The 57,671-nt window shown below is 41.9% G+C and carries 41 protein-coding genes (2 of these 41 only partly in view); 16 read left to right on the top strand and 25 right to left on the bottom strand.

The annotated features are described in order from the left end of the window. The 8 genes from KXD93_RS01260 to KXD93_RS01225 form a co-directional block, all read right to left on the bottom strand. Positions 1 to 1,334: the 5' portion of a 3-hydroxyacyl-CoA dehydrogenase/enoyl-CoA hydratase family protein gene (locus tag KXD93_RS01260; RefSeq protein WP_258135041.1), read on the bottom strand. It extends 1,048 nt beyond the left edge of the window; 1,334 of the gene's 2,382 nt are visible here — the first part of the coding sequence; its start codon is at positions 1,332 to 1,334; its stop codon lies beyond the left edge, outside the window. 33 nt (positions 1,335 to 1,367) lie between these two features. Then, on the bottom strand, positions 1,368 to 1,817 hold the full coding sequence (locus KXD93_RS01255; RefSeq protein WP_258135040.1) for a DUF2147 domain-containing protein: 450 nt from the start codon (positions 1,815 to 1,817) through the stop codon (positions 1,368 to 1,370). Positions 1,818 to 2,042: 225 nt separating this feature from the next. After that, the gene (locus tag KXD93_RS01250) at positions 2,043 to 2,306 is read right to left on the bottom strand and encodes an acyl-CoA-binding protein (protein ID WP_258135039.1); all 264 of its coding nucleotides are present in this window, start codon (positions 2,304 to 2,306) and stop codon (positions 2,043 to 2,045) included. Positions 2,307 to 2,320: 14 nt separating this feature from the next. Then, positions 2,321 to 2,767 (bottom strand): acyl-CoA thioesterase, encoded by a 447-nt coding sequence (locus tag KXD93_RS01245; RefSeq protein ID WP_258135038.1) that lies wholly within the window; start codon positions 2,765 to 2,767, stop codon positions 2,321 to 2,323. A gap of 7 nt (positions 2,768 to 2,774) precedes the next feature. Continuing rightward, entirely contained in the window at positions 2,775 to 3,749 is a 975-nt protein-coding gene (locus KXD93_RS01240; RefSeq protein WP_258135037.1) for an electron transfer flavoprotein subunit alpha/FixB family protein, read from the bottom strand. 45 nt (positions 3,750 to 3,794) lie between these two features. Beyond that, on the bottom strand, positions 3,795 to 4,538 hold the full coding sequence (locus KXD93_RS01235; RefSeq protein WP_258135036.1) for an electron transfer flavoprotein subunit beta/FixA family protein: 744 nt from the start codon (positions 4,536 to 4,538) through the stop codon (positions 3,795 to 3,797). Positions 4,539 to 4,556: 18 nt separating this feature from the next. Next, a complete protein-coding gene (locus KXD93_RS01230; protein WP_258135035.1) occupies positions 4,557 to 6,353 on the bottom strand; it encodes an acyl-CoA dehydrogenase FadE in 1,797 nt (598 codons plus the stop codon). A gap of 289 nt (positions 6,354 to 6,642) precedes the next feature. Beyond that, positions 6,643 to 7,530, bottom strand: coding sequence for a helix-turn-helix domain-containing protein (locus KXD93_RS01225; RefSeq protein WP_258135034.1), 888 nt, complete (start codon positions 7,528 to 7,530; stop codon positions 6,643 to 6,645). Positions 7,531 to 7,760: 230 nt separating this feature from the next. On the opposite strand from KXD93_RS01225, the gene KXD93_RS01220 reads away from it, so the two are divergent. Both KXD93_RS01220 and KXD93_RS01215 read left to right on the top strand, forming a co-directional pair. After that, positions 7,761 to 8,984 (top strand): OmpP1/FadL family transporter, encoded by a 1,224-nt coding sequence (locus tag KXD93_RS01220; RefSeq protein WP_258135033.1) that lies wholly within the window; start codon positions 7,761 to 7,763, stop codon positions 8,982 to 8,984. 17 nt (positions 8,985 to 9,001) lie between these two features. After that, positions 9,002 to 10,321, top strand: coding sequence for an SGNH/GDSL hydrolase family protein (locus KXD93_RS01215; RefSeq protein ID WP_258135032.1), 1,320 nt, complete (start codon positions 9,002 to 9,004; stop codon positions 10,319 to 10,321). Positions 10,322 to 10,802: 481 nt separating this feature from the next. Here KXD93_RS01215 and KXD93_RS01210 read toward each other — a convergent pair whose 3' ends face one another. The 7 genes from KXD93_RS01210 to mnmE all read right to left on the bottom strand — a co-directional run bounded on the left by KXD93_RS01210 (position 10,803) and on the right by mnmE (position 29,762). Continuing rightward, a complete protein-coding gene (locus KXD93_RS01210; RefSeq protein ID WP_258135031.1) occupies positions 10,803 to 12,815 on the bottom strand; it encodes a fibronectin type III domain-containing protein in 2,013 nt (670 codons plus the stop codon). A gap of 15 nt (positions 12,816 to 12,830) precedes the next feature. Beyond that, on the bottom strand, positions 12,831 to 20,315 hold the full coding sequence (locus tag KXD93_RS01205; protein WP_258135030.1) for a hypothetical protein: 7,485 nt from the start codon (positions 20,313 to 20,315) through the stop codon (positions 12,831 to 12,833). Positions 20,316 to 20,340: 25 nt separating this feature from the next. Further along, positions 20,341 to 22,023 (bottom strand): hypothetical protein, encoded by a 1,683-nt coding sequence (locus tag KXD93_RS01200; RefSeq protein WP_258135029.1) that lies wholly within the window; start codon positions 22,021 to 22,023, stop codon positions 20,341 to 20,343. Between the two features lie 69 nt (positions 22,024 to 22,092). Beyond that, positions 22,093 to 24,246: a collagen-like domain-containing protein gene (locus KXD93_RS01195; protein WP_258135028.1), complete on the bottom strand. Its 2,154-nt coding sequence runs from the start codon at positions 24,244 to 24,246 to the stop codon at positions 22,093 to 22,095. A gap of 139 nt (positions 24,247 to 24,385) precedes the next feature. Then, positions 24,386 to 25,027, bottom strand: coding sequence for a response regulator (locus tag KXD93_RS01190; RefSeq protein WP_258135027.1), 642 nt, complete (start codon positions 25,025 to 25,027; stop codon positions 24,386 to 24,388). Positions 25,028 to 25,068: 41 nt separating this feature from the next. Continuing rightward, entirely contained in the window at positions 25,069 to 28,035 is a 2,967-nt protein-coding gene (locus KXD93_RS01185) for a sensor histidine kinase (protein WP_258135026.1), read from the bottom strand. A gap of 341 nt (positions 28,036 to 28,376) precedes the next feature. Further along, positions 28,377 to 29,762 (bottom strand): tRNA uridine-5-carboxymethylaminomethyl(34) synthesis GTPase MnmE, encoded by a 1,386-nt coding sequence (gene mnmE / locus KXD93_RS01180; RefSeq protein WP_258135025.1) that lies wholly within the window; start codon positions 29,760 to 29,762, stop codon positions 28,377 to 28,379. A 149-nt stretch (positions 29,763 to 29,911) separates the two neighbouring features. Between mnmE and KXD93_RS01175 the strand changes: the two genes are divergently transcribed. Then, the gene (locus KXD93_RS01175) at positions 29,912 to 30,973 is read left to right on the top strand and encodes a nucleoid-associated protein (RefSeq protein ID WP_258135024.1); all 1,062 of its coding nucleotides are present in this window, start codon (positions 29,912 to 29,914) and stop codon (positions 30,971 to 30,973) included. 211 nt (positions 30,974 to 31,184) lie between these two features. Here the strand turns inward: KXD93_RS01175 and KXD93_RS01170 are convergent, their stop codons facing one another. From KXD93_RS01170 to KXD93_RS01155, 4 genes are all read right to left on the bottom strand, one after another. Next, complete coding sequence (locus KXD93_RS01170; RefSeq protein ID WP_258135023.1) at positions 31,185 to 31,805, bottom strand: hypothetical protein; 621 nt, start codon at positions 31,803 to 31,805, stop codon at positions 31,185 to 31,187. A gap of 88 nt (positions 31,806 to 31,893) precedes the next feature. Next, positions 31,894 to 33,159: an adenosylmethionine--8-amino-7-oxononanoate transaminase gene (bioA, locus tag KXD93_RS01165; protein ID WP_258135022.1), complete on the bottom strand. Its 1,266-nt coding sequence runs from the start codon at positions 33,157 to 33,159 to the stop codon at positions 31,894 to 31,896. Beyond that, on the bottom strand, positions 33,156 to 33,596 hold the full coding sequence (locus KXD93_RS01160; RefSeq protein WP_258135021.1) for an NUDIX domain-containing protein: 441 nt from the start codon (positions 33,594 to 33,596) through the stop codon (positions 33,156 to 33,158). The genes bioA and KXD93_RS01160 overlap by 4 nt, the downstream gene beginning before the upstream one ends. Then, positions 33,596 to 34,567: a cation diffusion facilitator family transporter gene (locus tag KXD93_RS01155; protein ID WP_258135020.1), complete on the bottom strand. Its 972-nt coding sequence runs from the start codon at positions 34,565 to 34,567 to the stop codon at positions 33,596 to 33,598. The genes KXD93_RS01160 and KXD93_RS01155 overlap by 1 nt, the downstream gene beginning before the upstream one ends. Before the next feature lie 461 nt (positions 34,568 to 35,028). On the opposite strand from KXD93_RS01155, the gene KXD93_RS01150 reads away from it, so the two are divergent. Continuing rightward, the gene (locus KXD93_RS01150; protein ID WP_258135019.1) at positions 35,029 to 36,222 is read left to right on the top strand and encodes a pyridoxal phosphate-dependent aminotransferase; all 1,194 of its coding nucleotides are present in this window, start codon (positions 35,029 to 35,031) and stop codon (positions 36,220 to 36,222) included. Between the two features lie 161 nt (positions 36,223 to 36,383). On the opposite strand, the gene KXD93_RS01145 is transcribed toward KXD93_RS01150, so the two are convergent. The 4 genes from KXD93_RS01145 to KXD93_RS01130 all read right to left on the bottom strand — a co-directional run bounded on the left by KXD93_RS01145 (position 36,384) and on the right by KXD93_RS01130 (position 43,093). Continuing rightward, complete coding sequence (locus KXD93_RS01145) at positions 36,384 to 36,962, bottom strand: outer membrane beta-barrel protein (protein WP_258135018.1); 579 nt, start codon at positions 36,960 to 36,962, stop codon at positions 36,384 to 36,386. Between the two features lie 505 nt (positions 36,963 to 37,467). Next, positions 37,468 to 40,647 carry an efflux RND transporter permease subunit gene (locus tag KXD93_RS01140; protein WP_258135017.1) on the bottom strand — a complete coding sequence of 1,060 codons (3,180 nt, stop codon included), beginning with the start codon at positions 40,645 to 40,647 and terminating at the stop codon, positions 37,468 to 37,470. A gap of 59 nt (positions 40,648 to 40,706) precedes the next feature. Beyond that, positions 40,707 to 41,843: an efflux RND transporter periplasmic adaptor subunit gene (locus KXD93_RS01135; protein ID WP_258135016.1), complete on the bottom strand. Its 1,137-nt coding sequence runs from the start codon at positions 41,841 to 41,843 to the stop codon at positions 40,707 to 40,709. A gap of 2 nt (positions 41,844 to 41,845) precedes the next feature. Beyond that, a complete protein-coding gene (locus KXD93_RS01130) occupies positions 41,846 to 43,093 on the bottom strand; it encodes a TolC family protein (protein WP_258135015.1) in 1,248 nt (415 codons plus the stop codon). Positions 43,094 to 43,525: 432 nt separating this feature from the next. On the opposite strand from KXD93_RS01130, the gene spt reads away from it, so the two are divergent. The 12 genes from spt to KXD93_RS01070 all read left to right on the top strand — a co-directional run bounded on the left by spt (position 43,526) and on the right by KXD93_RS01070 (position 56,562). After that, positions 43,526 to 44,734, top strand: a complete 1,209-nt coding sequence (spt, locus tag KXD93_RS01125; RefSeq protein WP_258135014.1) for a serine palmitoyltransferase — start codon at positions 43,526 to 43,528, stop codon at positions 44,732 to 44,734. Between the two features lie 117 nt (positions 44,735 to 44,851). After that, the gene (locus tag KXD93_RS01120; protein WP_258135013.1) at positions 44,852 to 45,970 is read left to right on the top strand and encodes a GNAT family N-acetyltransferase; all 1,119 of its coding nucleotides are present in this window, start codon (positions 44,852 to 44,854) and stop codon (positions 45,968 to 45,970) included. Beyond that, positions 45,967 to 46,953: an NAD-dependent epimerase/dehydratase family protein gene (locus tag KXD93_RS01115; protein WP_258135012.1), complete on the top strand. Its 987-nt coding sequence runs from the start codon at positions 45,967 to 45,969 to the stop codon at positions 46,951 to 46,953. The genes KXD93_RS01120 and KXD93_RS01115 overlap by 4 nt, the downstream gene beginning before the upstream one ends. Positions 46,954 to 46,979: 26 nt before the next feature. Then, positions 46,980 to 48,302, top strand: a complete 1,323-nt coding sequence (locus KXD93_RS01110) for an inositol-3-phosphate synthase (protein ID WP_258135011.1) — start codon at positions 46,980 to 46,982, stop codon at positions 48,300 to 48,302. Positions 48,303 to 48,335: 33 nt separating this feature from the next. Then, positions 48,336 to 48,515 carry a hypothetical protein gene (locus tag KXD93_RS01105; RefSeq protein WP_258135010.1) on the top strand — a complete coding sequence of 60 codons (180 nt, stop codon included), beginning with the start codon at positions 48,336 to 48,338 and terminating at the stop codon, positions 48,513 to 48,515. 1 nt (position 48,516) lies between these two features. After that, a complete protein-coding gene (locus tag KXD93_RS01100; RefSeq protein WP_258135009.1) occupies positions 48,517 to 48,975 on the top strand; it encodes a phosphatidylglycerophosphatase A family protein in 459 nt (152 codons plus the stop codon). A gap of 315 nt (positions 48,976 to 49,290) precedes the next feature. After that, positions 49,291 to 51,852 (top strand): DUF5686 and carboxypeptidase-like regulatory domain-containing protein, encoded by a 2,562-nt coding sequence (locus tag KXD93_RS01095; protein ID WP_258135008.1) that lies wholly within the window; start codon positions 49,291 to 49,293, stop codon positions 51,850 to 51,852. Positions 51,853 to 51,854: 2 nt separating this feature from the next. Next, on the top strand, positions 51,855 to 52,583 hold the full coding sequence (locus KXD93_RS01090; protein ID WP_258135007.1) for a CDP-alcohol phosphatidyltransferase family protein: 729 nt from the start codon (positions 51,855 to 51,857) through the stop codon (positions 52,581 to 52,583). Between the two features lie 187 nt (positions 52,584 to 52,770). Continuing rightward, positions 52,771 to 53,391, top strand: a complete 621-nt coding sequence (locus KXD93_RS01085) for a sterol desaturase family protein (RefSeq protein WP_258135006.1) — start codon at positions 52,771 to 52,773, stop codon at positions 53,389 to 53,391. 1 nt (position 53,392) lies between these two features. Beyond that, a complete protein-coding gene (locus tag KXD93_RS01080) occupies positions 53,393 to 54,331 on the top strand; it encodes a phosphatase PAP2 family protein (RefSeq protein ID WP_258135005.1) in 939 nt (312 codons plus the stop codon). A 315-nt stretch (positions 54,332 to 54,646) separates the two neighbouring features. Then, positions 54,647 to 55,846, top strand: a complete 1,200-nt coding sequence (locus KXD93_RS01075) for a tetratricopeptide repeat protein (RefSeq protein ID WP_258135004.1) — start codon at positions 54,647 to 54,649, stop codon at positions 55,844 to 55,846. 158 nt (positions 55,847 to 56,004) lie between these two features. Beyond that, positions 56,005 to 56,562, top strand: a complete 558-nt coding sequence (locus KXD93_RS01070) for a CAP domain-containing protein (protein WP_258135003.1) — start codon at positions 56,005 to 56,007, stop codon at positions 56,560 to 56,562. Between the two features lie 3 nt (positions 56,563 to 56,565). On the opposite strand, the gene KXD93_RS01065 is transcribed toward KXD93_RS01070, so the two are convergent. Then, the gene (locus KXD93_RS01065; protein ID WP_258135002.1) at positions 56,566 to 56,796 is read right to left on the bottom strand and encodes a DUF1456 family protein; all 231 of its coding nucleotides are present in this window, start codon (positions 56,794 to 56,796) and stop codon (positions 56,566 to 56,568) included. A gap of 21 nt (positions 56,797 to 56,817) precedes the next feature. Next, positions 56,818 to 57,671, bottom strand: the 3' portion of a protein-coding gene (locus KXD93_RS01060; protein WP_258135001.1) for a DEAD/DEAH box helicase. 448 nt of this gene lie beyond the right edge of the window; only the last 854 of its 1,302 coding nucleotides appear in the window; its start codon lies off the right edge, out of view; the stop codon is at positions 56,818 to 56,820.

Raw genomic sequence — 57,671 nt, 5'->3', positions numbered from 1 at the left:
TACATGCGTTTGCCGTCCTCAACTTTATAAAAGCTTTTGGCGCCCGTTTCAAGCATTTCGTAAACCCACTGCGCCGGTTTGTTAGCGCTGGCTTCCATGTCTTTCAACGTATTTTCAACACCCAACGCATCCCATTTTTCAAACGGTCCCATTTCCCATCCAAAACCCGCATTCATGGCGGCGTCTATCTTATAAAGCTCGTCCGCAATTTCAGGAATGCGCTTGCTGGAGTATTCGAAGAGCTGATAGAAGGTAGCCCGGTAAAAATCGCCTGCTTTGTCTTTCGCCGCAAACAAAATCTTTAACCGATCCTCAAGTTTCTCGACTGTTTTTGTGGTTTCTAAAGCAGCAAATTTTACTTTCTGAGATGGTTTATAGTCCAGTGTTTTCAGATCGAGTGCATAAAACTGACTTGCCCCGTCCACCTTTTCCTTTTTATAAAAGCCTTGTCCGGTTTTGCTTCCCAGCCAATTTTTGCTGAGCATTTCCTTGACAAAACCAGGAATTTCAAATAACTCATTCGCCTCATCATCAGGTGCATTTTTGAACAAACCGTTTGCAACATGTACCATAGTGTCTAATCCGACTACGTCATTGGTACGAAACGTCGCTGACTTAGGGTGGCCGATAACAGGACCTGTTAGTTTATCCACTTCCTCTACAGTCAAGCCAGTTTTATTTACATAGTGCAGCAAGCTCATGATGCTGAACACGCCGATACGATTGCCAATAAACGCGGGGGTATCTTTTGCCAGCACGGTGGTTTTACCGAGATATTTATCACCATAATCCATCAGAAAACTAACCACGCCGGGCAAGGTGTCTTTTGTAGGGATAATCTCCAGCAATTTCAAGTAGCGTGGCGGGTTGAAGAAATGGGTTCCGCAAAAGTTCCTTTTAAAATCATCGCTTCTACCTTCGGTCATCAGGTGAATCGGTATCCCCGACGTATTTGAGGTAATCAGGGTGCCTGGTTTACGGTATTTTTCGACGGTTTCAAACACTTTTTGCTTTATGTCCAAACGCTCAACAACAACTTCGATAATCCAATCGCAATCTGCAATTTTTGAAATATCGTCGGTAAAATTCCCGGTGGTGATGCGCCTGGCAAAAGATTTAAGGTAAAGCGGAGATGGATTTGATTTTATGGCAAAGTCGAGCGCGTCGTTAACAATCTTATTCCTTGCCGCTTTGTTGCCCTCCGGAGCATTTTCAGGTACGATATCAAACAACAGTACTTGTACACCGATATTTGCAAAATGACAGGCAATGCGGCTGCCCATTACACCGGAACCTAATACTGCTACTTTTTTTATTACTCGTTTAGCATCCATTTTAATAATATGCTTGTTAATTTTTTTTATGATTTATTCTGCACGCGACCAGGTCGTCGTTCTTCCAAAAAGTGAAATTCCTATAAAGCCGCGGATCGCCAGGGTTTTGCCTTTAAAAGTCATGTTGCAAGAGTAGGTTTTACCGTTAAGCGGATCGTAAATAGTGCCATCAGTATATTTGGTATCGCCATCTTTTATAAAACCCGATAAAACCTGTAAGCCCAGCCTTGGCCTGCTGCGCAATTTGGGATCGGCATTAAGCTCATCCACCTTTGGCTTTCCGTTTTTTAGTGGTTCTTTAAGCCACACAACTTTGCCATAAAACTTCCCATCGCTTTCCCTCGTGATTAATATTTTCCCGCTTTTAACATCGTTGTACCATAATCCTTCTACCTGGTCGGTTTGGGCTTTCGCCATCGATACAAAGAACAGTGGGATCGCAAAAAATGCTATCCGGAAAAGTGTTTTTTTAGATATGATCATTTCGTTAAATATTAAAAATCAATAAACCGCTTTAACAGTAAATAGTGTTTACAGGGCATTTGTTATAAAATATGAATGAAGCAACAGTCCGATTAAATTACTCGAATAAATTGCCCGCAGAAATTAAATAATTTAGTATTGGTTATGTAACAAACTTACCTAAAAGTACCAGGGATAATAAGGGCTATATGGCGGAAACTTTTGTCAAAAACTCGGAAGTTTGTTTTATTCGCTTTTGCCGGATAGTTGCGCAACCAGGTTAATATATTGCTGCATGGCATCATCAGCCTTAACTCCCTTTAGTTTTAACCATGCGTCGTATTTTGCTTTTGCCACAAAATCGAACATACCGGGAGGGGCTATATTTATATCACCTTCTGTTGCTTGCTTATATAAACTGTACAAGCGTAAAAGTATTTCGTTATCAGGCCGGGTGGGTAATGTTTTACTGTCCGCTACTGCTTTTTCAAACGTTTCTTTCTGGTCCATCGATACCTATTTTATTATTGTTGCTTGCCTGGTTCTTCAATATAATCATTGCTTTTGGGCGCGCGCATAAACAACTCGCTAAGTTCAGGAGGAAGGGTAATCAATTTGCGTTTTTCCATATCTATCCATGCGCCATCGGCTTCAATTATAGCTGCCTTTACCCCGTCGCCGCGATAAAGTTCATGCCGTATTGTCCACCTGGAACCATCAGCCCGGGCTTTAACAATATCACAGGTAACCTTGATATACTCATTAATACCAACCTCCCTCAGGTAAATAAGTTCCTCCCTGAATAAAACCGGCCCAATTTTAAACCCGTAAAGCATTGACGGTTTTAAACCCAGGCTTTCTAACATGGCCAACCTTGCCTGGGCGGCAAAATCGGCATAGGCAGTATGCCGCATATGCTGGTTAGCGTCAATCTGTGCCCATAAAACTTGCCCTTCATAATAAATATCCATAGGTCATTTACTTATGCTGATGGAATTTTTTAACAGCTGCAGTAAGGCTTGGTAAAATATCCATGGCGTTACCTACTACCCCATAATTGGCGGCCTTAAAGAAGGGCGCCTCGGGATCATTGTTAATTACAACAATGGTCTTTGATCCATTTACACCCGCTAAGTGCTGTATGGCACCTGATATGCCAATAGCGATATATAAATCCGGACGGATGGCGCCCCCGGTTTGGCCCACATGTTCATGATGCGGGCGCCAGTGTGCATCGGCAACCGGGCGTGAACATGCTGTGGCTGCGCCTAATTCCTTTGCCAGATCCTCAATCAAACCCCAATTTTCGGGCCCCTTCATTCCCCGACCACCCGAAACCACCAAACCCGCATCGGCAAGTGCAATTTCGCCGGTTACCTTATTTACTTCTTTAACTTTTACATTAAAAACTTTTTCCTCAAAATTTACGGCCAGTTTTTCAACCACCGCCTTGCCGTCAACTTTATTTAACGGAAAGGTATTTGGCATCAGCATAATTACTTTAACGTCACTGGTGATGTTGACATTGGCAAACGCCTTTCCCGAAAAAACCGATTTCTTGATCACAAATCCATTCTCCAAATCAGGATAGATTAATGCGCCGGCTACCACGCCAGCGTTTAATTGTACGGCTACGCGGGGCGCTACTGCCCTGCCGTTAATATCATTGAGCGTTACAATCAATTTACTGCCTTCTTTTTGAACGGCGGCTAGCAAGGCGCGGGCATACGCCGGCGCATGTAAATCGTTTAGCCGGGCATCGTCAACATGCAACACTTTTTGGGCGCCGTATTGTCCAAGATTTTCCATTTCAGCTGCGCCAATCGTACCAAGGACAACCGCTGTTGCCGTTTCACCGGTTTTTTGAGCGATACCCGCGGCATATTGCACTGCCTCCAGATTTTTCTTTTTTATAACCCCTCCATCATGTTCAACCAATACTATTACTGACATTTTTCTAAGCTTTATTTATAAAAACATTATACTACAAAACCCTGGCTAAATAACTTTCGCTTCTGTGTGAAGAAGGTTTACCAGTTCGTCCATATTTTCCGGCTTAATAATTTTCACACCAGCTTTGGCAGGCGGCAATTCATAAGACAAGATTGCTGTTACAGGTGATTGCACGGAAGGTGCTATCACATTTAGCGGACGGGTACGCGCAGCCATAATACCTCTCATATTGGGAATACGAGCCTCAGCTACACCTTTCTGGCAGGAAATAACAAGCGGTAAATTACAAATATCGGTTTCCTCGCCACCTTCTATTTCGCGCTTTACTACAGCCACGTTATTTTCTATTTGGATGCCGGCAGCAAAACCAATATAATCTATATCCAGCAATGCGGCAACCATTGCACCAACGATGCCGTTGTTATAATCAATAGATTCTTTGCCGCAAAGAATAAGATCGTACCCAATACTTTTGGCGTATTCTGCTATATAAAAGGCTGTTAAATAAGGATCGTTGCTGTCTGCATCAATACGCACCGCCTGATCGCCGCCCAATGCCAACGCTTTCCTGATGATTGGTTCGGTATCTGCCTTGCCAACCGTTACCAAATGTATTTCATTTGCAATGCCACTTTCTTTTAATTCGAGCGCACGCACCAGGGCATACCATTCATCGTAAGGATTGATAACAAAAGTAACCCCTTGGCTATTTACCAATGTGTTGTTATCTTTTAAAACAATCTTTGTGCTGGTATCCGGTACCTGACTAATACAAATTAATATCTTCATTTATAACACTTCCTTATTTTAAAAACAATACTTTTCCTCTGTAATCAGTTTTGCAGCTATATTTCTGCGCGCCTGGGTCGAATTAATATCTTCTGTTTTAGTATAGCGCTTAAGCCCCATCAACATCATTCTCTTTTCATCACCTTCGGCAAAATAATTCAATGCTTCTTTTCCCGCCTTCGCAATTTTTTCGGCGGCATCATTAATATATACCCTCATAATATCTAATTGCTCTTTACAGCTATCCTCTCCGCACATTGAAACCAGTTTTTCAACCCGCAACTGCAATGACTCGCTTACATATAACTCAATAAGCATATCGGCAAGGTTCATTAGTACTTCCTGCTCCTTGCCTAACTGCGTCATCAGTTTTTGAACCGCGGCACCAGCCACCATTAGTATGGCCTTTTTAAAATTTGCAATATATTTTTTCTCCTTACTGAACAGCGTTTCTTCGTCTGCGGAGCCAAAATCCGGTATGCTCATCAATTCGCCGGCAACTTTTTGGGCCGGGCCCATCAGGTCAAGTTCACCTTTAAGGGCGCGCTTAAGCATCATATCTACCGTTAACATCCGGTTGATCTCGTTGGTACCCTCAAAAATTCGGTTTATCCTCGAATCGCGATAAGCACGATCCATCGGAGCTTCAGCGCTATAGCCCATGCCCCCATAAATCTGAACACCTTCATCTACCACGTAATCAAGTGTTTCAGAAGAATGTACTTTTATAATTGCCGCTTCAATAGCAAACTGTTCGGTGCCTTTAAGCTTAGCTTGTGTTTCATTAAGTCCGGATGCCACCAACATTTCAGTTGCTTCTTCCATATTCTGGCTGGCCCTATAAACCGCCGACTCCGAAGCATAAGTAAGTATAGCCTGCTGTGCCAGTTTATATCTTATTGCTCCATACTTGGAGATTGCACGCCCAAACTGCTCACGTTCATTGGCGTAACGAACCGCCAGACCTATCACTTCTTTGCTCGCGCCAACTGTACCCCCGCCTAGTTTCATACGGCCAATATTTAAGATGTTGACTGCTATCTTGAACCCGTTCTGACGGTCGGACAAAAGGTTTTCTACCGGCACCTTGCAGTCGTTGAAAAATACCTGTCGTGTCGAGCTGCCTTTAATTCCCATTTTATGCTCTTCAGAATTCAGTGTGAGGCCCTCAAAATCTTTCTCCACGATGAAAGCACTTAAATTTTCATCGTTATCAATTTTTGCAAAAACGGTAAAAACATCAGCAAAACCTGCATTCGTGATCCACATTTTTTGACCGGTTATCAAATAATGTTTGCCATCCTCAGAAAGCTTTGCCCTGGCTTTACCCGAATTGGCATCGGAGCCGGAGCTTGGTTCGGTGAGGCAATATGCCCCCTTCCACTCGCCGCTCGCAAGCTTTGGAATATATTTTTGCTTTTGTGCGTCGTTGCCATAATAAAGAATAGGTAGCGTACCAATACCGGAATGTGCTGAGAACGCAACCGAAAAAGAGTTCCCGGCGCCTAACTTTTCGGTAACCAGCATTGATGTTTTAAAGTCCTTGCCAAAACCTCCATATTCTTCGGGCACCGAGATCCCAAGCAAGCCAAGCGCTCCGGCTTCATCCATTAAATGAGACATCAGGCCTTCTTCCTGTTCGTCAATGCGATGTAAATATGGTTTTACATGCTGTGCAAGAAAGTTATCGCAGGTTTCTGCAATCATTAGCTGCTCTTCGTTCCATTCTTCCGGAATGAATACACTATCTGCGGCCGTTTCCCTGATCAGGAACTCGCCTCCCTTTATAGCTTTTACACTTTCAATGTCGTTCATAATCTATTTTTTTATTGGAATAGTCAATTTTTTTAAAACCATTTTTGTAATTGGCAGCTTTAAATTTCTGTAATAGTTAGCAAAATTTCTACCCCGGTTTATACATTAGGGTCGTTCGGTTCCAAAAGCAGTTTATTGATGCTTTTTCTGTATTTATAATCAGGAGTAAAATTAGAAGCGTTGCTAAACCTATGAAAGGGCTGCAATACGGAGATATTAGTCAAAAAGTCGGAACATAATTCTGGCGCAGTAAAATGAGAACTTGCCGGTTATTTAAAGTATACGGGGTTTAATGTGCTAAAACGAGGCGATAATCTGATGGCGACATGCCGGTATGCTTCTTGAAATATTTACCAAATGAGGATTGATCGGGAAAGTGGATATTTTCGGTCACGCGCGCAATACTTATGTCATGGTTCCTTAATAATACTTTTGCTTCCAATATAACAGCATCATCTATCCATTCGCCGGCAGTTCTGCCCGTTACCTCTTTTATAGTTTCTGTTAAATGCTTTGGCGATACAAAAAGGGCATCGGCGTAATACTGAACATTTCGGTGTTCTTTATAATGATGAAAAACCAACTCCTGGAACAGCATATTTAACTCCTGTTTACGGGTTTGTTTGCTTTTTATTATCAGGTGTTGCTTTTCATATATGAAAGCCACTTCGTAAAGCAGCATATTTAAGGTATTCCGTGATATTTCGACGCGGTAAGGATGTTCTTCCCGCTCCAGCGTTTGTTTTATCAGTAAATAAATATTTTGCAATACTTTGACATCCTCGTGTTCAGGATAAATAACCGGGATGGAGGCGCTTTTAAAATAACTGAAAGATTCGAGAAAGTGGCTGTTAACGTTATTTTCGGTTAAAAAAGCCTTCGAGAAAACGATAAACCTGCAAAGGAAATCGTCGCTGCTGTCATAAATTCGTAAAACATGAAAAGGCGTAGCCAGCAGCATTGCATCCGCCCTGGCCTGGTACACCTGCAGATTTACTTCAACCTGTGCTGTTCCCCGTGTGCATATGCCTATAATATAACCGTCAGACCGGTATGGAAATTCGCTCAAGCTCAGCAACTGCTTCTCGTCGGTGATAAAAAAATCCGGGCCAACCAGTTTATCGGCATACAAATCCGCAAATTTCGACAAGCTTAATTGTGCAACTTTATTACTCATTTATCTAATTTATGAAATTCAGTAACGATATTTTAGGAAACACTTATATAACGTTTAAATATTTTCTTGCAAAATATCATTCGATATAATTCTCCGACTTTTTGACTAATATCTCCGCAGTATAGCCCTTTTTTTGTTTCAAATGCAAGCTAATTTTATTTCTTGATAGTTGTAAGCTTTGCAGCCATGCAAACTGCACATTATAAACCAATTCTATACTAAATTATATTATGAAGAAAATTTTGTTATTGGTGCTTGCACTAATTCCTGTATTGACCTTCGCCCAGGGTTTCCAGGTTAATCTTGAGGGGCAGAAGCAGATAGGCATGGGACATACGGGTACAGGCCTGGTTCAAGATGGCGCATCAGCTTTTTTTAATCCGGGGGCAATGGTATTACTGCCTGAGAATTATATTCAGGCGGGAATAAGCCCCTTGCTGTTTAAGTCGGACTTTAATCCAGCAGGCACGAACGTTCAGGATCAATCTTTGAACAAAGTGGCCACACCGTTTAATTTTTACGCCGTTTGGGGCCCGAAATCTTCCTGGTGGAAATTAGGCTTAGGTGTTTATACCCCATTTGGCGGATTAACCGATTGGGGGAAAAGCTGGCAAGGTAAATACGTACTGGAGAGTCTCGACTTAAAAGCCATCTATTTTCAGCCGACACTTAGCATCAAAATAAATAAAGTTTTCAGCATAGGCGGAGGCTTTGTTTATAATCGGGGAAGCGTTGACCTTACACAAGCTATTCCTCTTGGCAATTCAAGCGGGCAAGATGGACAGGCAGAATTAAAAGGTACCGGTAAAGGTTACGGCTGGAATGCAGGTATATTTATCAAGCCTTCATCAAAAATTTCCATTGGGCTTACACACCGTTCAAAAGTGAGCACTACGATAAACAATGGCAATGCGATTTTCACTGTTCCGACTTCACTTCAAAGCGGCTTTCCGCAGCCAAACAGTTTCACTTCAACTATACCTTTGCCCGCCACCAATTCACTGGGGATTGGCCTCTATCCTACCGATAAGTGGACAGTCGCCTTTGATGTTAACCTTGTTAACTGGAATGTTTATAAAGTATTGGCGTTTGATTATAAAACCAACACGTCATCGTTGCAGGATACTTATTCACAACGAAACTATAAAAATGCGGTTACGCTGCGCGCAGGCGCCCAATATAAGGCTACTACTAAAACGGCGTTGCGCTTTGGTGGAGGCTACGCTACCACGGCCGTTCAGGATGGCTATGTAACTCCTGAAGCTCCGGATGCAAACCGGGTGTATGTTACGGCAGGACTCGGGTATAAGCTGACAAAGGGACTTGATGTGGATGTGTCATTTGAATATGAACATCTTATGTCGCGTACGCAAACAAACATTCAATCTCAATTGTCAGGCACATTTAAAACCAATGTGTACATCCCCGGTATTTCACTTGCTTATCACTGGTAATTTAAAAATCAAAACAAATGAAGACACTTAAACACTTTATTTATATTATAATAGGTTTGGTTGGGCTGGCTGCCTGCAAACCCGAAATAAATACACCAAAGCCAAGCCATGGCACAGCCAACTTTTCAAGATTTATTGCTGTAGGCAACTCGCTGACAGCAGGCTATGCTGATGGTGGCCTTTATCTGCAAGGCCAGTTAAATTCGTACCCGGCTATCATGGCCAAACAGATGCTTTCTGTTGGCGGAGGGACGTTTACTCAACCATTATTCAGCACTGCGCAGGCAAATGGGTCGGGCTATTTACAATTAACCGGATTTAGTTCAACGGGCAGCCCAATTACTGCCCCGGTTACCTCAAACCTGGCCGTAAGAGAAATTTTGCCTGTACCCGGCTTCGGCAATGTAACATTGTATAGCAAGTATAGCGGCGATATTAATAATTACGGTGTACCGGGCATCAAACTGCTTAACATTACTTATGCACCTTATGGTAATTTAAATGGTTTTTATGAAAGGTTATTGCCAGGCGATTCACCAACAAATACCACCCCGTATCTTGCTTTCATTACTGCAAAACCGTTTACTTTCTTTTCCAATTGGTTGGGGAATAATGATGCCCTGGCCTATGCGACATCCGGCGGAGCGGGAGATGTTTTGACTGATCCAACAACTTTTGCGGCCCTAAATACCTTACTTATAAACACCTTAACTGCTACCGGAGCAAAGGGCGTTGTAGCAACCATTCCCGATGTGACCTCAATTCCATACTTCAATACGGTTACAGAAGGTGCGATCCTTGCTGGAGTACAAAAGGCAAACCCAACAGTTACAGGCTTGTATATTAATGCCCTTGTTTCGGGCACAAACTATGCGCCAAGGGTAGCCACCCCAGCCGACCTGATTGTTCTGACATTCCCGACAAGTAAGATCGGGCAGCCCGTTAGCACGCCATATGGCAACCTTCCTTATGGCTTAACTCCGTATACACCTATTGATAATCAATATGTGCTGGACGCAAACGAGGTAACCTTAACCGAAAATGCGGTTACAGCTTTCAACACCACCATAGTTTCGACAGCTAATGCAAAAGGCCTGGCCGTGTTCGATGCTTACACTTTCCTAAAGAACATAAAACTAAATGGTCTGGTTACAAACGGCATAAGCCTCAATTCGAATTATATAAGCGGCGGGCTATTTTCGCTGGATGGCGTGCACCTTACCCCTAGGGGTTATGCAATTGTTGCCAATGAATTTATCAAGGCTATCAATGCGAAATATGGATCAAATATCCCCCTGGCCGATGTTGCAGCTTACGGCGGAATTAAGTTTCCGTAAATGAAAAACTCCATAATTGCACACTCTATTGAATTAGCGCGCACGGAAAATGAATGACTTAAAACTTGCCCTGTGTTAAATACTTAAAGACAGTTCGATGATTCGGGAAATCATTAGTTTATTTCATCTTTTCATGCTTTTTTTTGCCGGGAATCGGCGAAAAGGAGGTGCGAACTAAAATTAAAAAGCCTGCAGTCATTTGAGTTGCAGGCTTTTTTTCGTTTTATTTTTGCGAAAAGCAATTATAAAAAATGATGATAAAACGTATCTCCAGGCATTCAACCTAATTTGATTTCCCAAAAGCAAATTTCACTCCTTTGAAGTTACCCCAATAATTTACCGCCCTCAAATGCAGGATGTTCTGCCTGTAATTATGTATTATCGTGTTAACGTTGCTTATCCCAATAGAACATACTGTGGTCAGGCAATGGCAAACCCGGGCTTTAAACATCTAATAAGCTACTACATGAAATTTACATCGCTACAGGTGAATGCCTATTGGATCGGTAACACCGCTTGTTTTTCCATTAATGCTTTTAACAATAAAGCTATAGTAATAAATGCCGCCATGTGTTACATCCTTATCCGTATACGCCTCTTTATCGGCGGTTAAGGTTGTTATTTCTACTGGGTCTTTTCCCTCCTCGGCCCGGTAAACTTTTATCAATTGTATAGCTTGCCCCACCGGATTATTCCATCTTAGTTCAACAGCCCCCTCGCCTGGGAAAGCTTTGATATTTGATACGTTGGCCACGACATCCTGTTGCACGGTAAAACCGGCTTCAAGGCTGGGGCTGCTTAGCGTTTTACCATCTTCCGCAACCGTGCGCACGCTATAATATGCAACGCCTTCGCTAATCATATCATCAATAAATTGGTTTACCGAAGGCGGGATAAGTGTTTTATTAATCTGCACCAGCGTGCTATCTTTTCCGTAACCCGCCCTGTACCGCCTATACACCGCATAACCTTGTATCGAGGTTGATTCCCGCCGCATATCGGGCCAAATAACCTGTAACTTATTGGCATCAGTTTTCCTTACAAATACGTCGTGGGGAATCGGAGGTGCCACTGTTCCCGATAGATAAGCATATACTGGATTTGTTTTAGGGCTTATAGCATACGATGTATTCTCATCTGCTACGGCATACGTATAAATAGTGGGCCTTTTAACCGACGGGAGACTGTCTGTAAACGCAATTCGTGGTCTGTCGGTAATCAACGGCTGCCCAATTTGCTGCAGTTTGCCATAACGGCCGGTGGCCCGATAAATATAATAAGCGCGCGTATCATTTTCGGCTTTATTGAATGTTAAGGTAACCAATTGCCCGTTTTGTTTAAGTTGCAAATTTTGCGGCGGGTAAAGGTTTTTGTAACTGGCTCTCAATATTCCGGGCACTTGCGGCGAAAATGGCGAGGTTTGATAAATCCCGTTCAGCTTAATAGTGTAATAGTAAGTGGTTATCGGTTTTACATCCAAATCAAAATAAGCGGTGTCTGTCGTACCAACACTTGCTATTTTGTTATAAACGCCATCATATTTATCACTTTTGTAAATATCAATCGAAGTTATTCTTTGGGTCTTGCCCAAATGCCAGCTTAATTTTATCGCTTTTTTCTCCTCAACCGAGGTGGTTTTGAAATTGTTTACTGACGGGATAATTGAGTTTGCCGGAACATCAAAGGCCCTTGCCTCCGGCGATTGATCGCCGGTATTGCCGGCTGCGTCAACCGGCATCACTACATATGAATAGGGAATTTTTTCTACCGCGGTTTTGTCGGTAAATAATATAAACAGCTTTCCCCCGCGGGTTACAAATAGCGGACTGGCGTTAATTTCTTCATAACCGCTACGTAAATAATAACTCCGGTAAATCCTGCAGTGCGTCATGGAGCCTTTATCAACCACTTCGTATTCTACCTGCAGGCCACTTTTGGAAGGGTTTACCAACACGGGTTTCATTTGCACGGTAAACCGTTTACCCGGGCAGGCAACAACATTTGTAACCTGCTCGGTGGCTACTTTTTTATTGGCTATTTGCTCAACTTTATATTCATATTGTTTTGCGCTATCGGCCGTAGCATCGTACCATGCTGTTCCGATTGCCGCGCGCATGGCAAAGTCTTCGTTAATTTCAAATGGTGATTCTTTGTTTACTACCGGGATAACGCGCTTCTCAAGCGCCTCAAGTCTTGTATCAGATAGCGGGGCAAAAGGCATCTTTGCTAAGCGCTGGGTATTAATCAGCGCAGCCTGAATATCCTCTTTTGATGTAGGCATTACTATATCCGCCACACTTATCCATTCGCCATTATCGCTTTTGCGCAAAATTTTATAGGCAAAGTCCCGCGGTAGCAGGTTGCCGCAAATAATCCATATCCCTTTTGGACCGGCAACTGCCCTAGGGGCCTGTGCATTGCATACCTGCGTGGCACCCGCTAAAAACAGCAAGCCAACCAACGTCCTTCTGATCATATTTGTTTCTAAGCGCATGTTTTGTTTCTAAATTTATTGAATATCTGCGTTTTGCACACACGGAACTATACCGTCGCCTTTACCCAACGAAAACGACATTATTGAAGGGTTCACTCCAAAGGTGGCGCTGGCTGTTTCACTTCCGCCAATTTCTTTCGTACCAACAAACGGAATATACTGGCTTAATTTGTATCTCACGGTAAGCCCCGCATCTGCTTTCAGCGAGAAGCCATTCTGGTCGTAGGCTATTACGCCCGTTACATGCGCACTTAAGCCGCCTGATATAGACGTACCGGTAATCGCATCCAATCCGGCGTTTATGTCTCCATGTGCGCCCACCAAGGCCATTGCATTTGCATAACCACTGGTAAAATTGGCGCCTACTGATACTTCAACCCCCAATACAGCATTAAAATATGCCGAGGCTATGCCCAAATTTACACCGTCATGCTCATCAATTATATTTACTCCCCCGGTTATAAAAAATCCTTTAAAATGGGGGCCGTTGTCCCGCAACCAACAAACATTTTGTTTGGCGGTGCTGTACTGCGTCACCGTTTTAATATTATCGTCTGTGAGGTTGGCGTTTCCGAAAACCATCCCAATATTTAAGATTCCAAAACCGTCAACCCCGAAGACGCCAGTATTTAACTGGCCTGCCCCCACAATCGTCATCCCTGGCGGGCCAAAAGTAGCTTGTACATCACCGGTAAAATCATACGTTCCAAATTTTACTTTGTCCATATGCAAACTACCGTGCATAGTTTTCGTGGCAAAGTCATAAACCATATCCAGCTTACCCAATGGTGTAACCTGCTGCATGGATACCTGGTCGGTGCTGGCCTGTATGTCGCCCAATACCTCGAAATGGTAAACCGAGGGTGTTTTAACCATCTCGGCCGACTGCGGATCATTGAGCGGGCCGGCAAGCTTCAGCGTGGTCCAGTCATTGGTAGCCATATCTACCGACATACCGTTAAGCAGAGAATTATCGATAACCAGGCTCAGCTTATCGGCAGGCGCAGAAACATTACTATTACCGTCAAGCTGCAGCCTGTAACCATTTTCCAGCTTTATCGTTCCAGGATCGGTTCCATTGCCATCGCCCGACAACGGCGCGCCAAAGCTGAGGGTGCAGTTAATCGGGTTAATCTTATCCGGCTCCTGCACTGTTCCGGCAATTGATGTAATATTACCGTTAACCACCGCCTTTACATTTTTTGCAGAATGGTATTGAACATAACCCTTCCCCTCGAAGTTTATACCAAAGTCGCCGGGGTTCATATCTAATATGTTATTGACCTTCGCATACGATAAATTCAGCGCCATGTCGCCAAGCCTCGGTACATCAATATTCGCCCGTCCGCCCAGCATAAACGAATTATTCTCGCTTACAATCGATTCAGGATAGAAGGTGAATTTTTTATTATTGTAAAGATTTATTCCTGTTTGTGTGCCGCTTAAACTCACTATATTTTCGTTATTAAAACTTACCAGCTGAAAATAACTTACCCCCAGGTTTACCGCATCTGCTTTATCCGGAACGGCCGGAATGGGTATAGTAGCTACGTCTTTGGTTGGATCGCTGTTAACTGCCGAAAAACGCCAATGCTTGCCGTGGTCACTACCACAGGCCTCGTCAAAAAGCAATTTTACGCCATCCGGATCGACCACGGTTAAATTAACCAGGCCCGAACCCAGCGATATTTGTTTAACATCGAAATCAGTAAGAACAAACAAGTCGCTCCGCAGGTTAAATGTATTGGCTTTTACATCTACAATACCTGTTTTTACAAGCGTATTGGATGACACTATACCCCCTTGCGTCGGGTCGATAGTCCAGTCGCCCACCTCCAGCTTCCACGTTTGCAGGTTAACAATAATCGGCTCTGTGCCTACTGTTTTTTCTATTGAGTTGCCGTCAAGTATTAATTTTTTAACGTGTACCCCTATTGTGCCCTGGTTGCTATTCGGAACATCAGCGGTAATGCTTACATCCAGGTTTATTTTGCCGTCGCTCTGGACAAACGAATTTGCCGGATCGGCAGTTGCCGGGAAGTTGATAAACAAGAATTTTAACGGCATCCCCTCATAATCCGAAAGATGGTACTGTTCGTAAAAATAATCAGTATTGTAAATGGCTTTAATTACCGGTGTTTTACGTTTTCCAACATCTGCATTATTTACCAGGTAAAACGGTATAGGGCTTTGAGTAGCCGCGTCCTGGAAGCTTAAATATGACGAGGGGTAATTAAATGAATTATCCACAATGCTAACCGTAGCATTAACAGCGCCGCCGCCTTGCCCACCGGTGCTGCTACTTTCCAGCTTCAGTGGCTGATTTTTTACAGGATTTTTCAATACAACATTATATTTATTAAGATACCGCATTCGCATAAAAGCCACGCCATCCAGGGGTACTGAACTCGCCACCGGCACATATTCAACTTTTACCAGGCTTTTGGAGAACATTATGTCCTTTATCCTTACCTTATTTTGCGGATCGAATGACACCAGGTGTGATGTATTTGTGCTTAAATCAACTATGCCTGATATTTTATACTGGATTTTACCATCAACAGTAACCGGATCCGCATTTTCGATAGACAAGGGAAAACCCCATATTTTTGAAATATTCGGATAGCTTGAGTCGGTTAAATTTAAGTTAGCTGTATTTTGGCCATATTTTAGGCTTATGGTTGTTTCAGCGCCAATAACCATGGAAGATGCGCCATCATAAGTAGCATGCACCGTAACTTTAAATGCATTTGGCCCGGTAGCATTTAACGGTATCCCCTTAATTTTGTACGAACCGTCAGCAAATGAAGTAGTTTCTAATAATGAATATGCTGCAGCGCCCAATTTTGTGTCCACATTATACGCAACATCGGGCTGCCAGCTATAATCAAGATATACACGGGCACCTTTTGCCGGCTTACTTACCCCGTTTTTGGTTATGCTTACAGTTCCTTCGATGGTAAGCCCCATTACCATTTTTACCTGGTAAAGTATCGGGAGTTTTGATTCATCATTTTTTAAGTTAAATACCACCGGTATATAACCAAGCCCGGCAGCATCAATTACCTGCACGTTATAGTTATTTACTGACACGTTTGCAAAATCGAATGATATATCGCCGTTGCTTTCAAGTTTGCCTACTTTGGTTACATCATTATTAATAATAATTTTAAATTTTGCGTTTGGCACAAAAAGTTTATAGCCGTTCGCATCCGTTAGCTGGAAACGCATACGGTGGTGGCGCCGTATTAGGTTGATAGTGGCTACTTGCTGATCAGCGCCAACTGTAACTGTCTCTTCAAACCAAAGCGGATTTTGAGGGTAAATTGTAAATTTATGGGACACGTTACCAGTAACCTGTATATGAAATGTCGGGGGTTGGTTCGCTGTCGAATCTTGCATAAAAATGGTACTGTCCTCGCGCATGGCGTATGCAGGTACATTTTTTCCTGTTTCAGCATCCACCGAACGGAAACTTAATTTTTTTGACGGTACCAGGTTCGCCGTGTAAAAATACTTATTGCCATTTGCAGCAATTGTTCTGGTCGCCCCGTCAGCTTTATCCTCGTTATACCCATCTGCATTAAACGTTAAAGAAATTTTTGCATTATTGTCCCAGCTGATCCCGGGAATTTGACCATTATTTACTTCAAAATACCCGCTTGTATCACAAGTGGTGATCGTTTTCCCAAAAATCCAGTTAGTGGCTTTTAAAGTGATTGAACCCGATTTAATTCCTTTTCCGCTGCTAGCATCCATTATGCGCCCGGCTATACGGCTTGGCGAAATATCAAGGTATACACCGTGCGGATCATAGGAAATATGTTTCCCGTCTTTGTAAGAGCTGCCTATTAGTTTAGTACCGGTATAATTATTGTGACTATAGGACCAATATCCATCAACTTCATTTATATCCAAATCATTATTTATGGGGAGCGATACAAGGACAGGGTCAAATTCGCCCCCCCCGTTTTCGGCATTGGGGGTTATTTGTAACGAATACATCAGGTCATTGTTGTACAAACGCCGCTTACCTAAATTAACGGTCCCCTTGTTACTGTTTTCTCCCACAACTTTGTCAATAGCTAATGGTGTATCAAGTATCCATTCAACTTTATTGTCATAAGGTATCTTGGAATCGGTAAATTTTTTAAAGTTGGGATCATCCAATTGTAGCCCATTTTCGACATAATTTCTGGTTTGTTTATCATAAAGCGCTCCATTTACAAATGAAGGGCTCAATAATTTTTTTATCGGGTGAACAAAAGAACCTTCTCCATCCAGGTCTTTAAAGCCCGGTGCCCTGAATACAACTACGTTAGCACCCGTTAAAGCTTCATTACTATTGCTGTTGTTAACATAAATATTTATGGGGTAATTTTTCAATTCGTCTACATTGGTTATAATGGTACCAAGATCTACGGTAGCAAACGGTTGCACAACAAAATGACCGGCAGTATTTCCATTGGTAGCGTTAACTACCGAAACAACCTGCGGCAACCCGTCGAGGCTAAAATATCGGTCCACAGAACCCGGCACATCGATTGCAGCACTGTCCTCATAGTCGCCGTCACCGGGCTCTGGTTCATAGCCACCTATTGCTTTACCCACTGCATCCACCTTCGAGTTCGCGATATCCAGTTTGTTAATAGAAGTGTTAATATCAGTTTTTTCAAGCAGCTGTGCGCCTTTCGAAAAATCAACCCCGCCACTCAATGCGCCTTTCAAACCCTTGTCCTCCCCCTGCCCGCCGCTTTCAACGGGCCCTTTTTTGTCGGGCACAATCACCACAACATCAATCTTTTTACCTTTCTCTTCCTGTTCCTTTTTTTCTAACGCGGCCTGCGCGTCTTTTTGCTGCTGGCAAGTTGGGCCTGTTAGCGGGCCGGATTGTACCAGCACAAGGTTGGGAATGGAACCCATTTGCATAAAGTCGAAAATCTGCACGTCAAAATTTCCTTTTGCATCGGTTGTTCCCTGTGCTACAAGTACATCATTAGGTCCCGCGGCAAATGGCATTGCAACTTCCTTTCCATTAAACTTTATCACCTGACGCACCTCGGTTGGGTAAGTTTGGCAATCAGGCCCCATTACACTCGAACTTTCATTTGTTTTCACGTGCATGGTAATCGAAAACTTTTTATTGGCGTAGGGGTGCAAAACACCAGGCAAGCTTGGCCATTGGTACATTACATTGCCTTTAACCCTTGCCATAGGTGGTTTTTTTGAAACAATATAATACGTATAAGAAGCGCTGTACTGGTTTAGCTGTGCATTATATATCGTCGGGAGAAAACTATATTTTTTTGCCTCGCCTGATAATTCCTCCGGGTTGTCGTCAGGTAATATAGCCTGGATATAATACTCATCATCCTGTCCATAGTTAGCTATCAGGTTTTCAAACTGTACGGTTGATTTCCCTGATGAAGATAACAATGTTTTACCCTGAGCAACAACTATCCGGCCCGAATTATCTGGTAATACCCTCCCGTCCCCTTCGTATTCAGGCACATCAAAACCTTTTGTTTTACGGAAAAGCACCACTGGCGTACCGGCAGGTATACGCGACAAGGTATCTATCGAAACATTGTCAACCGTGGCCAGCGTGGTTTCAATCGGAGCTTCGCCAAGCCCGAATTGTGCGTTGTACATGTCCTGGTTTAATATAGGCGGGAAACCTTTTTTCAGATTCACTTTAAGTGAATAGGTGTATACCGAAGTTTTTACCTGGCCAAGTTTTAATGGGTCCTGGTGCATCGTCACAATATTTTTTTCTGTTGAATAGCTAACCTTCGGGATGGTTACAGCAATATTTTTCTCCAACGGCGCATAGTATGGGCTGTTAATGCGCATCACTATAAATTTTTTGCCCACGGTATCTGAAGCGGTAAGGGGTATTCGCGTTGAAAACTTCCCTTCTCCGTCGGTAGTTACTGAAACCTGCGGCCGTGTTGGGTCAAGCACAACCAGTTGTGGCTGCTTGGCATCATATTGCGGTTGCTCACTGTCAGCCAATTGCAAGGTAACGCTGGTCCGGTTTGCGCCGTGATAAACACCCTTATCAAAACTGTAGTCAAGCTTGCCACTGATGGTAAGCTGCGGCGCATCAGTTTCATGCTCTTTAATTAACACCCAGGGGCACGATGTAACGTTATCTATCTCGGCCCCTTTACTATCGTATGCCGTAATTTTTACAGTATAAGTTTCGCCCAGGACAAAATTTTGTGCTAATGTTTGTTTATAACTAAATGTAAGGTTTTCATCAGGAGCATTAAACACATAAACGTAGCTCGACTTTTCGTTAAGTCCATGTATCCTGAACGTCTGCCGTTCAAAATCAACTTTGTATTTGTAAATAAATACGGTTCCTTTCGGCGTAACTAACTGGGTATAATTTTTAAGCAGTTCAGGGTCAACCTCCTTGGCGGCTTTTAATTTTTTAAGCTGGTCATTCCAAAGCCAGCTAACCGTCAAATCGTTATGAGGGCCAACCGTTACAGGAATTGGATTATTGGCATTGTTTCTGGGTGTACAAGCTGGCGACATTACGAATAAGTTGCCGGTAGCCCCATCCCCATCATAAAGGCCAGGGTCTATAGGAGGGGCATATAGAAACAAAGATGCAGGGCTCACACCATTATTTTTAAATACCACTTTCCCTGATGGATCTTTGGATGTTACACGCCAGGCATACCTTTTGCCCACTTTTAGCGGCACGTTGATCACATTGTACACATAACTAAAACCTGATACAGTTTGTTTAAGTATCGGAAACGAGGTGGCATTGAGCACCTGGTTAGGATCGGCCTTAGTGTCAGGCATCTCTGCCATTTCTATAGTATATTGTGTCAGCAATGGGTTTGTTCCGGCTGTGGTCCAGTTAAAAACAATGGCCTGCGGAGTAGTCGGGTAAATATGCGATTGATTTACCGGCCCAATCAATATCGGTGCTTCGGGATAGGTGATATCAATATTTGTACAACCTGTTGAAGGCGCCGATAGTTGCTGTTTGTTGTTAAAATCTATCGCCTGCAGGCAAAAATTGTAGTTCCCTTCAGGCAGGCGCGAGGTCTGCGCCAGTTTTGCTTTATCAATGCCCGATACGCTCAGGTTGTTTACATTAAAAATATCTTTAAGAGCCAGCCCGTTTAGTTGCCTGGTTTCGTGGGCGTTTAAAATAATTGGCTGCAGTGGGGTATAATTGCTATAGGTTGATATCGTTACATTGTTATCTCCGGTAAGTTGCCCGGCCAGCTTTATTTTGAGCTGGTTGCCGGTTAAATTAGTAATCAGTATAAACACCTTAGACGCATTAACACCCGAATAATCCGCGTAATAAGGCGAATATGGGGGTATAATATTTACTGTGATACTTACCGTCGGAGTGGCCGGGTCGCCGCTTTTGGCCTGTGCGCCTAAAGTAAATAGCACGCCGAAAAATACCATAAAGCATGCAATCCAAACGTTACTTTTTTTAACCTGTTGTAAGAATTTGTCCATATTAAACTGATTAAATAACATAGCTTTAAAAGGTGTGTGTTAGGTTTAGTGACGACCGGAATTCGTTGAACGACGGCAGCGTTACGTCTTTTGAGTTACTTTTTAAATATGACAAGCTAAGGTTTACCCCATCTCGCTTACTAAAACGGTACGAGCCGTTTACCGCACCGTTAATGACATTTCCCGCATCAATGCTATTGTTTCGCTGCAACTGGTAGGTGAACGAAGCATTTAAACCTAGTTTGCCATTATCAAGTTGTTTACCTATCCCAAATGAGGGTCCGTAAATTATAGTATGTATTTTCACAATATCTGCTATTGTATAACTAAAATTTGTATTGATGCTGAAGGCTGATTTATTAAAAGCAAGCTGGTAGGCAAGGTTAGCCGTTTTACTGTTTGTTTCGTTTTGACCGGAGGTAAAATGATTCAAGTCTACGAGGGACTGTATATTGCCAATTAATATAAAATTGTGGGAAATTAGCGTATCTGGTATACTATATCTCAGCATTGCGTTTACGTTATAATTTGTCCGGGCTACTCTAAATGTGTCAATTACAGGATTAAGCCCTCTGTCCTGGGTAACACCATAATTAGAATATCTTAAGTCGATACCATATTTTATACTATTGTATGATACACCCAACGAACTAATGTCTCGATGTGACGTGTAGGCTTTATCATGACGGATATTATCTTGCTGAAAACCCAGGCTACCTGTTAACTGCACTTGATTTTTCAACAGCCGCCATCCGCCCTGCACCGTATAATTCGCTACATCTGTTTCAAAATAATAGGCCCCCATTGATTTGTAGTCAGGATCTATACGACGGTATTGGAGTCCAACATTGTAATTTTTGTTCTGATAGTCGATACTAGTTTTCGCCGCTGTAAGTAACTGGGTAGATGCGTTAATGGTGATCATTTTTTTAAGGAAGTTCAGCTTTTCCAGGTGCAGGTCTAAGGTGTCGCTTAATTTATCGCGCGTGTAAATGCTTCCGGCCACCTCAAAACTCCAAACAAAATGGCTAAGAAATGACCATCTTGAATCGATGCCCAGGGCAACGTTCTCAGCTGGCCGAAGATCTGCAGGAATTGCTGCTATATTTTTTAACGAGTTGGCATCGTCCTTTATATTTAAAAATGTAAAATCCAGGTGGTTACGGTCGGTACCATACCCTACCCTGGCACTATAACCCGTGCGCAGGTATGCAGGGGTCTGGAATGATAGCGGCTGTACGGAGGTTTCTTCAATAGCTTTGTTGAACCTGCCGTAGACAAAACCAAGACGCAGTTTGCCAGGATTAAGTTCAACGCCCGCACCCAGCAAATTATAACCGGCCATAGTAAACTCCGACCATTGGATACTTTGCCAGCCCAGATGTAAAGTCACCCATTTATAAGTCGGGCTTATCCCGTATTGGTTAAAGGGCTGCCTGAAACCGCGCTGCTGGTCGCTCACAACAATGCTGAACGGAAAGCTCACTCCATAAATTGATATTACTGGTGCGCCGCTGAATAAATAGGAAAAACTGTGTTCGCGCGGGTCGATACCGCTTGCCGAATAGGTGCCCAGTCCTATTCCGAAAGTGCCGTTTATAACAAAAGGCTTTTGGGCGCCAAGCTGTGAAACGTCCTGTGCTTTAACCGCAAAGTTTAATAGCATTAACTGTATACAAAACAGGGTACTATAAGCTAATTGTTTCATTTGTTTTGGCAAGGTGAACGGTGGGGCAAATAAAAAATGTATGCCGGCGTGTTACCGGCACACAAAGCGTTATTTTATCGATTTAAAACTTTTATCGTTTAAGTGCAGTTGCTGCATGGTGTGGCTTAGAGGCTGCCTGCGTGTGGTACCCAGGGCACCGGTCTGTGTGCTTGGCACAACTACCACTCTCACTTTATCTATATTAAGCATGATTGATGACCCTGTGCTGGTGTTTGAAATATCGCACCTCACTTCTATAAACAGCCCATCGGATGCTTTGATAGTTTTAAAGGTATAGTACTGCAAATTATTAGCGGCCAGCGCATTAGAATATGATAGCTGTATCCAGTTGCTGTTAGCACCCGTGGTTGCAATGTGGAGATAAACCAAAACAATACCGCTATCGATACTTGTTGCAACCGAATCAGGAAGCTTGAATGAATTGGCCGCAATAGGAGGCCCGCCTGGCTTTTGGTAGCTTAAAACAAATGACGTTGGCGGTCCTGATGTAATAGACCCGGGCGGAACCGCCCAATTTAACACGGAGCCAGCTAAAGTTTCAAAGGCTGTGATGTGTGCACCGCCGGATGATGCTGCCTTTAACGAGACACCAGCACCCCAGGCACCCGCAGTTTTAGGGCCATAAAGCAAGTAGGTATTTACGTCAAGATAAAAATCACCGTTGTTACCAAGCGAGTTTGCCGGAGCCCCGGTGCCGTTGAGTATTGTGTTTCCATTTGCACCCGCAGCGCCGGTGTTACCCGTTGCCCCTGTTGCACCAACCAATGAGGTTGGGCTACCCCACGTCCGTCCCTTTGGCCCGTAAAGTGCTCTATTGGTTTTATCAAAATAATAATCACCCGTTGTTCCTACTGATACGTTCGGCACACCATTACCGCTATAAATAATACTGCCATCGGCGCCCGCAGGGCCAACCGGGCCCTGGGCACCTTGGGCGCCCATCAGTAAAACACTGGTTGACCATGCGTTGCCTGATTTTGGGCCGTATAATCTATAGGTAGTTATATCCAGGTAGTAATCGCCGTTTTGGCCGACCGTATTTGATGGTGCGCCGCTGCCGCTTAAAACCGTGTTACCATTTGTGCCGTTGGCGCCATTTGTTCCATTGGTGCCGTTGGCCCCCATCAATACGGTGGACGCTCCCCAGCCTGCATTGGTCTTTGGCCCGTACAGGGCGCCTGCGGTTTTATCAAAATAATAATCGCCGTTGTTGCCAAGTGCAACGCCCGGCGCCCCGTTACCGCTGTAAATAATGCTGCCATCGGCGCCCGCGGGGCCAACCGGGCCTTGCGGCCCCTGCGCGCCTTTTAATAAAACTCGGGTACTCCATGCGTTTGCGGCTTTAGGGCCGTAAAACAGGTAAGTGCTTATATCTAAATAAAAATCGCCGTTTACCCCAACGGTATTTGATGGCGCACCATTGCCGCTTAATACCGTGTTCCCGTTAGTTCCATTGGTTCCGTTTGAGCCATTACTGCCGTTACTCCCATTTGAACCTGCAGGTCCTTTTAATGAGGTAGCCGCGCCCCAGCCTGCAATGGTTTTGGGGCCGTACAACCCGCCCGATGCTTTATCGAAATAGTAATCGCCGTTTTGTCCGAGCCTGGTCACTGGCGCGCCTGTGCCGCTGTATATAACGCTGCCATCAGCACCCGGAGGGCCAACCGGACCCTGGACGCCCTGCGCACCCATTAATAATAGCCCGGCACCCCAGGAAGTATTCTTAGGGCCGTAAAGAAGAAGATTGGTTTTATCAAGGTAGTAGTCGCCAACTACGCCAAGTGTTTGCGATGGCGCGCCCGTACCACTGTATATTTTGCTGCCCGGTGTTCCCGCAGCGCCGGAGGCACCTGTTGCCCCTGTAGCACCCGTCGCTCCCGCAGGGCCCATCCCCCCTACTAGTGGCAAGGGAGCAGCCCATCCAGTCGCTGTTTTTGGACCGTATAAATTCCCGGAAGATTTATCAAGGTAATAATCACCGGTTTTGCCAACGGTATTTGACGGCACGCCGTTACCGCTATAAATTATTGAGCCATCGGTACCGGCGGGGCCGGTAGGACCGGGTAACCCGGTATCACCTTTTGCACCTGTAGCACCAGCTGGGCCGGCGGCGCCCTCCGGGCCCTGAAGCCCTTCTTTACCGCATGATGCTACTACAATAAATATTAATAAAAGATAGATAAGTAAATGTTTGATTTTCATAAGACCGCAGTTTTATAACTATGACACAGGTGGTTCAGTAGCAAAACTGCAGTTTAACTTGCGCCTTCACAACGCATAAATATGTGAAAATTAATAAAAATAGTTTTTAATAATATTATTCTTTATATGAATACCGCAATTAAATCAATTTATCATTAAGCGCTTTAACAATAGCTTCGGAGCGGGAATGCACTTCCAGTTTTTCATAGACACAACGAATGTACGAGCGTACGGTATCAACAGAAATAAAATGTTTTGCAGCTATCATTTTATAAGTTAATCCTTTTACCAAACCGGCAAGCACCTCGGTTTCGCGGGTGTTTAAGTGCACTTTTTCCTTTTTATTTGGCTGCTGGTTTTGTACGTTTTGGAATATGATGCGGGCAATGGATGGTGTAAGCGGCGAGCCGCCTTTATAAAGTATCCTTATGTTTTCGAGTATATTTTCGGGGATAGCGCTTTTTATCAAATAGCCGGTTGCACCTGCGTAAATAGCCTCCATTATTTTGTCTTCCTGCTCAATAACTGTCAGCATTAAAATATTTATGAAAGGAAATTTTTCTTTTATGCGGCGGGTATATGATATGCCGTTTTCACCCGGCAAATCAATATCCATCAGTATCACGTCAGGTACGTTATTATCATCAAAAACAATTTCGGATTTGCAGTGGTCGTCATCACCTACGCAAATAAAATCGTCAGACAAGGCTATCAGGCTTTTGAGCGCCTGGCGCAGGTTTGCATTATCCTCAACTATCAAAACCTTAATTGGCATATTCATCTCTAATGTAACTGATATATATATCAATGCCCCTCACATACTTATGCGATTTTACAAATAATATTTATATCCGTACCCTTTCCGGGTGTTGTTAAAACTGTCAGTTTACCTTTAATCTCGACGGCCCTTTTATGCATGTTTGCCAGTCCATTCCCCGGTCGCCTGCGTTCATAATTAAACCCACAACCATTATCGGTTATCTGCATTAGCAGTGTTTTGTTATGGGTTAGTTTAAATTTAACCTGTATGTTGCCGGCACCGCTGTATTTTATGGCATTATTAAAAGCCTCTTTAAATATTAAAAATAAGTTTTTACGTTTAACCATATCGGTTTTAATATTATATAGGTTTTCATCCATAAAAAAAGCAAGCTGTATCTCTTTTGCCTCGGCAACCGGGTAACTAAACTCTTCCATACGCTGCATTAGCTTATAGAGGTTGTCGTTCTCGGGCTTTATAGTCCAAACCATATCATTCATGGAATGTATCATGGCCCGTGCGCGCGCACCAATGTCGCCAATCATAGTTTTTACTCCCGGCAGGTCAGTATCAGTTTTTTGAACGGCAACCTCGCTAAAAATAGAAATACTGCTAAGCGTGCTGCCCAGGTCGTCGTGAAAGTCAGACGCTATATTTTGGCGAATGCGTTCAATTGCTTTAATATGATTTATTTTATATTGATATAGCTGGTATAAAATTGAGGCAAGTATCAGCACAATCAATATGCGGAACCACCAGGTAGCCCAAAATGGCGGGGCAATCACAAAATCCAGCGATGCAAGCGCTGGGTTCCAGTTATCATTTTTATCGCCGCTTTGAACGTAAAAAGTGTAACTGCCCGAAGGCAGTTGTGCGTAATTAGCGCTCCGCTGGTTATCCGGGTATTGCCAGCCTTTATCGGCTCCCTTCAGCTGATACCTAAACCTGATATCGTCGGGGCTGCTGTATAGGAAAGCAGTAAAAAGTATATTAACCGAGTTATCTATATAACTAAAACGTAGTTTTTTATTTGAATAGCTATTTAAAACCGGCCTGTTGTTTACCGACAGTCCTTCGATTATAGGCCTGGAAACTTTGAGCCAGTTTTCGGCGCCAGGCTGGTAATAGGCATAACCGCCCATAAAACCAACGGCCATATCATTTCCAATGGCGCTAAACGAAGATTTTGGCACCACCCTCATTAGCTCATTATCCGTTTCAACCTGCACCGCTGTAAGCTTCTTAAAATCAAATTTCATTAGGCCGACTTCAGTGCCTAACAAAATATCCCCGCCGCTTGAGCCCGCTGCTATGCAGGTTGGTTTGATTAAGTCTGCCAGCTTATTGATTATTTTAAAGCTGTTGCTTTGCCGGTTAAAAATTGCCAAACCACTAAGCACTGAACATAAAATCTTGTTGTTACCGGCTTTAGTTATATCAAATGTAAAATAATCTTTATACGGCTTTCCGTTATATCGCTCAACCGTTTTTGCCGATATATTGAAATTGATTAATCCGTTACGGGAGCCAATCCAAAGTTCACCGTTATCATAAAATCCATTAACAAGGTCCGTCGTATGCACATGTAGCCTACCTTCGTCTTTGTCGGCGGCTATTTCAATGGTGATTTTTTTTTTCGTTAAATCATACCTGAATAATCCCTTGTTGGTAGTTATATAACAAGCCCTGCTATCAGCCAAAATAATTTTCCGGATATAACATCCCAGAGACAGTGAATCAGGAAGCGGCAATGCCTGCATAGCAATAATGCCCTTTTCGGGCGACCACTCCATTATTTTTTTCGATGTAACCAGCAGCCACCTATGCTTCGATATATGGGCAAAGTCATTAATCTGGCCCATTTCCGGGCTGGTGCAATAGACTTTTTCAATTGTTTTGGTGGCCCAGTCAATACGCATCATTCCACGGTTATAACATGCCAGCCAAACCTTTGAGCTATCATTGTTATCCCGCGCTATTTTAGTCACACTGTTTTCTTCTGCATCTTTTCTATCAATATATCGTATTTTCCATTGCTGGTTATATTTGCTAAGCATGCTGATGCCTGTTTGTGTAGCCATCCATAATCTTCCGGTGCTGTCGGTACACATGCCAATAATTATGTTAGTGGGAAGCGAGTAAGGATTATTTTCATCGTGTAGATAAGTCGCCTCTATTCTTTTCTCTGCCGTATTATAAACCATAAGTCCCTTTCCGTCGGTTGCCATATAGAGGTGCCGTTTGCCTTTGTCATCCGGCAAAAAAAGCAAATCATCTATCTCAATATCTTTAGTTGCGGGACTTACAAGGCTGATATCTTTCAGATTTTTCAATTTGAACAAACCGCGGGTTGTACCCAGCAGCACTTCGCTGCCTGTTCTGATGGCTCCGTATATTTTTACCAGCGAATTATTATAAGTGAGTACCATTTCACTATAAGTATCCTTACCTGTATTATATAAATATACTTTTTGCCGGCTTGATACCAGCAATGTATTTTTATCAACCATATAGGAACAAAGGGGATCGATAACATTAACCAAAGATGTATATGTTATTTTAAGAGTACGGACATTGATTTTTGTCAGCCCGTAATCACAAACAAACCATAAATAATCCCCTTCAACAGACAAGGCATGGGCAAACGTAAATGGAGCCATTTTACCGTCCGGTTCAAGATAGATAAAGCTGTCGCTGTTATCGTCATAGTAGCTCAACCCTCCTGAACTGGCCCAAATTCGGCCGTCATTATCGGCAATAATATGGGCATAACTATCTCTTACAGTGCGCCGGCTGTTATTAAAACTACTGAATTCTACTGTTTTATAGCCGTCAAAACGCTGGATACCAGAGCCGCTTGTCCAAACATAACCATGCTTATCTAATGCGACGCTTAATATTTGGCGGCTTGTAAAATGATTTTGACTATTAAAGTTTTCAAAGCGTAAGTCAGGGTTGGGAGTAAAAGACTGGGCCTTTGCCAGCACTGGCAATAAAAGCAATAAAATACATCTGTAAAATTTATGCACAGCGCTTAAAGGAATAGTATTGCTTAGTTAGATAAAGGTTGCCCTGTTTATCTATAATCGTTTAAATTAAAAGTTTAATAAACATTTATCACTAAAATAATTAAAGTTTTCGCAATCAATAATATTAATATTTTCAAGTAATTATTTAACTAAGCGGTAACGAAGTAAAAGCGCTACGCTTTTGCTAAATATAAAGCCCAGCACGTTGTTGGTGGTGGCTTACTTTGTGTCTGTTTAAGTATTAGCTTAGCATGGGTGAAGTAGCTATTAAAATCATTAAATGGGATTTTGATTTTCTGTGAATTTAACATGAATATCTGAAAATTAGATATTTATGTTAACTACTTGCCGATACAAAATTTACTAAAGATATTTTCCAGCAAATCATCTGTAGTAACTGCTCCGGTAATCTCACCTAAATAGTGTAATGCCTGTTTAATATCCATCGCCAGGAAATCAGAGGTTACTTCATCCATGCCGCTTAGCACACGAATTAAAGCTTCCTCAGTTTTTTGCAGTGCTTCCAAATGGCGGATGTTTGTTACCAGCGTTTCATCGCCGGTTAGCTGATCCTTTATAGCCGATGAATAAATTTTATTTTTCAACTCATCAATGTGCAGCTTTTCCTTAGCAGAAATAGAGAGAAAGTCTGAAAATCCTGACGTCCGTAAGTTCGAAAGCTTGGAGGCTTGTTCCGGTAAATCTGATTTGTTGGCAACTACCAGCATGTTAATGCCTGGTTTCTGCAGGCTTTCAATATCTTGTTGTAGTTCTTCACCGGTAATTTGTTCAGCATCAAATAAATAGATCAGCAAAGCCGACTGGCTGATCTTTTCCATAGTACGTTGTACGCCTATCTGCTCTATGGCATCCGTTGCCTCGCGGATGCCTGCAGTATCTATCAACCTGAAATTTATCCCGTTTATATTCAGTACTTCTTCAATAGTGTCGCGCGTGGTGCCGGGTATATGGCTTACTATAGCCCGTTCCTCGTTCAATAAAGCATTTAACAGGGTTGATTTACCTGCATTTGGCCTGCCCGCAATTACGGTATTAACACCCTGCTTAATGGCATTACCCAATTCAAACGAGCGGATCAGGTTGCCGATAACCTTATTTATTTCGTTGATCAATTTTTTGAGTTGATCGCGGTTTGCGAATTCTACATCTTCTTCCGCAAAATCAAGTTCCAGTTCTATTAGCGAGGCAAATTGCACCAACTGATCGCGCAGTACCTGCAATTGGTTACTAAACCCTCCCCTAAGCTGGTTTAAGGCCACCTGCTGCGATGCTTTTGAATTTGAAGCAATAAGGTCTGCCACTGCCTCAGCCTGCGACAGATCAAGTTGGCCATTTAAAAACGCACGCAATGTGAACTCCCCTGCTTTTGCAGATCTGGCTCCCTTTTTAATAAGGAGTTTTATAATAGATTCAATGATATATGCCGATCCATGGCATGAAATCTCCACCACATTTTCACGGGTATAGGAGCGCGGAGCTACAAATAATGAAACTAAAACCTCATCCAAAACAATATCGCCGTCGGCAATGCCACCAAAATGGATGGTATGCGAGGCTTGCTTAGTTAGGTCCTTGCCTTTAAAGACGCCGTTTGCTATAGTAATAGCCTCAGGGCCCGAAAGACGGATAATGCCTATTGCACCGGTTCCGTTTGGGGTGGCGAGCGCTACTATTGTTTGGTCGTTAGTCATTGTATTATTAGTCATTGGAGCGTTTGCTAAGGCTCCTGTTCAAAATGCGAAGTTCGGCATTTAAGGCCAATCTTTTGTTACCGCTAAGCCATAAACAACTTAAGCAACGAACTATCAACTATGAACCACGGGCTTCCCTAAAAAACTTATCTTCGCAATCAATTATGGTAACATTTTTTGAAGCCTCGCTCGATACTATTTCTGTACACCATGTTGGCAATCCGTCAATAAATGAGATGTATTCCCTATCTGATAATCCGTTGGAGTTAAAGGATGAGATCGTCCCTAACCTGCTGATGCAGTATTTTTTGAAGCCATTTGAAAAAGTAAACGAAGTTTATCACCTAACCCATAGCAGCGGTGATCTTAACCTGAACGAGATCCATCATTTTGTTACCCGGATCTTCGAACAAAAGGAGAAATTTCATGAAGCTTCTGAGTTGATCGCTAAGTTTCTTTATAAGGTTACCACACACCCCAATATTAAAGGCGGCGAGCTTTATGTGGTTTATTTTAACAAAGTACAGATTGAAGGCAACCCGCTCGATGCGATAGGCATCTTTAAATCAGAAAACAAAGAGACCTACTTAAAGGTATATCCCGATAAAGGTGGCTTCCAGGTTGATTACGAGGAAAATGCAATAAATATTAATAAGCTGGATAAAGGCGCGTTGATCTTCAATATTGAAAAGGAAAACGGCTATAAAGTTGTTGTGATAGATAAGAACAACAGCGGCGGCCAGGATGCTGCCGTTTACTGGAAGGATGACTTTTTACAGCTCAAGATCCGCAACGATAGTTTTAATCAAACCAGCAATGCGCTCGGCATTTATAAAAATTTCGTAACCAATAAGTTGGACGATGAATTTGAAATGAGCAAGGCCGATAAGATCGACTTGTTAAACCGCTCCATGAAATACTTTAAGGAAAAGGATACGTTTGATATGGACGAGTTTACCGGTGAAGTGTTAGGTAATCCCCAGGCGATTGAATCGTTCAAAAACTTTAAAAGCCAATACGAACAGGAGTTTGATACGCCAATCGCCGATACCTTCGAAATTTCGGATAATGCAGTAAAGAAGCAGGCCAAGGTTTATAAAAGCGTATTAAAGCTTGATAAGAATTTCCACATCTACATTCACGGAAATAAAGATTTAATTGAAAAGGGATTTGACGATGGCAAGGCAATGAACTACTATAAGGTATTTTTTAAAGAAGAGGCATAAGCGTTCCAAAGCGTTCCATTTTTACAAGTGGAACACCTGGAACAAAGTGAAACATTCTGATTATTAGATCATTCCGATTTTCACTTAAAATGCAATTGTCCGAAATCAATTATCAAAAATTGGTATCTGGCGGTTTCGATCACCGTAAGGCAATGAATTATTATAAAGTTTTTTTAAGGAATAAACTTCAACTGCTGTACAGATATAAACTTCAGGATGCCATTGAGGGCATAAGTTCCGCAGCAAGTGCTGAAACCCAGCTATTAAATAATTCCGCTTCAAGTTCAACGGCTTTTTGCGCATGTTGCTCCCATTGGGGCGAAAAGCTTTTAAGCTGGTTGATCATTTCCTCCAAATGCCCCTCTTCCTCCAAAATGATCGACTTAACATTTACCTTGCTATTCGATTTGTCCAATTCATCCTGGTATATCGGATAAAGCTCATCGGCCCTAACTTCAATAGCATAAGTAACCAGCAGGTAGGCGGCGAAGCGCAGCTCCTTACCAGAAAGATTTAGTTCCTGCTTTAAATACCTGCTTACCAGTACGTCCAGCTGGTTAAGGTAATATTTGCTGTAGGTTGGAGCCAACAAAAACTCGGGAGCGTAAGTTGGACAATCGCCCTTGGTTTTTTCTATTTGCTTTTTCAGGTAGAAAGCATGTCGATGTTCCTCGGCAGCATGCTTTAAAATAATGTAGGTAACGGTCTGCGGATCCTCACTAGCAGAAATCTTGCGCGCACCTGTATTTTCCATTAATGACAACGTATTTAACCATTTGGAATGCAGTACGTTATCATTGACTATTAAAGGTAAAATTTTATTTAATTCCATAGTTTAGTTCTTTGATTCCACCGATTTGAGGGCGATTACACTGATTTATTAATCGGTGTAATCTTTCACCCAATCAGTGTAATCCTAATTAAATTTCTTGGAGCGCCTGCTCAATTTTATTGTAGATGTAACTCAATTCTTCGTCCGTTATACAATACGGCGGTAAAATGTAAATAGTATTTCCAAGCGGACGTAAAATTATTCCGGCATCTAAAAAATACTGGTACAGGGTATCCCTCAATGAGTTAAAGTACGAGGTATTATTGCCCGTCTCCCACTCCATCGCCAATATAGTCCCAGTTTGGCGAATTGTTTTTATTTTAGGGTGATGTTGAATTTTCAGTAAAAACTCGCTGTGTGATTTAACAATCCTTTCAATATTCTCTTTAGTCGATGGCTCCGTAAACAAATCCATGCTTGCCAGTGCGGCGGCACACGCTACCGGGTTAGCGGTAAACGAATGCCCATGAAATAAAGTTTTTAGCTTATCATCCGAAAGAAAGGCGTCATAAATCTCCTTGCTACAGGTTGTAACACCCAGCGCCATGGTGCCACCTGTTAAGCCTTTTGAAAAGCACATAATATCCGGCTGTACCATTACGTGATCGCAGGCAAATGATTTCCCTGTACGACCAAATCCGGTAAAAACCTCATCGTCAATCATCAAAACACCTTCCTTCCGGCAATGCGCCATCAACTCGTTCAGGTATTTAGCCTCATACATGATCATGCCGCCCGCGCCTTGTACCAATGGTTCAAATATAAAACACGCCAGTTCAGATTTGAGATCTGAGATCTGAGATTTGATACTTTCGATATTCCCGTTATTTGGCAAATCAATAAACTCAACCTCAAACAGTAATGAATCAAATGCGGCAGTAAAAGCACTTCGGCCGCTTACCGCCATCGCACCGAAGGTATCGCCATGATAGGCATTGTTAAACGCAAGGATCTTTGTTTTTCCCTTACCCTTATTGTGCCAGTATTGCAGGCACATCTTAATGGCCACCTCAATGGCCGTTGAACCATTATCAGAATAAAACACTTTTTCCTGGCTGGCAGGCAACAACTTAAGTAAGCGTTCCGCTAATTCAACTGCGCCCTCATGGGTAAAACCGGCGAAGATCACGTGTTCCAGTTTAGTTAGCTGTTCGGCTACCTTTTTAGCGATGTGCGGATGTGCATGTCCGTGGATATTTACCCACCAGGATGATACCGCATCAATATATTTCTTCCCGTTTTCGTCGAACAAACAAGTGCCTTCACCGCGTACTATCGGTACAGGCGGCAGCGCGGTTTGCATTTGAGTATAGGGATGCCATATTGCTTTTAAATCTCTCTCAACCAGGCTCATATGTTATTTATTAAAAGCTTTACCACATGTTTATCTGTCGGAAAAATAAATTCATCCGGCTGCAATTCATCCAGCTTAACAAGGCGGAATGATTGTAACACCTCTCCGTCCCCGTCAAAATCAAACTGAACTGTTTTTATGGCAAAATTAATAGGATCAACGTTTTTAACAACGTAATAAACACTGACGATCTGCGATTCATTAAATGCCGATTTTACGAAGAAATCGGTGGTGTAAAAATGGCTAACCACCTCGACATTGATATTGCATTCCTCTACAAACTCACGTTTAAGGCCGTCAATGAGCCCCTCTCCAAATTCCAGTCCACCGCCAGGGAACTTGGTAAACTGCATGCCATATTCCTGCTCATCGCTTATCAGTACTTCATTGGCATCGTTTATTAAAATGCCATACACACGCACGTTAAATGGGTACATTATTCAAAGTGTTTTTTATTTCGGATGATCTTATCCATCGTCCACGTTATATCTTCTGTTTTTGCCTCGCTCCTGATGGGGCAATTAGGCATATTGCAATAGTGACAACACTCAGGTAAACATGGGTCTGCATGAATAAAGAGCTCCGTTTTTGTTACTTCCCTGTTGATAAGCCTGTCAACCGATTTAACCTCCTCATGAACCCTGTTAAGATCAAAATAGTTTGGCAAGGTTAAATGGCAATCGATATGCAATTCATTGCCGTATTTCTGTGCACGAAAATTGTGAATATCTATCCATGAGTCCTTCCGCTTTTCATTCAAAACCTTTACCAGTTCGGTTACCACATCAAAATCGGCCTCATCCATTAAGCCAGATACAGACCGGCGTACAAGTTTATAGCCGCTAAACAAAATATACAAAGCTACTAATATTGATAGCGCACTATCCAGCCATAATATTTTTGTAAAATGAATAAGCAGCAAACCCACCACCAGACCAATACTGGTTACCATATCAGCCAGCAGGTGCCTGCCATCGGCTTCAATAGTTATTGATGGCAACAACTTGCCCCTTTTTATCATATAGTAACCTAAGCCACCATTTATAACACCTGTTATGCCTATAATTATTGCGCCTGTTAACAGATCGTGAATTGCAGCCGGGTAAAATATACCGTAAACAGATTTTACAATGATGATGATTGCGGCAATAGCAATAAGCGATCCCTCTATAAAAACTGAGAAATATTCAACTTTACCATGTCCATAAGGGTGATTTTCATCCCGTGGCTGGGCAGCGAGGTAAATGCTAAAAAATGCAAAGGAACTGGCCAAAACGTTAACAATGCTTTCGGCAGCATCGGTAAGTACAAAATTTGAAGCGGTTAAAAAATAGGCGCCGAATTTCGCCAGCATCAGGACTATTCCAACTATTAATGCTATTAGTATGATCCTTTTCTGTTCTTTCAAAACGACGGGTATTTGCGGGCAAAAATAGGCTTTTTATGCGTTATGTAAATATTAATTGCCGTTTGATGGTTAAAAGAAAGGAAGCAATTGAGCTATAATGGTTTCAATTTTTTGTAGAGACGCAAAATATTGCGTCTCCCGCTTAAAAGATCATCGCCATCCAATTCTGTTGACTGTGTTCTCCCTGGAAACCTGGGATACCTTTCGCGCAAGAGACGCAAAATATTGCGTCTCTACATTTCATTTAAATTACATAAAGATTTAACAGTTTCGTAACGTACCAACCAAGCAGATTTAGATTTTAATTATAAAAATTAAAAATCGGCTTTAATATTAAATCTTTTGCAAAATTCAGCGCTGAATAGTAGCGTTTTTCAGTGGATGTATTGTTATTGATTGAAGACTAATTACTTCGAACTTAGGACTTTTTCTATATTTGCCGCGCAATAATTAAAAACAATATGAGTACATTAAGTAACAGGATCAATAACCTGTCGGAATCAGCGACTATCAAGATGGCCAAAATGGGCCGCGAACTTGCCGCGAAGGGTGTAGATGTGATCAGCCTTAGCTTTGGCGAACCGGATTTTCATACCCCTGAGCACATAAAGGAAGCTGCCAAGCAGGCCATGGATAAAAACCTTACCTATTATACTCCGGTATCGGGCTATCCTGATCTTCGTAAGGCGGTATCAGCCAAGTTAAAGAACGAGAATGGCCTGGATTATGATTTCAGCCAGATAGTTGTTTCGACCGGTGCTAAACAAGCTATTGCCAATGCGGTTTTATGCCTGGTTAACCCGGGTGATGAAGTTATTATCCCTACCCCTTATTGGGTATCGTACAGCGAAGTTGTTAAGCTTGCTGAAGGTGTAAGTGTATTTATTGAAGCTCCAGTTGAGCAGGATTTCAAGATCACTCCTGAACAGCTGGAAGCAGCCATCACTCCTAAGACAAAATTATTCATGTTCTCGTCGCCATGTAACCCTACCGGCAGCGTTTACAGCAAAAGCGAACTGGAAGGACTTGCTAAGGTGTTTGAAAAAAATCCTGAGATCTATATTCTTTCTGACGAGATTTATGAGCACATCAACTTTGTTGACAAACACGAATCAATTGCACAGTTCGATTATATAAAAGACCGTGTGATCATTATAAACGGCTGGTCGAAGGCGTTTGCCATGACTGGCTGGAGAATTGGCTATACTGCTTCGAACATCGAGATTGCAAATGCTTGTGATAAAATGCAGGGCCAGATAACTTCTGGTACTTGTTCAATTACACAGCGTGCGGGTGTTGCAGCTTATGAAGGCGGACTGGAAAGCGTTTTAGAAATGCGTGCGGCCTTTAAAAAACGCCGTGACCTGGTTTATGGCTTATTGAAAGAGATTGATGGCGTAAAGGTAAACTTACCCGAAGGCGCATTTTACTTCTTCCCTGATGTTACTTCATTCTTCGGCAAAAGCTATAACGGCAAAACCATCAATGATGCCGATGAGCTTGCAATCTACCTTTTAGAAGAAGGCCACGTTGCTACTGTAGGTGGTGATTCATTCGGCGATAAAAAATCGATCCGCATTAGCTACGCTGCTGCCGAAGATAAATTGATCGAGGCGGTAAGAAGGATAAAAGAAGCTTTAGGAAAGTTGTCTTAGGGATTAGAGACTTGTTAATTAGAGATTAGGTAACTTCGCTCTTAAATAAAAAGAAAGCCTTCGCAAATTTGCGAAGGCTTTCCTTTTTATTGTTATTAATATCTGGTTAACTAATCTCGGAGATCAGCTAATCTCTAATCTCAAATTAACTAAGCTCTAACTTACAAGCCAAAGCCATAAGCCACACGTAAGCCAACTATACCATAGTTAACGTCTTGTCCTGAATAGTTTTCGTAACGTACACCAACATCCCAGTGTTTATTTGCATAACCAATACCCGGAGTTAATAAAAGTTTAGTGTTCGTTTGTGAATCTAAATTATCAGGTTCTCCTTGGTAAGCAAAAGTCTTGGTTTCGATACCAACACCCGCTTCACCTGCTAAATATAAATTTTGAGTGAAGAAGTATTTAACACCAGCTTTAATTGGCACCATGCCCAATGATTGATATTTTTCATTCAATCCGGGAACGGTTTTACCAAAGAAATTATAATAACCTGATGTTAAAGTCAATGCAACAGTTGGCGTAAGTCCGTATTGTACTCTTGCAGTACCGCCTAGTTCCAAATTGGAAAAGTCATGCGCATCGCCTGTTACTATACCACCTTCAACACCCAGTCCGAAACGGAATTTGTTAGGGGTGATTGTTTGGGCTTTAACATTTGTTCCGAATAATATAGCTACTGCAAATAGTGCGGAAGCTAAAAGTTTTGTTAAATTTTTCATTGTTGTGTTTTTCATTTAAGTGTGAAATAATAGATAATTCTATACACACCCGCTAAACAAATACTTTGCCACCGTGCCAATATCTATGTCGGTTTTATGTAAAACAAGTCTCAAAATTCATAATCAACATACTTTATTAACAATTGTTAACTCCTTACTTACTGATAATCAGTTGACTTTTTAACTTTAATAGTTAGGAAGGTATGTTAACAACTTATTGACTGCAACCTGGCACTAAGGCAAGTCACTTCAGTTTATAAATTTAATTTTAACGATAAAATTGCAGGGTAAAAAGGTCAAAATTGTACGGTGTAACGAACGATTGGGGGTTAGAGATTAGAGGCCAGAGATTAGTGATTAGTTGCCATTCCGCAATAAAAAAGCTTTTCATGCTAAGCCGGGGTTAGAGATTAGAGGCTGGAGATTAGAGATTAGTTGCCATTTCGGCAATAAAAAAAGCTTTTCACTCTAAGCCGAAGCGTAGGATGAAAAGCTCTCTATTACTTTAGTATTTACTTTTTTACGATTGAGGATCCACTTCGGGGTCTGGTTTATAGTTTTTCTCCAGTTCAGCAAGCTTTTCCTTACCGTAGGCAAACTTGGTTATGATATAAAACAAAACCGGTACTATAAAAATCGCAAATGAGGTAGCAGTAAGCATCCCTCCGAACACAGTCATCCCGATTGTCTTTCGGGCCTGGGCTCCCGCCCCGGATGCAAAAACGAGCGGAAGTACGCCGAAGATGAATGCCAGCGATGTCATCAGGATTGGTCGTAAGCGCAAGCGAACTGCATCCAATGTAGCCTTTTCAAGTTCCATACCGCGGTCAACACGCTCCTTGGCAAATTCTACAATCAAAATGGCATTCTTAGCTGCCAGTCCTATCAATGTAATTAAACCGATCTGGGCATATACGTTATTAGTAAGTGATGGATTAAGGGATAAAAACAAAATCGCCCCAAACGCACCCAGAGGTACCGCCAGCAACACCGAAAACGGAACCGACCAACTTTCATATAATGCTGCAAGGAACAGGAATACAAAGCCAATAGAAAGCATAAAAATGTAGATGGTTTTAGAACCTGATAACAATTCTTCACGACTTAGCCCCGAAAACTCATATCCATAGCCCTGCGGTAAGGTACTGTCGGCCACTTGTTTCAACGCTGTTAAGGCATCGCCGCTACTATACCCATCCTTAGGGCTACCATCAATTTCCGCAGATCTGAATAAGTTATAATGCGATATCAATGGCGCGTTCTCAATTACCTTGTAGGATGTAAGCGTACTCAACGGCACCATCCCCCCCGCCTGGTTGCGTACGAAGTATTGGCCTATGTTATCAATATTTGTACGATAATTGGTATCCGCCTGTGCCAATACGTGGAAATTTCGACCGTAAATAGTAAAGTCGTTAATAAAAATACTTCCCATGTAGGTTTGCAGTGCGTTGTTGATATCACTTATGGCTACACCCAAACGTTTGGCCTTTTCACGATCAATAGTGAGCTGGTAAGCAGGCGTGCTTGCTGTAAAGAAAGAAAATGCTCTGCCAATTTCCGGCCGCTTGTTGATAGCTGCCGTAAGTGTTTTAAGCACCTTTTCAAAGTTCTTAATATCTCCGCCGGCTTCTTTTTCCTCTAATATAAAGGAGAATCCGCCCGTGCTTCCCAAACCAGGAATTGCGGGCGGCTGAATAGCCACAACGTTGGCTTCCTTAAACTTCGACAAGCTTTTTTGCAGGTTAGCTATAATTGCTCCTATCTGCGTTTGAGCTGTTTTTCGTTCGTCCCATGGTTTAAGCTGAACGAATATGGTGGCGCTGTTTGACTTACTGGCAAAGCTCACCGCATTTAAACCACCAAGTGCTGCGTAATGCAGGATGCCGGGAACTCGGCTGATGGAATCCATCATTTCGTGTAAAACAGCTACTGTTCTTTGCGTTGATGATGCTTCGGGGAGATCGTAGGTGACATAAATTCGGCCGTCATCTTCCAGCGGAATAAACCCGCTTGGCTTACCTTTAAATAACAAGATGGTGCCTGCCACTATACACACCAAAATAATAATCACAAATTTTGAGTGCTTGATACTTTTATCAACCCCGTTTCTGTACCTGCCGGTCCAGCGATCAAACCATTGATTAAACTTAAAGAAGAATTTATTTAGTCCTCTTGATTTATCGTCAATTTTATGCGGGCGTAAAATGAGCGTACATAACGCAGGTGTTAAAGACAAGGCCACAAATGCAGAGATCAATACAGAAATTGCAATGGTTATCGCGAACTGCTGGTATAGTCGCCCTACAATACCAGGTATAAACCCTACCGGAACAAATACAGCCGCCAATATCAACGCAATAGCTATAACGGGTGCCGAAATATCGCGCATGGCATGTACCGTTGCCTCCTGGGGCGACATGCCCTTTTCATCCATATAATGCTGCACCGATTCAACCACTACAATGGCGTCATCAACCACAATACCAATAGCCAGCACGAATCCAAACAGGGTTAACGTATTAATAGTAAAATGCAGCGGGATAAAGAATATAAACGTCCCGATAATTGACACAGGAATCGCCAGTACCGGAATAAGCGTTGTACGCCAGCTTTGCAAAAACAAAAACACCACCACTATTACCAGTAGCAATGCAATTATCAATGTTTCAACCACCTCGTGCAATGATACCTTTACCACGGTGATAGATTCAAACGGCACCACATAATCCACATCTGATGGAAACGCTTTTTTTAGTTCGTTCATCGTGGCATAAACAGCATCCGCTGTTTCAATGGCGTTACTGTTAGGTGCCTGGTATATTAACAGGTATGAAGCTCTTTTACCGTCAACAAACGAATTACCCGCATAGTTAAACTTACCCAACTCAACACGCGCAACATCTTTTAAATGAACAATCGCCCCCGTGCTTGGAATTGTCTTTACAATAACATTAGCAAATTCCTCTGGCTTTGATAAGCGGCCCTTTACTAATACCGTATATTCAAAAGATTGTGCTTTTTCCTGCGGAGTTGATCCTACCGTACCGGCAGCAACCTGGGCGTTCTGTTCGTTTAATGCGTTGGTTACGTCAGCAGCTGTCATCCCAAGGGCCGCAAGCTTATCCGGTTTTAGCCAGATTCGCATACTAAAATCATCGGCACGGGTAAAAACGTCACCCACACCTTTGGTACGCAGGAGCGCATCCTTTATAAAAATATTGGTGTAATTATCCATAAACGTAACATCATGCGTCCCCTTCGGGGCAAACATGGCTACCAGCATCAATATGCTCGGATTACGTTTACGTACCGTTAAACCCAGGCGCTGTACGTCCTGCGGCAAGGTTGGAGTTGCAATACCAACGCGGTTCTGCACATCAAGGGCAGCTATGTTGATATCGGTACCTACTTCAAAGTTGGCCGTCATGGTCATCTGTCCATTGCTGGTACTGTTACTTTGCAGGTAAGTCATCCCTGGGGTACCGTTAACCTGAACTTCAATTGGTGTAGCAACAGTTTGTTCCACCGTTAATGCATCTGCTCCACTATAAGTACCTGTAATCTGTACAGTTGGCGGGGTAATTTCAGGATACTGGCCTATCGCCAGGCTATTTATGGATAAAATACCAACTACCACAATTACTATCGAAATAACTATTGCTGTAACCGGTCGTTTTATAAAAGTATCTGCGATCATTCGTTTGTGTTTAGAAAAGAAATAATTTATTCTTCTGTACCGTTCCTAATGCAATAAGCCTATTGCTTGGCTTTTTTTCCGACAGCTCCCGGTTGCACAGGTATTCCCAACGTAATTTTACCACTATCGCGCAAGCGTTGAAATCCGTCTGTTATTACTTTGTCGCCTGGCTCAATGCCCGACAATACCACAATATCAGTTCCTATATGCGGGCCTAATTTTACTTTACGCTGCAAGGCAATTGTATCCTTTGTAACAAACACAAAAAACTCACCCATATTTTCAGATACGGATTTGTAGGGAATTTGAAGCCTGTTGCCCGATTCACTGTTCAATACATTTAATACGCAGCTCATCCCATCCTTCAGTACATCGTTCTGGTTAGGAAATTCAATCCTTACCTTAATAGTACCGGTTTGGTTATTTACACCGCGATCAATTGCACGCACTTTACCGGCCTGGTTGTAGGTGATCCCACCAGACAGTTGCAGCTTGAATGTTGAATCGGTGCTCTTTTTTTGAAGCCCATAGAAACGGTTAATATCCTGCTCGTTAATTACAACATCCACCGCAATTGGGTGTTCGCTTGATATTGTATTCAGTAAAGTAGTTCCGGGCGAAACTTGTGCCCCCAGTTTAACCTGCGAAATACCTATTCGACCGGTAAACGGCGCTACTATTGTGGCGTATGAAAGATCGGTTTTTGCTGATGCCACAGCAGCTTTGGCTACGGCTACCTGGCTTTGGCTGCTTGCGTAAGTAGCTTCAGCCTGGTCCACAGTCTGGCGGGCAACAGCATCGTTTTTCAAAAGCATGTTATACCTGTCAATATCCTTTTGTGATTTTACAAGATTCGCCTGTGCGCTTGACAAGTTAGCCAATGCCTGTTCATAGGCATCGAGAAACTTGCGGCGGTCTATCTCATATAAGGGCTTACCCTTGGTAACTATTTCACCTTCGTTAAAAAAAATGCCGGTTATAAAGCCGGTAACCTGGCTTCTTAATTCTACAGTATTAAGAGCAACCACTGTGCCCTGGTAGGTATCGTAATAAACAGCTTCGGCTTTTTTGGCTTCGGTAACATTTACGGGAGTTGGCGGCGGTGCGGCATTCAGCGCTGCCTTGTCCTTAGTGTGACATGCTGACCATAACAACATACAAACCGTTCCTGTTAATAGTATATCTCTTGTTTTCATATTTAATTTAGTTGAGGGGATAAGGTGCCAAGTGATTTCTCCAGGTCAATTTTGCTTGATAGCAGTTGGAACAATGCATTATAATAATTTAGTTCAGCAGTGCGCAGGTCTGATTGCGCCACAATTACGTCGAGGTAAGTTTTTATTCCCTCCCGGTATTGCAGGCTAACTACTTTATAAACATCCTTTGCAAGGTCAACGTTTTGCCTTACCAATACCCAACTGGTGTAATTGCTTTTATAACCGGCAAGCGCCTGCACATATTCTGTGTTAATAGTGTTTGCCGAATTTTCGAGGTCAAGATCAGTACGGTTCACCTGTAAACGCGCCTTTGCTAAATTTTGAAGACGTTTAGTCCCCTGGAAAATAGGTATTGATAATGACAGGCCCGCGTAAGCATTAGGATACGAGTTATTATAAAGGTTGCTGAACTTATCGCTTAAATAAATCCAGTTATAACTTCCAACTGCAGATAACGATGGCAAAAAACCGTATTTATAATAGGCCACATTCACAATTTCGAGGTTTTTACTTGATTGCAGCAATCGGTACTCAATGCGGTTATTTACGTCGAGTCTTTGGTTGGTATCGATAGTTGCCTCCTGTTCATACCGGGTTGAATCGTATGATAGAATTAAATTATGCCCTGCCGAGATGCCCATTATTTGCTTCAGATATGCCTCCTTGCTATTAATAGCTTCGGCTGTTTGTTTGCGGCTTGCCAATGAATTATTCAGGGAGATGGTTGCCTGTTTATAATCTATTTTATCTGAAACACCGGCCTGGTACCTGTTATAAGCATCCTTTAAGCTGCGTTGCAGCCTGGCAATGTCCTCATTTAAAATTTCAAGTTGTTTTTGCGACAGCAACACATCAAAAAAGGCCTTGCTCACATCCGACACTACATTTATCTGGCTGCTTAAAATATTCTCTTTATAATATTGCCGTGAATATTTAGCTGCCTTAGCTGCCTGCAATACATCACTGTTATAAATAACCTGGCTGGCTTGTAATCCCAGCGTCGAGAATTCATCATTTCTTACGCCGGAAGTTGTTGTTGTTGTAGTGGTGGTAGAGTTGCTTGCTGCGGGTGAGCCCTTAAAATAATGCTGGTACTCGCCCGAACCATTTACCTGGGGCAACCAGGCGGAAAGGCCAATTTTAATATCCCGTTCGTTTATTTGCTCGTCAATAGCGGCCTGGCGTACTGCGGGCTGGTTATGCAATGCAAACAGAACGCATTGTTTCAAGGTTATTACGGTATCTGTGTTAGCTTGAGCAAAACTAAAAACTGGCACAAATAATGTTAGGCTAAATATAAATAAGTAGAGGGGTTTTTTCATATTGTGATGCGTCGTCCTGTTGTTAACAAAATTTATTGACAAAGGTTGCCGGTATTTTTTATTTTTCATAAGGATATGCTAATATGGTTACATTTATACCGCGTTTTAAACAGGCAACAAAATTTTTACGCTATAATGTCATAAAACCCACAATTACACGGCGTTTTTAAAGTTTTTATAAAAAAATGAAAAATAGAGACACTAAATAACTAAAAAATTTAATTAATTTGCCGATTCAGAACGCATATGCTTTTGACGTAATTAAAAAAATTACACACTAAATACGAGAAATAACCTAATTCATGGTATTTTTACAAAAAATTTAAGCAGGGTTAATACATGGTTAAAAGACTACATGAGAAGATTGCACAGTTCCAGGATGCCAACCTAATCCGGGAAATGGGCCTATATCCTTATTTCAGACCTATTGAGTCTGGTCAGGATACAGAAGTATTTATAGATGGCAAACGTGTATTAATGTTTGGTTCCAATTCATATTTAGGATTAACAAGCCATCCTAAAATTAAGGAAGCATCAAAAAAGGCAATTGATAAATACGGAACGGGCTGTGCAGGATCGAGGTTTTTAAACGGAACACTTGATATACATATTGAATTAGAGCAAAGGCTTGCCAAATATGTTCATAAGGAAGCTGCTGTATTATTCAGCACCGGCTTCCAGGTTAACCTGGGTGTGCTTTCGAGCATTACAGGACGCAATGATTATTTAATTTTAGATGAGTATGACCACGCTTCGTTAATTGACGGAAGCCGCCTGTCGTTCTCAAAAGTTATTAAATATTCGCATAACGATATGGATGATCTTCAGCGCAAGTTGAGCATGCTACCGGAAGAAGCTGTGAAGCTGATTGCGGTTGACGGGATCTTTAGCATGGAAGGAGATATAGTTAAACTTCCTGAGATTGTAAAAATTGCAGACCAGTTTGGCGCAAATATCATGGTTGATGATGCCCACAGTTTGGGTGTAATTGGTCACAATGGCGCTGGTACAGCCTCACACTTTGGCCTTACCGACGATGTAGACCTGATTATGGGTACATTCAGTAAATCACTTGCCTCACTGGGTGGCTTTATTGCTGCGGATGCTGATACAATTGATTACCTTAAGCACCGTGCACGTGCATTAATGTTCAGTGCAAGTATGCCGCCGGCATCTGTTGCCAGCGTAATAGCAGCACTAGATATTATCGAATCTGAACCTGAGCGCATTCAAAAACTTTGGGATAATACTAATTATGCCATGAAGCTATTGTTGGAAGAAGGATTCGACCTTGGCCCTACAGAAAGCCCGATATTGCCTATTTATGTGAGAGACAACATGAAAACTTTCCAGGTCACAAGACACCTGCAGGATACCGGCATATTTGTGAACCCTGTTGTTTCACCTGCTGTACCATCTGATTCATCATTACTTCGTTTCTCATTGATGGCGACACATACCTTCGAACAAATTGACGAAGCTGTTGAAAAGATAGCGAAGGCTTTTAAGGAAGTTGGCGTGGTATCGTCAATTAAGGAAAAAATATAAACCGGCCCGTGCCGAACAGCAATAATTTAACGTAACAAAACAAGCATCGCAGGTAGACAAACTATCCGCGATGCTTGTTTACGTTTTAAATATATAGTATTAGAACTACTCATCCCGATGAAAAAAATAGTACAGGTTGAATCGAAAAAAGAACTTGGAAAATTTATTGATTTTCCCCACGATCTTTATAAGGACGATCCCAACTATGTTCCGGAATTATTTATTGCGCAACGGGATCTGTTGACCATCCATCCCTTTCATAAACACAATACGCTCCAGGCTTTTTTAGCTTATGATGACGACAAGATAGTGGGCCGTATAGCTGCAATCCTTAATAATAGCCACAACGAGTACAACAAACGCAACGATGGCTTTTGGGGCTTTTTTGATTGCATAAATGACCAGGAAACCGCAAACCTGCTTTTTGAAACGGCCACCAATTGGCTCAAGGCAAAAGGTGTGGATCAAAAATTTATCGGCCCGGTAAACTTTTCGACTAATGAGGCATCTGGCTTGTTAATTAAAGGTTTCGACAGCCCGCCGATGTTGATGATGACCTATAATTATCCCTACTACATCGACTTGATTGAAAATGCAAAATTCGAAAAGCAAATAGATCTTATAGCCTGGCATTGGGATGGTGATGGATATGACGATAAATCAATTCGTTTGTTAGGCGCCCTGCAGGAAAGGCTTAAGCGTAACAACATCGTTATCCGTAAAGTTAACCTTAAGGATTTCAAGAACGAGGTTGCCAAGGTTCGCGAGGTTTACAACTCTGCGTGGGATCAAAACACAGGATTCGTACCATTTACCGATGAGGAATTTGACTACCTGGCAAAGGATTTGAAAATGATCCTTGATGAGGATTTTGTTTGGGTTGCTGAGCAGGACAATAAAATTGTAGGTTTTGGCTTAGCGCTACCGAATTATAACGAGATCTTCCAAAAAATAAAAAAAGGGCGTTTATTACCGACCGGTATCTTCAAACTGTTATTAGGCAAAAAGAATATCAAAAGCATTCGAATTTACGCCTTAGGTGTTGTTGACGGCTACCGTAAAATGGGCATTGAGGCTTGTTTATATGGATCCATCATAGCCGCTTACAAACGCAAAGGGCTGCTGCACGCTGAAGCGGGCTGGACGCTTGAAAACAACGTATTGATAAACGAGGCGATAAAAGCCATTAAGGGTGATCCTTATAAAACATACCGAATATACGAAAAGGACATATGAAGCAACGGGTTTTAATAACCGGCGCAAGCGGATTTGTTGGTTACCACCTTATTGAAGAAGCGCTAAAAAACAACCTGGAAGTTTTTGCTGCCGTTCGCAAAAGCAGCAAAATTGATCACTTAAAAGGCCTGGATATTAATTATACCTATCCTGATTTTACCAGCCTGCAGGCGCTAAAGGAAAATATGATCGAAAATAAATACGATTATGTCATCCACGCCGCAGGTGTTACAAGGGCAAGATCAGTTGAAGAATATAATACTATAAATGCCGACTACACTTACAACCTTGCATTGGCGGCGGTTGAAAGTAATATCAGCTTAAAAAAATTTGTGCTGGTAAGCAGCCTGGCGGCAATTGGACCGCTTAATGATTTGAATGGAATAATTACCGGGAACACTACCCCTAACCCGGTTACTGCTTATGGCAGGAGTAAATTGCTTGCCGAAGAAAAGTTAAAAAGCATCGACGGACTAAACTATACCATATTGAGACCGACGGGTGTATATGGCCCGCGTGACAAGGACATTTTTATCTTTTTTAAGCAGGTAAGCAAACGGTTTGAACCTTATATAGGCAATATTGAACAAAATTTAAGCTTAATATATGTAACCGATTTGGCAAAAGTCGCTATTAAAGCGCTTTACGTAGGTAACAAATTAGCATACAATTTAAGCGACGGCAATTTTTACAGTCGTTATGAGTTAGGTAATATTACAAAGCAAGTGCTGAAGTTAAAAACCTTTAAAATTCATTTGCCTGTAAACTTTGTAAAATTAATAGCTAACATAGCCGAAAAAATTAGTTCTTTGCGCAACCAAGCCGCCGTGTTGAATGTGGAAAAGCTGAACGAACTGATGGCGATCAACTGGAATTGCGATATTACCCCGGCAAAGGTTGATTTAGGTTTTGACCCGGTTTATGATTTAAAGGCCGGAGTGAACGAAACATTAAAATGGTACAAAGCCAATAAATGGCTGTAAGAATAAATACACTATAATAATTAAATATGAAAACTAATATTACGCCAGCGAATGGTAAATTAGGTATTTTAATTCCGGGGTTAGGAGCCGTGGCTACTACAATGATTGCCGGTGTTGAGGCCGTAAAAAAAGGAATTTCTCAACCTATTGGCTCTCTTACCCAAATGGGAAGCATACGTTTAGGAAAAAGGACCGAAAACCGTTATCCAAAAGTAAAAGACTTTGTGCCTCTGGCTAAACTGCAGGATATCGTATTCGGTGGATGGGATGTATATTCTGACAACGTTTATGAAGCTGCTACAAACGCAAAGGTTCTTGACGCAGGTCTGTTAAACCAGGTGAAAGCTGAGTTAGAAGTTGTTGTGCCGATGAAAGCGGCATTTGATAAAAACTACGCTAAAAATTTAATTGGTACTCACGTTAAAACCGGTACCCGTTATGAAATGGCGCAGGAAGTAATGAATGACATTACCACCTTTAAAGAAAAAAACGGTTGCGACCGTATAGTTCTAATCTGGTGCGGATCAACTGAAATATACTACGAGGCTACAGAGATCCATCAAACACTTGCTGCTTTTGAGCAGGCTTTGCTGGATGATGACAAAAGTATTTCGCCAAGTATGATCTACGCTTATGCAGCTTTAAAGATGGGTATTCCGTTTGCAAACGGTGCTCCAAACTTAACTGTTGATATCCCTGCGATGATCGAGCTTGCAAAATTAACTGAAACCCCGATTGCAGGTAAAGACTTCAAAACTGGTCAAACTTTAATGAAGACCATTTTGGCTCCGGGCCTTGCTGCACGTTCACTGGGTGTAAGAGGCTGGTTCTCTACCAACATCCTGGGTAACCGCGATGGTTTAGTATTGGATGATCCGGATAACTTTAAAACAAAGGAAGTTTCAAAACTTGGCGTATTAGAAGACATTTTGCGTCCTGAAGATAATCCTGAATTATATGGCGACTTGTACCACAAAATCCGTATAGATTACTACCCGCCGCATGGCGACAATAAGGAAAGCTGGGACAACATTGATATTTTTGGCTGGTTAGGCTACAAAATGCAGATCAAGATCAACTTCCTTTGCCGCGATTCGATCCTGGCAGCTCCAATCGCTTTGGACTTAGCTTTATTCAGTGACCTTGCAAAAAGATCAGGCATGAGCGGCATCCAGGAATGGTTATCATTCTACTTGAAATCACCGCAAACAGCAGAAGGTTTGCCACCAGAAAATGATATTTTCAAACAATTAATAAAACTACAAAACACTCTGCGCCACTTAATGGGCGAAGATTTGATCACACACCTGGGATTGGATTACTACCAGGAGTTGGTTGATGTGTTATAGTTGAAAATGTTATAAAAGTTGTAAGGGTTGTAAATGTTGAAATTTGATTTTAATATTTATGACCCTTACTTTTGGGAGGTTGAAAGGGTTGTAGATGTTGTAAATGTTAAAAACGAACTATCCTCTGCGGATATTAAAACAACAACTTACCACAACCTTTATAACAATTGCAACCACTACAACTCTTACAACTTCTACAACCCTTACAACTAAAATGCAATTCCACAAACTATTTTCCACAAGCCTTGGTATCGGCTACATAGGCAAGGGCGGCGGCACTGTGGCTGCTGTGTTTTGTTGCATTTGCTGGTATTTAGCTTGGCATGGCACCTTACCTCCTCCCCTGTTACTTTCCGTGATTATCACCGTTATCATTACTGGGGTCGGTGTATGGTCGTCTGGTGTAGTTGAAAAAATTTGGGGCAAAGATCCCAGCCGCGTTGTGATTGACGAAGTGGCCGGTATGTGTATAGGGCTGCTATTTATTCCGGTTGAACTTAAATATGTAATAACCGGCCTTGTGCTTTTTCGTTTTTTTGATATTGTTAAACCACTCTTTATCAAAAAGATGGAACTCCTTCCTGCGGGATGGGGTATCATGATGGATGATGTACTTTCCGGCGTCTATACCAATATCCTCCTGGCAGCTGCAGTTTGGCTAAAAGTATTCTAATGCAATTGTAATGTTACAATTGCAATGCAATCCAAATCCTATATTTGACTTTTTGACCACAATAGTCTGTTAGGTTTTTTTTTACCTTTGGTTTTAATTACAAGGAACACTATTTGCTCGAAATAAGCGTCCCCTAACTTGTTTTTCGGGCAAATGTTTGTGCTTAAATCAATGTTATTAAGCGGAAGCAATATTTGGAGTATTTATTGTTAGCAAATATTGGTTAAAAAGTGTTAAAAAGATGACCGACATATATTTTATAGGTTAAAATTACGTACATCTATAAAATTATGCCCGCACAATGGTAAAAACTACATGAACTATAATTACTTATACAGGAAGCTATTTTTATTGAGCTTCTTTTTACTCTTTACATCTTTACTATTTGCGCAAACTTCAACAGTTGTAAGCGGCATAGTTACCGATGCAAGCAACAAACAGCCGTTACCTTTTGTAACTGTCGCCTTTGCCGGCACATCCATCGGTGCTCCTACTAATAATGATGGTAAATACAGCATCAGCACTGATAATGCTGTCAAGCAGATCAAGGTTTCTTTCGTCGGTTACAAGGATGCGTTTTTGCCTGTTAAACAAGGTGCTACTCAAGTGATAAACATTCGCCTGGTGCCTATTGCAAGTCAGTTAGATGAGGTAGTTGTAAAGTCCGGCAAAAAACCAAAGTATCGCAACAAAGACAACCCGGCTGTTGAGCTGATCCGCAAGGTTATTGAAAACAAGGAAAAAAATCGCCCGGAGAGATATGACTTTGTTGAGTATAAGGAATATGACAAAATGCAATTTTCACTTGCTAACGTGTCACCTACACTCGCCGACAAGAAATTCTTTAGAAAATACGCGTTTGTTATAAACAACCGCGACAGCACTACTGTTCCCGGTAAATCCCTGTTACCTATTTTCCTTAACGAAAAGATTTCCCAATATTACTATCGTAAAAATCCTGAAAAGGAAAAAACAACTATATTAGGTGATAAGAATGTTAATTTCGGCGGATCGGTTGATAGCGAAGGCTTAAGTGCATATTTCAAACACATGTACTACAAGGTAGATATATATGATAATACTATCTTCCTGATGACCAATAACTTCCTGAGCCCAATTGCAGGTTCAGCACCAACGTTTTATAAATTCTTTATTACTGATACCATTGCTTACAAAAATACAAAGCTTGTTGAATTAAGCTTTACGCCGCGAAATACAGCTGATATGCTTTTCGTTGGAAAGCTTTACGTAACACTTGATGGAAATTATGCGGTTGAAAAAGTTGAATTGGGCATTAATAAAAACATCAACCTCAATTTTGTTAATTCCATGAAGGTGAACCAGGAGTTTGAACAAAACCCTGATGGACGCTTCCACCTGAGCAAAAGCACAATGCTGGCTGATTTTGGATTAACGAAAAATAAAAAGGGCGGTTTATTTGGTATAAGAACTATTGTATATGGTAACTACGCCGTTAACGTACCTCATCCCGATACAACTTATCAAAACCAGGAACTTGAAGAGTCGGACGAAGTAAAACACCGTAATGACCAGTTTTGGGCAACAAATCGTTTGGACACACTTACCAGGGCAGAGTCTAAGGTTTATAAAAACGTTGACAGCTTGCGTAACATGCCTTCGTTTAGGCGTACGCTTGATATTGCAACATTATTGTTAGCCGGCTATAAGGGCTTTGGTGGTTTTGAATTGGGCCCTGCAAATACCTTCTATAGCTTTAACCCTGTGGAAGGGTTTAAGCTGCGCGTGGGTGGCCGTACAACGCCCGAATTAAGCAAGCGTTATTACTTTGAAACTTATGGCGCCTATGGCTTCAAAGACGAACGATTTAAATACTTTTTAAGTGCAACCTACTCACTGAATAATAAGTCGATCTATAAGTTCCCGCAGGATTATATACGGATAAGCACACAATATGACACACACATCCCGGGCGCCAATTTGCAGTTTGTTCAGGAGGATAACTTTTTGTTATCGTTTAAGCGTGGCGAAAACGACAAATACTTATATGACCGAAACTACAATTTTGATTATGTACATGAATTTGCCAGTCATTTTTCTTACCATTTAAGCTTCAAACGATTAACACAAGCCCCAGCCGGTTCATTGTATTTCTTAAATACGGTAGGTGATAACACAGCCAACACAGTAAAAGATCTGACAACAAGCGAAGTAGGCCTGAGTCTTAGGTACGCGCCGCACGAACAGTTTTACCAGGGTAAAATATACCGTACTCCTATCCCGGGTAAGTACCCGATATTTTCGCTCGATTATACTGCGGGGTTAAAAAATGTTTGGGGCAGCGGCTATGGCTATCAGAACCTGCATGCAGAAATTGACAAACGTGTTTACCTTTCCATTTTAGGTTATGCCGATGTTACTGTAGAAGCAGGCAAAACATTTGGACAGGTACCTTATCCCCTGCTTGATATCTTCCGTGCCAACCAAACCTACGCTTATGATATTTACTCGTATAACTTAATGAACTTTTTAGAGTTTGTGGGTGATCATTACGAGAGTATAAATATCGATCAGCACTTTATGGGATTTTTCTTCAATAAGGTGCCATTACTTAAGAAATTAAAATGGCGCGAAGTTGCTTCATTAAAGGCAATTTACGGGGGATTGAGTAGCGAAAATAACCCATCGCTTCATCCGTCTTTATATCAGTTTCCGGTAACCGCAGCAGGTGAGCCTATTACTTATGCACTGGGGAAAACTCCTTATGTGGAAGGTAGCGTAGGCATCGAAAATATATTTAAATTTGTGAGGGTTGACCTGGTAAGGCGTTTTACTTACCTCGATCATCCTGATGTTTCACCGTGGGGGGTTCGTGCGAGGGTAAAATTCGATTTTTAAACATGGAAAACGTTAAAGTAGAGCAGCAAACATCAGTACGTACCTCTCTCCAGTTGGGTATCTACAAAGTAATTGACCCGGTGGTTAAGGTATTTATTAAACTGGGCCTCACTCCAAATGCGGTAACCTCAATTGGGTTCGTGCTGAATGTAGGTGTAGCTGTGATATTTATCATTGGCGCCGAAGAAGGTAACCGGGGTGACCTTAGCTATGTAGGCTGGGCAGGCGGACTAATACTTTTTGCAGGTTTGTTTGATATGCTTGACGGGCAGGTTGCGCGTTTGGGCAATATGAAATCTACGTTTGGCGCATTATACGATTCTGTTTTAGATCGGTACAGCGAGCTTATCATGTTTTTAGGCATCTGCTACTACCTTGTTGGTCATCATTACTTCCTGAGTTCTATTTTTGCGTTTATCGCACTTATCGGTTCTATGATGGTAAGTTATGTAAGAGCCCGCGCCGAGGGTTTGGGGATCGAGTCTAAAGGTGGCTTAATGCAAAGACCTGAACGTGTGGTTACAATTGGATTATGCGCAATGCTTTGCGGTATTACGTCGATGTACATTGGTGGCGATTATAAGCTGTATGTCCCGGGCATAAAGTTCCATGTATTTGAAACCATGACGATATTTACATTCCCTATTGCAGTTGTGGCAATATTGACAAATATTACCGCAGCTAAAAGGTTGATTAATGCTAAAAAATCGCTTTTAGAAGAGCAGCAATAGCTTGGTTTATTAACAAAACATTAAGGAATTTCGATTTTGATTGAGCGCCGGCACGTAAAATATCATATCTTCGTAACAATTACATAAAAGAACTTACAGTACACCAAAACTTTCTTAAAATTGGGGTACAAATTAATTTGAATAGCAGGAATAGAAATTTTAAAACATTTTTTAACCCTGATCAGCGATGAAAAAGAAATATGTTTCCAATTCACAGGAATCTGTGAGAATGTTTAAAAGTGATCTTTTAGAGAGTTTATCTAAGGTTCACTTTACTGTACCGCTTTATATTTTTGTTCCTGTTATCGGTTTTTGCATCTATAAATACATCCAAAGCGGGTTAAACGGATTGCTTTTTGTTGAACTATTCGTCTTCGGGCTTTTTGTTTGGACGCTTGTTGAATATATTATGCACCGCTTTGTATTTCATTACGAACCTGCAGACAAGCCATGGGCGCAACGCATGCACTTTATTTTCCATGGAGTTCATCACGACTATCCGAGTGATGCTAAACGCCTTGTTTTGCCGCCATCAGTAAGTATTCCCCTTGCGACCGGCTTTTATTTTTTGTTTAATGCCATATTGCCAACAAACTACATCTGGGGCTTTTTCCCTGCCTTTATATTAGGATATCTCTTTTACGATATATCACACTACGCTATACATCATTTCAATTTCAAAGGCAATATCTGGAAAAAGATAAAACAGCACCACATGCTACACCACTACCAGGACCCTGACAAGGGATACGGTGTAAGCTCGCCGCTTTGGGACAAGATCTTCCGCTCAGATTTTATTAAAAAATAGCATGACTAATGCTGTTGGTGATGGTATCAGGATAAATACCCGGTCGGTAATTATTGTTGCTGCGGTAACTATATTTTACCTGCTATTTTCGGCCTGGCTTGTTGGATTTAAAACCGATCAGTTGGTCCTGGCGGGTATCTTTAACATCGCATTTTTCGCGTCGCCAATCAGTCGTAAATTCATAACAGGCTTTTTAATATTTATAGTTTACTGGGTGATCTTCGACTATATGAAGGCCTTTCCAAACTATAATTACAACACTGTTCACATTGCCGATCTATACAATACCGAAAAGCACTTGTTTGGCGTTCACTTTAATGGAAAGCTACTTACCGCTAACGAATACTGGCGAATAAATGGCAAAACATGGATAGATGTGGCCGCGGGCATCTTTTACTTGTGCTGGATCCCTGTTCCGCTGGCTTTTGCTGCATTTTTATTCTTCAAAAACAGGAAGCAATTTTTATATTTCTCAATAACCTTTGTCCTTGTCAATTTCATCGGCTTTGTTGTGTATTATTTATACCCTGCGGCTCCTCCATGGTATGTAGAATATAATGGGTTTACATTTCATGCCCATACCCCCGGAAACACTGCCGGTTTGGTGAAGTTTGACAACTTTTTTCATGCGGGAATCTTTAAATCGATATATGCCAAAGGATCAAACGTATTTGCTGCGATGCCCTCTTTGCATTCGTCATACCCGGTTATCGTTTTATACTATGGGATTAAGAATCGCCTTAAATGGCTCAACTTGTTTTTCGTTGTAGTGATGCTGGGGATTTGGTTTACCGCTGTTTATGCGAGCCATCATTACATCATAGACGTACTGGCAGGGATCTTCTCGGCCATCACCGGAATCACAATTTTCAACTTACTGATTAACAAGGTAGCGCCATTTAGAAACTTCATAGAGAAGTATGAAGAAAAAATAAGGTAGCCCTGCTTTTTAACGTTCCTGAATATCGCATCAGTTTTATGTCAGTCAATGTAATATGGCTTTTGCTCATACAACTACTCACCAAAAAACTGTGCTATTTACCTGCTATCAACAAATTCACGCAATACACTTATTAACAGCTGTTAATATGTTTTTCTTGCGAAATCCACCATTAATAATTATCAAAAATTTCACATAACAATAAATACTTTATCATAACGAAACTGTAACGGCTATTTATCAATAGTTAGCTAATAACAGGCACATTTTTTGCTTACAATAGGTATATTTATAGTCCTGGCATTGGGATAGCTTATGAAAAAAACAACTACGCTATTATTTTTTCTATTTGTCTGCCTGGGGTTATCGGCGTTTTCGCAAACTGCCGATACCGTGAAAGCATCTGCACCTGACACTTCAAAACAAGCCACATCCAAGCCAACAGAACTCGCCAGTTCAGATAGCGTAAAATTAGTTTCGGCGATGGTTCGCATTGATAGTGTGAACTTTGTGATCTCGGGTCGTAAAAAAAACAACTTCAGCCTGACTGCAATTTCTCATTTTCCCGGCAACTTGAATTATTCTGTTCCATTTGATCATAAAGATGATTTCGCTTTACAGGCGATTACCCATTATGCCGATAGCCTAAACATGACGGGTATGGCAAACCATAAGGATAGCCTTAGTTATATTGATCCAAAGTTTGTGGATAGTATGCGCTTCCTTGCAAAAATGGCCCACCTGGATAGTATTAAATTTAGGGCATACCGTGCATTAAAGGACACCATGGTGAAGCAACTTGCCATTATGAGCCTGGATACTTTAAAACTGCAATTAAAAGTTCCGGAGCAAAATTTATTTAAAGGACCCATCTATACCGAAATAGCCAAAAGATACCTGGATTATGATACGCTTAGCAATAAGATGACAAGGGTAAGTTACCAAAGTAAGGTATTAAGCTACACCATGTTGGCACTGCACCAGTATTCTTATTTTAACGACACCACGGGTCTGCGAATTTCGTTCGATAACCTGGCCAAAGTTTACATGGCTCAAAAAAAATTCAGCCAGGCTAAATGGTTCATTTTACAATCGAACTCCTTGTCGAGAGATAAAAAAGACTATGTAAATGTAATTAAGTCGTTAATAACTCTGTCGACCATCAAAAGCGAAGTAAGTGATTACACCCTGGCTATGCGCGATTTAGATGAAGCGTTACAAATCTCCGTAACTACCCATAATCCAAAGCTACAATCAGAAGTATTGAGGTATTATGGACTATTGTATAGCCGCCTTAAAAACTACCAGAAAGAAGAAGCGGTGTTAAAAAAACGGGACTCTGTAGAGGAAAGCATCCGGAAAGACGAGGAAGCAAAAATGATTGCGGCCCTGGTCACAAAGGACTCTGTTGAGAAGAAAAAAACTGATTCGGTTCAAAGCAAAAAAAAAGTACTTTCATCAAATACCAGGAAGCTTTACAAAAGCAGCTCTCCCAAAAAAGTCGATTCGTTATAATGCTGATAGTCGCTATTGCTTTAATTTCAATTGCGGTCATTATTTTTCTAAAGCGAAAAAGGGGCAACTGGCGTTCAATAATCAGGCGGCCAAGGCGATAAACTTAATTTCATCCTGCTGATACTAAACCTATAGCGATTACTGTTGTCAAAATAAACATGAAGGCATTATTAGCGCTACTTATAGCATGCTCCATATTTTCTTACCCAAACAGCTTTGGCAGGCAAACCATGAGTAAAGAAGAGTTCAGGCGCGAGTTTTTGGAAAGCATAAATAAGGTACGTCAAAAGGGTTGTAATTGTGGCAGTACCTATATGCCTCCCGTCCCGCCCCTTGTTTGGAACGATCAGCTTGAGTTTGCCGCAATAGGGCACGCGGTAGACATGTCGGACAAAAACTATTTCAGCCATACCAGTAAGAATGGCCGCACAATGGACAAACGCATAACCGCGGCAGGTTACACCATGAAGGGTTACCAAAGCTTCGCAGTCGGCGAAAACATCGCCCAGGGGCAGCAAAGCATCGACGAAGTAATGAAGGGTTGGTTTAAAAGCGAGGGACATTGCAAAAACCTGATGAACCGCGAGTTCAGGGAAGTTGGCGTTGCATCATATAACACGTATTGGGTGCAGGACTTTGGCGGCCGTCAACCATTCTCGGCAGAACAGCAAAAACTGCTTAAAAGCGGCAAGTATAAAATGATTGAGCGGAATTGAGTACTATTCCGCCTTTTCCTTTGGTCCGCGCTTGTAAATTATCAATCCATTCAGGAAATTACGCAGGATCTGGTCGCCACAGGGTTTAAAGTTAGGATGATCTTCCTTACGAAAAATTGCACCAAGTTCTGTTTTAGTGATGCGAAAGTTGGCAAGCTCCAATACCTTTATAATATCATCATCGGTGAAATGCATAGCCACCCGCAGCTTTTTCATGATATCATTATTACTCATATTTCTTGTTTTTTTAAATCCTTATATTGAAATTTCAATTTTAACCTTTTTGTTTTTGATCTTTTCAGCTTTAAGCAGCTCCACTGTGCGCTTTGCAAGGTTACGTTTAACCGCGGCATAAGATGAATAATCCAGCACTTCTATCAACCCAAGATCATCCTTCGCAAGTTCACCCTTTTGCAGCAGCAGGCCTACTATATCAACCTTGTTCACCTTATCTTTTTTACCTGCTCCAATATACACGGTTGCCCATGGCGTTGGTTTTGGAACAGGAAGATCAGCTGGTAACACTTCAATTTCCGGTTCTTTGTCGAGGTACTTCAGCTTTTCATCTTCAGTTAAGATCAAATATGCCGTTCCTTTTGCATGCATCCTGGCAGTACGTCCATTACGATGTGTGAACGCCTCTTCGTTATGCGGCAGCTGGTAATGAACAATATATTCTATCTCTGGGATATCTAGCCCCCGTGAGGCAAGATCCGTAGTTATTAATAATCGGTGGCTACCATTCCTGAATTTCAGTAAGGCACGTTCCCTATCCTCCTGCTCCATTTTGCCGTGAAATATATCATGTACCAGTCCCCTATCCCAGAGCAACTCGCTGATGCGCTCAACAGCATCCCTGTGGTTACAAAAAACGAGGGTAGCCTTATCCCCTATTTTACAAAGCAAGGAGAACAAGGTATCGAGTTTATCAGCTGCCGGTGACAAGACAGCCTTTAATTTTAGATCGGGAGCGTTTGTTGTGTTTTGAAGAAAGTCCACCAAAGTGGGCTTATTGATCCCGGTGAATGAGGGAATTTCGTCCATTTTAGTAGCCGAGGTAAGGATTCTTTTTGTAAGGTGATCCATTTGCCGGATGATATAGGTCATAT

The organism is Mucilaginibacter phenanthrenivorans (assembly GCF_024721155.1).
GTDB lineage: Bacteria > Bacteroidota > Bacteroidia > Sphingobacteriales > Sphingobacteriaceae > Mucilaginibacter > Mucilaginibacter phenanthrenivorans.
The sequence above is the reverse complement of the archived record's forward strand: the minus strand, read 5'-3'. Positions and strand labels throughout refer to the sequence as shown.

Bases quoted from the DNA above. Each gene is read 5' to 3' on its own strand.
- KXD93_RS01120 (WP_258135013.1), top strand. From the start codon at position 44,852: ATGAAAAAAATAGTACAGGTTGAATCGAAAAAAGAACTTGGAAAATTT.
- KXD93_RS01170 (WP_258135023.1), bottom strand. From the start codon at position 31,805: ATGGAATTAAATAAAATTTTACCTTTAATAGTCAATGATAACGTACTG.
- KXD93_RS01075 (WP_258135004.1), top strand. From the start codon at position 54,647: ATGAAAAAAACAACTACGCTATTATTTTTTCTATTTGTCTGCCTGGGG.
- KXD93_RS01145 (WP_258135018.1), bottom strand. From the start codon at position 36,962: ATGAAAAACACAACAATGAAAAATTTAACAAAACTTTTAGCTTCCGCA.
- KXD93_RS01110 (WP_258135011.1), top strand. From the start codon at position 46,980: ATGAAAACTAATATTACGCCAGCGAATGGTAAATTAGGTATTTTAATT.
- mnmE (WP_258135025.1), bottom strand. From the start codon at position 29,762: ATGACTAATAATACAATGACTAACGACCAAACAATAGTAGCGCTCGCC.
- KXD93_RS01210 (WP_258135031.1), bottom strand. From the start codon at position 12,815: ATGCGCTTAGAAACAAATATGATCAGAAGGACGTTGGTTGGCTTGCTG.
- KXD93_RS01070 (WP_258135003.1), top strand. From the start codon at position 56,005: ATGAAGGCATTATTAGCGCTACTTATAGCATGCTCCATATTTTCTTAC.
- KXD93_RS01230 (WP_258135035.1), bottom strand. From the start codon at position 6,353: ATGAACGACATTGAAAGTGTAAAAGCTATAAAGGGAGGCGAGTTCCTG.
- KXD93_RS01200 (WP_258135029.1), bottom strand. From the start codon at position 22,023: ATGAAACAATTAGCTTATAGTACCCTGTTTTGTATACAGTTAATGCTA.
- KXD93_RS01100 (WP_258135009.1), top strand. From the start codon at position 48,517: ATGCAATTCCACAAACTATTTTCCACAAGCCTTGGTATCGGCTACATA.
- KXD93_RS01175 (WP_258135024.1), top strand. From the start codon at position 29,912: ATGGTAACATTTTTTGAAGCCTCGCTCGATACTATTTCTGTACACCAT.
- KXD93_RS01205 (WP_258135030.1), bottom strand. From the start codon at position 20,315: ATGGACAAATTCTTACAACAGGTTAAAAAAAGTAACGTTTGGATTGCA.
- KXD93_RS01245 (WP_258135038.1), bottom strand. From the start codon at position 2,767: ATGGATATTTATTATGAAGGGCAAGTTTTATGGGCACAGATTGACGCT.
- KXD93_RS01240 (WP_258135037.1), bottom strand. From the start codon at position 3,749: ATGTCAGTAATAGTATTGGTTGAACATGATGGAGGGGTTATAAAAAAG.
- KXD93_RS01065 (WP_258135002.1), bottom strand. From the start codon at position 56,796: ATGAGTAATAATGATATCATGAAAAAGCTGCGGGTGGCTATGCATTTC.
- KXD93_RS01090 (WP_258135007.1), top strand. From the start codon at position 51,855: ATGGAAAACGTTAAAGTAGAGCAGCAAACATCAGTACGTACCTCTCTC.
- KXD93_RS01150 (WP_258135019.1), top strand. From the start codon at position 35,029: ATGAGTACATTAAGTAACAGGATCAATAACCTGTCGGAATCAGCGACT.
- spt (WP_258135014.1), top strand. From the start codon at position 43,526: ATGGTTAAAAGACTACATGAGAAGATTGCACAGTTCCAGGATGCCAAC.
- KXD93_RS01255 (WP_258135040.1), bottom strand. From the start codon at position 1,817: ATGATCATATCTAAAAAAACACTTTTCCGGATAGCATTTTTTGCGATC.
- KXD93_RS01215 (WP_258135032.1), top strand. From the start codon at position 9,002: ATGAAGACACTTAAACACTTTATTTATATTATAATAGGTTTGGTTGGG.
- KXD93_RS01195 (WP_258135028.1), bottom strand. From the start codon at position 24,246: ATGAAAATCAAACATTTACTTATCTATCTTTTATTAATATTTATTGTA.
- KXD93_RS01235 (WP_258135036.1), bottom strand. From the start codon at position 4,538: ATGAAGATATTAATTTGTATTAGTCAGGTACCGGATACCAGCACAAAG.
- KXD93_RS01140 (WP_258135017.1), bottom strand. From the start codon at position 40,647: ATGATCGCAGATACTTTTATAAAACGACCGGTTACAGCAATAGTTATT.
- bioA (WP_258135022.1), bottom strand. From the start codon at position 33,159: ATGAGCCTGGTTGAGAGAGATTTAAAAGCAATATGGCATCCCTATACT.
- KXD93_RS01160 (WP_258135021.1), bottom strand. From the start codon at position 33,596: ATGTACCCATTTAACGTGCGTGTGTATGGCATTTTAATAAACGATGCC.
- KXD93_RS01085 (WP_258135006.1), top strand. From the start codon at position 52,771: ATGAAAAAGAAATATGTTTCCAATTCACAGGAATCTGTGAGAATGTTT.
- KXD93_RS01225 (WP_258135034.1), bottom strand. From the start codon at position 7,530: ATGAGTAATAAAGTTGCACAATTAAGCTTGTCGAAATTTGCGGATTTG.
- KXD93_RS01080 (WP_258135005.1), top strand. From the start codon at position 53,393: ATGACTAATGCTGTTGGTGATGGTATCAGGATAAATACCCGGTCGGTA.
- KXD93_RS01135 (WP_258135016.1), bottom strand. From the start codon at position 41,843: ATGAAAACAAGAGATATACTATTAACAGGAACGGTTTGTATGTTGTTA.
- KXD93_RS01095 (WP_258135008.1), top strand. From the start codon at position 49,291: ATGAACTATAATTACTTATACAGGAAGCTATTTTTATTGAGCTTCTTT.
- KXD93_RS01250 (WP_258135039.1), bottom strand. From the start codon at position 2,306: ATGGACCAGAAAGAAACGTTTGAAAAAGCAGTAGCGGACAGTAAAACA.
- KXD93_RS01115 (WP_258135012.1), top strand. From the start codon at position 45,967: ATGAAGCAACGGGTTTTAATAACCGGCGCAAGCGGATTTGTTGGTTAC.
- KXD93_RS01190 (WP_258135027.1), bottom strand. From the start codon at position 25,027: ATGAATATGCCAATTAAGGTTTTGATAGTTGAGGATAATGCAAACCTG.
- KXD93_RS01220 (WP_258135033.1), top strand. From the start codon at position 7,761: ATGAAGAAAATTTTGTTATTGGTGCTTGCACTAATTCCTGTATTGACC.
- KXD93_RS01105 (WP_258135010.1), top strand. From the start codon at position 48,336: ATGTTGAAATTTGATTTTAATATTTATGACCCTTACTTTTGGGAGGTT.